Below are 55493 nucleotides of genomic sequence, written 5' to 3' on the forward strand. Positions count from 1 at the left end.
CGGCGGCATCCAGACCTTCTCTCACGGCGAGCACACCGGGGCACTGCCCGGCCGGCTGATCAGGGGCGGAGCATGAGCGAACCGTTCAGGGCCACGGACGTGGTGATCGCGGGCGGGAAGGCCATGGCCGACGGTCACCGGACCGGCATCGACCTGCTCGACGGCGACATGTACGCGGACGATCCGTGGTCGCTGTACGCCTGGCTGCGCGAGCACTCCCCCGTCCACTACGACGAGGCGAACGACCTGTGGGGCATCTCCCGCCACGCCGACATCTGCGCCATCGAGCGCGATCCCAAGCTCTGGACCAGCACCGGCGGCTACCGCCCGCAGCTGCCGTCCGACCCCTCCATGATCGGCACAGACGATCCGCGGCATGCCGAACGCCGCCGCCTCGTCTACCGCCGCTTCACCCCGCGCTACGTGCACGACCGCTACGCCGAGCGGATCAGGGCGGTGGTGGTCGAGCAGATCGGCCAGGCGCTGGAGGAGGGCACGGTGGACGCGGTGACCGCGCTGGCCGCGCCACTGCCCGCCCGGATGATCGGCTGGCTGCTCGGCTTCCCCGACTCCGATTGGCCCAAGCTCAAGCACTGGTCGGAGACGACGATCGCGGCGGGGGGCGGTCTGCGCTACGTCACTCACGAGGCCGCTGTCGCCGCAGGGGAGTTCGGCCTGGCCGTGCTCGACCTGGCCGCCGAACGCCGCAAGTGCCCGCACGACGACCTGATGTCGCTGTGGTCGGCACGGCCCGACTACGACGACGAGCACCTGGCCAACGAGGCGCTGCTGCTGCTCGACGGCGGCGCGGAGACCACTCGCACGGTGATCGCCACCGCGATCGACGCGCTGATCAGGCACCCGGACCAGTGGCGGCTGCTGCGTGAGGAGCCGTCGCTGGTGGAGAACGCGGTCGAGGAGTTCATCCGGTGGACCACGCCCATCCTGAACATGTGCCGCGCCGCCACCCGCGACACCGAGCTGCACGGCCACACCATCAGGAAAGGTCAGCAGGTTCTGCTCATGTACGGCTCGGCCAACCGTGACCCGGCGGTCTTCGCCGACCCCGACGTGTTCGACGTGACCAGCAAGCCGGGCGGCCACATCGCCTTCGGCCTGGGCACGCACTTCTGCCTCGGCGCGGCGCTGGCCAGGCTGGAACTGAAGATCTTCTTCGAGGAGTGGGTGGCCAGGGTCGGCTCGGCCGCGTGGGCCGACGCGGAGGGGCCGCGGCTGATGCGCAACTCCTTCGTGCGCGGCGTCACCTCCTTCCCGATCGTCCTGGAGGCTCGATGATCAACCTCGCGGACGTCTTCGAGCGCGCCGCCGACACGGTGCCCGACCGGCTCGCGCTGGTCGCGGGCGAGGACCGGCTGACCTACCGCGAGCTGGACGAGCGCGCCAACCGGGTGGCGCACTGGCTCCAGATCCAAGGGGTACGGCCGGGCGAGCACGTGGGCATCCTGTCCTGGAACCGCGCGGAATGGCTGGAGAGCATGATCGGCTGTTTCAAGGCCAGGGCGGCGCCGGTCAACGTCAACTATCGCTACGTGGAGCGGGAGCTGGGCCACCTGCTCGGCGACGCCGACTGCGTGGCGTTGCTGGGCGAGGCCGATCTGCTGGCCAGGGCGCCCTTCGACGGTCCCGTGCTGGCCTTCGGCGAGCCGTACGAGAGGGCGCTGGCGGGCGTGCCGGGCGGCAGGGACTTCGGGCCGCGGTCGGGGGACGACCCGTACATCCTCTACACCGGTGGCACGACCGGGCGGCCCAAGGGCGTGTTGTGGCGTTCGGAGGACATCTATCTCGCGGCGATGAGCGTGTACTCGGGGCCGATCAAGGATGTCTCCGAGCTGCGCTTCGGGCCCGAGGGGCTGCGCTTCCAGGTGCACGCGCCGCTGATGCACGGCAATGGGCAGTGGAGCACCTGGATCTGCCTGTCGGCGGGCGGCACGGTGATCCTTTGGACGGGGCGGCACTTCGACCCTGTGGCGGTGCTGGAGCTGGCCGAGCGTGAGCGGTCGCAGGTGCTGACGTTCGTCGGGGACGGCATGGTCAGGCCGGTCGCCGACGAACTGGGGCGCAGGACGTACCAGCTGGAGGTCTTCTCGGTGGGGTCGGGCGGGGCCCCGCTGTCGGCGACGACGCGCGAGAGGATCCGCGCGGCGCTGCCCGACGCGACGATCGTCGACAACTACGGCGGGTCGGAGACGGGCGCGGTAGGGGCCGCCGCCGAGGAGGAGCGCCCCAGGTTCGCGCTGAGTCCCGGCTTCGCCGTGCTCGGCCCCGATCACCTCCCGGTACGGCCAGGCCAGCAGGGCGTACTGGCCAGATCAGGACACATCCCGCTCTGCTATTACAAGGATCCGGTGAAGTCGGCGAGCACCTTCGTCACCGGACCGGACGGGACCCGCTGGGCGCTGCAGGGCGATCAGGCGATCCTGCACGAGGACGGCACCGCGCTCATGCTCGGCCGGGGCACGACGGTGATCAACACCGGTGGGGAAAAGGTGTTCCCCGAGGAGGTGGAGATCGCCGTGCGCAGCCACCCGAAGGTGTACGACGCGCTGGTGATCGGTACGCCCGATCCGCGGTTCGGCCAGCGGGTGACAGCAGTGGTCGCAGGTGAGGTGACGCTGGAGGAGCTGGCCGAGCACTGCCGCGGGCAGCTCGCGGGTTACAAGATCCCGCGAGCCCTGCGGATCGTGCCCGAGATCAAGCGGACGCCCGTGGGCAAGCTCGACTACGCCTGGGCGCGGACGCTGGTCGCATAGAAGCGTGTTCGAGTCGTCGAGACGGAGGCCCGAGGCGTTCGGCCAGGCGGCGGGTCAGCGGGATGGGAAGGCCGTTGATCAGCCGGGCACCCTGGGCCAGGGCCCACATGGCACAGTTGGGCGGTTAGGACTGGCCGCCCTCCTGTGACAGCCCCGTGCGCCCAGCGACCCGGCGCCTGTCCTGCTGTCACGCCATCCAGCCGGCGGTCTGCAGTCGGTTCACCAGCCGACGGCGAGTCCGGCTCGCAGTCTGTTCAGCACCGCGCGCAGGATGCGGGAGACGTGCATCTGGGAGATGCCGACCTCGTCGGCGATCTCGGCTTGGGTGAGGTTGCCGTAGTAGCGCAACAGCAAGATGTTCTTCTCACGCGGCGGCAACGCGTCGATGAGGGGCTTGACCGCCAGGGAGTCGATGAAGGTCTCCAGACGATCGTCCGGATCGGCGATGAGATCGGCGAGGCGGTCGTCCCCCTCGCCGACCAGGTAGGCGTCCAAGGAGTACGTGCTGTAGGCGGTGGCCATATCGAGGGTGAGCAGCACCTCTTCTTCTGTCAACCGCATGTGCGCGGCCAACTCGGCGATGGTCGGCGAGCGTTGTAGCGACTGAGCCAGGTCGGCCACGAGCCGGTTCAGCTCCGGACGGCGTTCCTGATAGGCGTGGGGCACCCTGAGAGCCCAGGTTCGGTCGCGGAAGTGCCGCTTGACCTCCCCGGTCATCGTGATGGCCGCATAGCCTCGAAAATCGTGGCCCAGGCTGGCGTCGTAGCCGGTGATAGCCTTGATCAACCCGAGGTAGGCCACCTGGAGAAGGTCCTCGACGGGCTCGCCGCGATGGCGGTAGCGCCGGGCTATCGCTGTGGCCAGCCAGCTGTACATCTGGACAAGACGCTCACGTATACGCTCCCGATCGGGTCCCGACGTTCCCGTCCGCACCATGACCGCCAGGAGGTCTTCGGCGGCCATGCTGTCGAGCGTGATGTCCTGGACAGTCATCCTGCTCCTTTGCGGTGCGCCGCCGCCGCGGATGGGTCGCCGTTGGACACGACCATACGATCAAGGCGAGTTGCGGCGATTTATGCCGCCTTCACTCCATAAGTGACATGTCGCCACCTCTTGAATCGACCCCCGTTTCGTATCGGCCCAGGAAACCTTCCTCGCGTGAAATGAGCACCCGCTGCAGCGGAGAATCGCGACGAGGTCCGACGATGCGCCGGCAGCGCTGCCGGGCAAGATGCACCGGAACCAGGACTAGGCGTTCGCCGACCACCGCAGTCGACCGGCGTAGATCATCGGCCTCTACCCTGCCCACTCGCTCCCGCATGAGAACGCCCACCTGGCCGATTTCGCACCGGCGCCCCGGGATCGTCTCGTCCGGGTCACACGTAGCACGGCGACTGCAGCCAGTGCCACCGTGATCAAGAAGGGACCGCCCGTCACCCCGGTGCTGACTGCTTCCCAACCGCGCCAGTGTTGGGACCCCGGCCGGATGGCCGGGCCCCGCCGTCAAACTGGCCGATGAGATCTGGAATGGACAGCGATGCCTACGCGGCGGGCGGCTGCTTACCGGAGCCCTGGGCATCGGCTTGGCCGACGCGACGACCGCCGTCGCGTAGCGGTCGACTACGCTGGGCGACCTCCGTCGTGTCCCGCGCAGTGGGCATGGCGTGTTTCTCTCACATGTCGCAGCGCCTCGTCGCAGGTGGCGCGCCGTTCTAAAATCCTGTGCAGGCCCGTTCGGTACAGCAGGTCGTCCAGGCTCGCTGGAACGCCGCTGAGCACGAGCCGTTTTCCTCTGTTCTGACTGTGCTGCAAGGCCACAACGAGCTCGCTCAAACCGACCGAGTCGCAGAAGGTCACCCCCGACAGATCCAGGATCAGCACGGAGGACGCCGACGGTGCTGTCGCGGCGCGCAGATGCGCGCGCAATGTAGGGGCGGTGGCAAGATCGAGTTCGCCCGCCACACGGACCAAGGCGACCTTGCGGGACCGGCGAGTCGAGACGGTGAAGGGTGTACGGCCTTGTAGTTGAGATGTCATATTGCGGCACTCTCTACGAGACTGCTGCGTTCGGCGGAGCCGGCTCGCACCGATGCGTAGCTTGAGGATGGCGGACTGCTTTCTGCTGCGGAACGTTTGTCTATGAGGACTGGGCATCGCCGCGGGGTTCGGCTGACCGGCGAGGTCCGCGCATGCCTGGCCAGAGCGCCGACGCTTTCCCAACGCCGCAGCGCCTGCCGGAACGGGGTGATGGACGGATTGCTCCGTGTCCCGAACCGCGTCCAGCGGCGGTTTTCGTCTCCTCGGCTGCATCCTCCTCAGGAGCGTTCGTCCCGTCGTGCTACCCCGGATGGGCCGCCGAACACCACATCCGACTGTCGTGACCACCGAGGACGTGCGGTATCGACCACCGGGTCAATATGACGCCTGGGACGTCGCGTGCGGGCCGGCGGTCGGGCAGCGCGCCGAGGTCGCCGCCGATATCGGCCACCGCCAGGGGCCGTGCTCGGCGGCGGCTCGGACCCCGGCGAACGCGGCCCGCGCCCGCGCCGGATCGATGTGGTGGAGCGCCGGACGCGGGCGGAGGGGCGCGTGCCCGAGCCCGAGCAGCATGGTGATCCACGAGTACAGCTCGAAGCCGTGGTAGTACGGGTAGACGGCGCTCTCGTCCGGCAGCCGTCCGGCAGCCGGCTCCAGCAGGTCCGACAGACTCTCGGGGATCTTGCGGCGCTTGGTCTCCTGCCAGTACGGCGTGTCGGCGCGGGCGCCGGCCCGATAGTGCAGGACCAGGAACTCAATGGTCCAGATCCAGCCGGCGTCCATCGCGGTCGCCGTGATGTAGGGGTTGATCAGTTCCTGCTCCTCGCGAGGCACCCGCAGGGCGACCGCTCGGTTGTTCGGCAGCACGTCCAGGAAGGGGCGGAACGGCTCGCCCAGCGTCGGTTCGCCGGAGTCGAAACCGGTCGGCGCCTCCCACGACGCGACAGGAGTGGAGGGCTGACCCGTGACGCGGGCGACCACGCGGGTGTCGAGCGCACCGAGGCCGGCCAGGGAGACCGGAGGTCCGCTACGAAGGGGCACCCGGGGTCTGGATCGGGCCCGCGATGTCGGTGAGAAGTAGCAGCACCCGGAGGCTCGGCTATTCACCTAACGCGCTACGTTATTGCTGACCGTGACGTTGTGGCGCCAGCGTGCCGGGGCACGGGCTCTGGGTGCGAGCACCTGCCGACTCCCGGACGCCCATGCCCTGCTTGCCCACAGGAGTGTCGTTTCCGCCAGCGGGGTTGCCGAGTGCGGCTGGCCTGCCTCAGGCGAGCGATGATTTCGCCGCCTGACGGAAGTCTTCACTTCGACCGTCCTTACCGACCTGATGCGAGGACTCGTGTGACTGACGAGAAAAGGCTGGCTGACATGACCAATCCGGCGCCGAAAGCACGGGGCAGTCGCGTGGCCGACATCTGGCCGCTGGTGCACGCCGAGCGAGCGGCCCTGGCGAGCGACCTGGTGGATCTGACCGACGAGCAATGGGCGACACCGTCGCTGTGTGCCGGGCTGAGCGTGCGGGAGGTGCTGGCGCACCTCACGGCAGGGGCGAGCCTTAACGGTGTGCGGTGGCTGGCGGGGGTGATCCGCTGCCGGTTCGACTTCGACAAGCAGGTCGCCATGCGGCTGGCCGAGCAGTTGGGCGCGACCGCGGCCGAGACGCATGACAGGTTCCGCCACGTCATCACGAGCACCACCAAACCGCCTCTCCCGGTCATCGCGATGCTGGGTGAGACGATCGTGCATGCCGAGGACATCCGGCGACCGCTGGGTATTCGCCATGGCTACCCGATCGAGACCCTCACTCGGGTAGCCGAGTACTACCGGAGCTCGGACGTGGTCGTCGCCGCCAAGAGACGGATCGTCGGCCTGCGACTCGCCGCCACCGACGGCCCTTTCACCACGGGTTCCGGCCCGCTGGTGTCCGGCACCACCCTGGCACTGGTGATGGCCACGACCGGACGCTCGGTGTACTGCGATGAACTTGACGGTGACGGCGTCGAAATCCTGCGCAATCGGCGCGAGATGAGATGACCCTGGGCTCGAAGCATTCGTTGTCCCACGACCGGTGACCGCTGCGGACACAACGGGCGCACCGCAGGTCATCGATCAGACCAGGAGGCCCAGGATCTCGAGCGTTTCCCAGGCCGTCAGCTTGCCGTTCGGGGTCGGTTTCCTCCTGCGCGAACTGGTTGATCAGCTCGGCGAGGGTTCGCCGCTCCTGCTCGGACAGGTCCTGCAGGAGGGCGATCACCGGCTCCAGCACCTCCATCGAGGCCTCGGGCGCGATGGCGTCGTCCTCGCCGAGATCAAGCCTGATGACGGAACAGACAGCCTCCACTCCGCGCACCACTGACGCGGGAACCCATCCAGGACGGGCGCCCGTGAATGGTAGATCCGCTGTTATGTGCCTAGTCGTGCTGGATTCCGTCGAGACCAAGCTCTCGGCTGAGATCCGCCATGTTCTCGAAAACACGGTCGGGGGGCAGCGATTGAATGGCAGAGAGCACCGTGTCGGGCGCTGCCTCGGACCGCGCCCGCTCCAGCAGTTCTTCCCTGCCAGCGGGAAACACATGCGTACCGCTGATCCACTTAGCCAGCTCGCTGCGGCTGTCGACCTGCTGTGAGCTCATCCCCTCCGGCGATCGAGGCTCATGTGGGGTGGAATGGTGTCTGCTACCGCCACCGGGTTGTTCCATGTCAGGTGTCCCCTCTCTAGTGAATAACAGGCCATACCCGCATTACCGTGGGCGAACATTGTGAGCTGCTCGGCGGAGGCGGTTGGCTACCTTCCTGCTCTCCACGCGAGCAAACCACGGCTCACGCATCGGGAGCGGAACGGACCCGATGCCATCCCGTCGTTCCCAGCGCCACCCCGCTTGGCAGAAAGGCCCAGGCACACCAAGCAATCTCGCCGAGATCGCCGCCGGAACCGTCGCACAGGACGCGGCAGAGGCCGACGTCGTCCGGTCGATCGGAGCTGATCTCGTCACCGACCACACCAGACTGGACGCCCGCTCAAGCAGACCGCACGCGACTTGCAGGTGTCGTTGCCATCGCAGCCGTCGGCGCACCAGGGGACCACTCAAAAGCCTCGTCCAGTGCGCCGGTCGTCCAAGGACATCTCGACCGGTTGCTGGAGGCGCAGAAGGCACTGGGCGCACCGCGGGCGGTTCCAGCCGGCGATGGCGGCCAGGCCGGCGCCGAGATGACGTTCCTTGGATTCCGGCGAGCCGCGTTGGACCAGCCACACCGTGGCCAGGATGAACAGCAGGAACTGCAGGTATTCCGACTGGCCCTGGCCAAGGCGCCTCGGGTCTCGCGACGGGTGCGGCCAGGAATGGCGCTGGCGAGTCACAACAGTAGACCACTGAACGTGACCAGATCTCCTGGACTCATTCCTCTGGGCGGCGATACTCGTCGGGGTCGTAGCCGCGGTCGGCGAGCACCCATCAGGTCGTCGACGGCGGCGGCCCTTACCCGCGTCAGGTGCGCCGAGATCGCTGCCAACGGCCACGAAGGCTTCGCAGCGACTTGACCCATTGTGTGACATCAAGGAGATCTTGCCAGCAAACGCTAAGGTGAGATCTTGTGCAGTCGCTCACGCCGGAAGATTTACGTCAGATCGGCCCCTATCGGCTCGCTGGTGTACTGGGGCGGGGCGGCCAGGGAACGGTTTACCTGGGCCAGGGGCCGTCCAACGAACAGGTCGCGGTCAAGGTGTTACACGCTGGAGCCGCGGCGGATGAGAACGCGCGCCGCCGGTTCCTGCGCGAAGCCGAGGCGGCTCGCCAGGTTGCTCCGTTCTGTACGGCGCGCGTGCTGGACACGGGCCTGGTGGGCGGCCAGCCATACATCGTCAGTGAACACATCCCAGGCCCGTCACTCGACCTGCTGGTCAGGACCGAGGGTCCGCGTTCGGGCAGCGGGCTGGAACGGCTCGCGGTGACCACGCTCACCGCGCTGGCGGCCATCCACCGGGCCGGGATAGTCCACCGTGACTTCAAGCCGCACAACGTGATCATGGGGCCTGAGGGACCCGTGGTGATCGATTTCGGGATCGCCAGGGTGACCGCCCAGACGGCCACGCACAGCGTGGTGGGCACCCCCGTCTACATGGCGCCGGAGCAGTTCGGCGGGGCGCCGATCACCCCGGCGGCCGACCTGTTCAGCTGGGCGACCTCCATGATCTACGCGGCCACCGGGCAGCAGGTCTTCAGTGGAGACACCCTTCCGGTGATCATGCACGCCATCCTGACCCGCGAACCCGACCTGTCGGCCGTGCCGCAGGAGCTACGCCCGACGCTGGCGGCCTGTCTGGCCAAGGACCCCGCCGCCCGGCCGAGCGCCGCCGCCCTGCTGCGCCGCCTGACCGGCGACGAGGCTCCCGCCCCACTCGCGCAGTGGCCCACGGCGCACGCCACGATGGGCATGCCGGAGGCCGAGCAACTCGCTCTCCGGCCGCACCCGTCTGCACAGGAGAACGGGCCTGCCGGCTGGGCGCAGCAGCCTGGGCAGCCTGGATGGGGTGTCCCTCCCCAGCCTCCGCCCAGCGGCGGCGGCCGGTCGAAGAAGATCGGCCTCGCCGTCGGCGCTGGAGCAGTTGCCCTGGTGCTGGCCGTGGTGGGCGTGCGGGCCGTAGTCAAGAACGCGGTCCGGGGAGCGCTGTCGGGCGGTCAGTCCTCCACCTCCCAGCCCGTCTCCGCCTACTCCCCCGGAACGAGTCCTTCCGACACACCTTCGCAGACGCCTTCTCAGACGCCTTCTCAGACAGCTTCGGAGGAGCCGACCGAGGAGTCGTTCAACCCCGCGGACCTCAACAAGGAGAGCACCGACCCGACCCCGATCACGGCCGACGCCCTGCTTCCGCAGTCCTTCACGAGCGCCAAGGGGGTGCGTTTCAGCCGCAAGGCATTTGGGGTGGAGGACTGCCCGAGCCCGTGGCCCGATGCCAGAGTCAAGTCCGCCCTCCGCAAGGCACGCTGCGACGACATGGCGGTGGGTGCCTATATCAGCTCGGGCGCTCCGAACGGGCGCATCATGGTGACCGTCTGGGTCGTTCCGCTGAAGGACTCGGGCAGGGCCGGCACCGCGTACTCGAGGCTCAAGAACGTCTACGTGCAGGACTGGGGGATCCGGTGCCCCCAAACGGGGCCGGGATCGACCGGCATCTGCTACACCTCGAACTGGTGGAACGTGCAGTTGTACTCGTGGACCGGGCGGACCGGCCGATATGTGATCCGTACCCTGGCCGTCTACACGAACCTCACCAGAGACTCCAGCGCGACGAAGTGGCTCAAGGACGCCTCGCGTGCGGCGTTCAAGGAGTCAGGCCCCATGGTCTACCAGGACGGACAGTGATCGGACGGCGTGGGGCCGGAACCCGGTCAAAGGGAATTGCAGACAGGCCGTCCCCAGTCGACCGAGGACGGACCGGCAGCCCGCATCCTTCGACCTCTGCGAGCGCCCCAGCAGCACCACCCACCCCGCGAGCCTAACCACGATCAGATAAACCATCCGCAACGGCATGAACAGCGACAAACCCCAGATCAGCCCGCCGGCCGAGTTTCGGGCACCCGCACGACCCGATGCGCTCTGCGCCAGCGGCCGCCTCGACCGGCTCGCCCGGCTCGACCGGCTCGCCCGGCTGTCGTACGCAGATCGTCGCCGCCAAGCGGCGGCGGAGCGAGGGCGCCATGCTCCCGGCAGAAGAAGATGGGCCGCCCCCACGTCCTGGGCCCCGCCGAACTCGCCACTGTGCGCCGCTTGGTCGGCGACGGCGTCTCTGTCACCAGAGCCGCCCGCACCCTCAAGATCGGCCGCTCCACCGCCTACGCGGCCCTCGCTGGGCACTGGCCGGCAATTGTCTAAGCTCGCGGCCCGTTTCTGCCGTATCCCGGTGGCTACTCCTAGCTGGGGTGCTCGCCGTCGTCGGTCATCGCCGCGCCTGCTGCGTAGCCGTACCGCCTTGATATCGGACAGGTTGGGTGTCGCAAGGGGTACCGAGCGCGGTCGCCGCGACACTGTCGTGCTGTCGGATCGCTGACGACCGGCCTCCCGGAAAATTCTTCAAAGAAGTCCGGGAGGAAGTGTCGGATCGGGGCGGTGGTGTTCGTAGCAGGGATGAGGCCGCCCGCAAGGGGGCGGCGCCAAGGCAAAGGAACCGCGATCATGAAGCTGACGACCATGACGCAGGTCACCATCGATGGAGTGATGCAGGGAAACGGCGCCGCGTCGGATGACCGCAGGAACGGATTCGAGCGCGGCGGATGGGCCCGGGGGAAGAGCGACGACGAGACCAGGACGTTCATCACGCAGACCTACCAGCGCGCCGAGGCGTTCCTGTTCGGCCGGCGCACCTACGAGCTGTTCGCCGGCTCCTGGGGATCAGTCGGCCAGATGCGCGCACATCCCATCGGCGTGGCCTTGAACGAGGCCCCCAAGTACGTCGCCTCGACCACGCTCACCGCGCCGCGTTGGGAGGACACGACCGTCCTCCGCGGCGACCTCGCGGCGACCGTCAGTGAGCTGAAGGCCAAGCCCGGGGGTGAGCTGCAGGTGCACGGCAGTGGCATCCTGACCCGGTGGCTGCTGGAGAACGACCTGGTCGACGAGATGACTCTGATCGTGATCCCAGTGATCCTCGGCCAGGGCGCGAGACTGTTCCCGGAGTCCGGTCCGGATCTTGCGCTCGACCTGGTCGAGTCCCGGGTCGACGCGAAGGGCGTGACGATCCAGCGCTACCGGCCGGCCGGGCGCCCGCGGTATGCAACGGCCTGAAATTCCTACCACCCCACAGGAGATGATCTTCAGATGCGGTACCTGGTTTCCGTGATCGACGACAAGAGCAATCCCGGCAGCACGGACAGGCGGCCTGCCATCAGCGCGTTCAACGAGCGACTGATCGCCGAGGGCTACTGGGTGTTCGCGGGCGGACTCGCGGACACCGACGCGGCCACGGTCATCGACAACCGGGGCGAGCAGGCGGTGTTCAGCGACGGGCCTTTCGTGGAGTCGAAGGAGTACCTCGCCGGCATCTGGGTGTGGGAGGCCCCCGATCTGGATGTGGCGCTCAGGCTCGCGGCTGAAGCGTCGAAGGTCTGCGATCGGAAGATCGAGGTGCGGCCGTTCCAGTGAGCGACGTCGAGGAGGCGATCACCCGGGCCCACCACGACGAGTGGGCGCGGGTGGTGGCCGCCCTGACCAGGCGCTTCGGTGACCTCGACATCGCCGAGGAAGCGGCCGCCGAGGCGTTCGCGACCGCCGTCGAACGGTGGCCGGCCGACGGCGTGCCCCCCAACCCCGGCGCGTGGCTGACCATCACCGCCAACCGCAAGGCCATCGACCGGATCCGGCGCGAGAACAAGCGCGACGACAAGCACAAGGAGGCTCAGATGGTGTACGACGACCCGCCCGAGCCTCTCGGCGCCATCGACGACGACCGGCTCCGGCTGATCTTCACCTGCTGTCACCCGGCGCTGGCGGTGGAAGCGCGCGTGGCGTTGACGCTGCGCATGGTCGGCGGTCTGACCGTGCCCGAGATCGCCCGTGCCTTCCTGGTGCAGGGGACCACCATGGAGCAGCGCATCACCCGCGCGAAGGCCAAGATCAAGGCGGCTCGCATCCCCTATCGCGTGCCGGCCGCCGAGGATCTCCCGGCGCGTGTCTCCGGCGTCCTCGCCGTCCTGTACCTCGTCTTCAACGAGGGCTACCTCGCGACCGGCCCCGACACCGACCCCGTACGACACGACCTGACCACCGAGGCGATCCGGCTCACCCGCCTGATCCGCGCGCTCCTGCCGCAGGACGGAGAAGTGGCCGGGCTGCTGGCGCTGATGCTGCTCACCGAGGCCCGCCGCACCGCCCGGATCTCGGCGAACGACGAACTGGTCGCGCTCGACGAGCAGGACCGTGGGGCCTGGGACACGGAACTGATCGCCGAAGGTCACCGGCTGGTGCGCGAGCGCCTGGCCGCTGCCGCCGCCGGGGTGGCTCCGGGTCGCTACCAGATCCTCGCCGCGATCAACGCCGTGCACACCTCCGCCCGCGACATCCGCGACACCGACTGGTCGCAGGTCCTCGCCCTCTACGACCAGCTCGTCCGCCTCGACCCCTCGCCGATCATCGCTCTCAACCGGGCCATCGCCGTGGCCGAGCTCGACGGGCCGGAGGTGGCCCTGGCCATCGTTGACCGCTTCGCCGAGGCGTTGGCCGGCTATCACGCCTACCACGCCACCCGCGCCGACCTGCTGCGCCGGCTGGGCCGAAGTCAGCAGTCACGCGCGGCCTACGACCGGGCCATCGAGCTGGCCGGCAACACCGGCGAGACCGCCTCCCTCACCCGCCGCCGCGACCAACTGCAGTAGCGGCCCGCCCTTGAAGAGCGCACTTGATGCAGCGATGAAAGGCGACGCGGAACGCTGCACTGTTGACACGTTCGGACGCCAACCCTTCTCGCCGAGCAGCGGCGCAGGATTTGGGGGCGCAGGGTTCGGGGGCGCCGGGTCGCGGCGGCCGTAGAGACGCGGCCCGTTGTCGACCGGCCGCGACTCGCGCGGTACTGCTCGGCGGGCCCTCGCGGCGGCCCGTGCCGGCTTCCTCCTCTGCTTCGAAGCCATCGTTACGGCGACCTACGGACCGCTCCATGCCGGAGATCCCAGGAAATCGCACGCCAACGCCAATGCAGACGCCGTCCCGGCCGGCCTCTTCCGGTTCGGCGTCGTCCTGTGCACCGCACTCGGACGCCAGCCCGCGGGACGCCTCGCTCGGTCTGGTGGGGACCAGGAGCAGGCCGGAGATGACAAGCCCGGACCCGACGAGGCCGACGAAACAGACGCGCGGGAAGAGAATCGATGCACTCCTTGCCCGTCTACGGCTGCCACCACTCCGGGCGACCGCGGCCCCTCTCGCGCCATGGGGGGCCGCGGTCCGCTTCGGAGGGACGTCAGGCGTGAGCGGTGCTGACCAGGCCGTAGTCCCCGTCGTCACGGCGGTAGACGAGCCGGCCGGCGCCGGTGTCCGCGTCGGCGAAGAAGACGAACGCGAACCCGGTCAGCTCCAGCCGTTCGATGGCCTCCTCTACAGTGAGCCGAGGAGCGGGCGACGGGCTGACCGAGATCGCCGCGCACATCGGCAACGGCAGGTCCGGCCGGGGCTCGACCTGGGCGAGCCCGTAGCCGTCGCCGTTGCGGTAGACGACGCTGTCCTGGCCCGTCGCGTCCTCGATGAACAGCAGGAAGTCGTAGTCGAGCTCCTCCATGTCCACCACCGCCTCGTCGGGCACGGCACGGGCCGCCGCGAGGGACCGCACGACCCGCCGCTCCCCGCCGGCATGCCCGGCCGGACGCTGCTGGTGGCGCCCCCGCCGGTTCTCCCAGTCCCTGGTGGTCTCCAGCAGCCGGGTCCGCAGGCGGTCGCCGAGCAGGTGGATGGCCGCGCGCGTGGAGGCGGCGCTGGCCTGGGCTCTGATGAGTCGCCCCTGGACGTCCAGGACGGCCTCTGCCGTCCGTTGCTTCACCGCGAGCCCGGGGGCGGTGGCCAGCTTGACCTTCGCGCCGAGCACCGGTTCGTGGGCGAGCCGCGCCAGGTGGGCCACGGTTTCCCTCGCGCGCCGGACGTCGGCAGGTCGTATCCCGCCACGGATCTTGACCTGCACGTCGGCGGGATCAAGAGCGATGGGCCTGTGCCTCATGCGTGAGCACCTTCTTCGCATCCGTTGCTGATGCCTCCACCCTCTGGCCGGTCCGGATATCGCTGCCAGGGACTTTCGTCCTCACTGCGCAAGGACGTTGGTTGTGCGACGGAAGGGGCCTGAGAGACGACGTTTTCTAGCCTGCTGTACAACGGACTTCGGTCTCTGCCGAAGGGTGACGGCAGACGACAAGGTGGTCGCATGCGGATTCTGGTGACGGAGTCGGACCCCTCCGGCGGGCGCGCGGCGTTGCTCGCCCTCGAAGCCATCCTCGTGGATGGAGCCGGGCGTCTCGGCGCAACGTGGCTGGGGACGCCGCCTGGGAAGGAGAACTGGCGGAACAGACGCAACGGCGTCGTGGTGGCCCGTGCGGCGCTTGACCGCTGGGCACGTACCGGATCTCGTCCCGATTGCCTCGGTGACGTCCGATCCAGGACCAAGGTCCACAGGGTTGGGACCTTCGGCCCGGGTGTGGGCGCGGCGGTGTGCTCCAAGCTGGGCGGCGGGCGTCGGGGAGAGGCATCCGGCCAGGGCTGAGAGTGGTTCAGGAATGGTGGCGACGTGTCGCGTGGCGCTCGATCTTTCGTCCAGCGAGGAAAACGAGAGCATGACCACCGAGGCACGAATCAAGTCCCGCGAGCTACGCGACGCCCGGGCCGCCGCCGAGCGGCGAAGGAAAAAACGCACCCGCCTGGTCGCCGCCGGCGGCGGGCTGATCATCGTGGGGCTCCTGGTCGCCATCGTGATCAGCTTGATCAACGCGGCGGGTAACGACAGCTCCCCGGCGGCGCAGGGAGGCAAGGCCCCGGCGATCGCGACGGCCGGCGGGGCGTTGGCCCTGGGCAACACGGCCGCGCCCGTGCGGCTCGAGGTCTACCTCGACTACATGTGCCCGTACTGCGGGCGCTTCGAGCAGGCCAACAGCCGCGAGCTGGACAAGATGGTGGCCGACGGGACGGTGCGGCTGGAGCTGTACCCGCTGTCGTTCCTGGATCAGGCTTCCAGCGGCGCGAAGTACTCCACGCGGGCGGCCAACGCCGTCGCCACCGTCGCCGATCGGGCGCCGGACAAGGTTCTGGCGTTCAACGCGGCGCTGTTCGCCAACCAGCCCGAGGAGGGCAGCCGCGGCCTGTCTGACGACGAGATCGCCACGCTGGCCCGTCATGCTGGGGTTTCGGCGGACGTGGTGGACGCCTTCACCGGCCGCAGCTTCGAGCCGTGGATCACAACCTCGACGCAGGCCGTGTTCAACACGGGGATCTCGGGCACGCCGACCGTGAAGATCAACGGCAAGGTGTTCGAGGGCGACCTCTACACGGCGGGCGCGCTGACGGCAGCCGTGACCGCGGCCAAGGGCCAGTAGTGGCAACGGTCCTCCACCGCGTGCACGTGTTCCGGCACTCCAACGCTTGGATCTTCGGAACGATGCTGTTGTCGGCGTGCCTGAGCCTGACTGCGTCCTTCGTGCTGTCGATCGACGCGGTGCGCCTGGCGGCCGACCCGGGCGCGGATCTGTCCTGCAACATCAACAGCGTCGTCAGCTGCGGCGCGGTCGGCAGTTCCTGGCAGGCGCACCTGTTAGGCTTCCCGAACGCCTTCCTGGGGCTGGTGGCCGAGCCGGTCGTGATCACGATCGCGGTGGCGAGCCTGGGCCGGGTGCGGTTCCCGCGCTGGTTCATGTTCGCCGCGCAGGTGATCTACACGCTCGGCCTGATCTTCGCGTACTGGCTGTTCTCCCAGTCCATGTACGTGATCGGCGCGCTGTGCCCGTGGTGCCTGCTGGTGACCGTGTCCACGACGTTGGTGTGGTCGACGCTGACACACGTGAACGTCCGCGACGGCAACCTGTTCCTGCCCCGCCGCGCGCAGAAGGCGCTGACCAGAGCCATCGACGCCGACCTGGACGCCATCGCCGTCACGATCTGGACCTTGATCATGATCTTGGTCGTCGTGCTCAAGTACGGCTGGACGCTGTTCGGCTAGGTTGCCGGTATCCCGCGCGAGCGGGCACGGAACGCATGGCCGCTCGGAGGTTCCCAAGGATAGGTGCTGACCGCGGTCGGCCGCCGCTTCGGGATCTTCACCGCGGTGTCCCTGCCCGTTCCGCTCGCCACCGGCGTGGCGCTCACCTGGCACGGGGGCGTCACCAAGCAGCCTGAACCTGTCTCCTGCGGGGCAACGGCTCATCAGGCGCCCCAAGGGACCCTGCGGGGTTCCGGTCGGGAAACGGTCCATCGGAGGTGATCCAAGGGACCTTGGTCCCTGCCGTGACCACGGCGAGGCGCGAGATGTTGATCCCATGTCCGCTGTTACCCCTGTGCCGGGGATGTCCCGATGACCGATATCGGCGCGATCCCGGTATCCCCTGACACCGGATCGCTCGCCGCCCGGGAGCTTCCGTTCGCGACGCCCGGCGGCGTGAGCAGAACGGTGAAGGCCGCCGCCGCGGCGCCGTCGGTGCACAACACCCAGCCGTGGCGCTTCCACCGTGTCGACGACGCCACCATGGAGCTGTACGCCGACCTCGACCGGCTGCTGGCCGTCACCGACCCGATGGGGCGCGGACTCGGCATCAGCTGTGGGGCCGCACTGTTCAACCTGCGGCTGGCGATCCGGATGACCGGGCACGACGCCCACGTCACGGCGCTGCCCGACCCGGCCGCCCGTCCCGACCTGCTGGCCACCGTGCACGCCGTCCTGGGCGACCCACCCGACCGGAACGAGCGGCTGATGTACGACATGATCCCGCACCGGCGTACCAACCGCTTCCCGTTCGACGGCCGCCGACTGCCCAGGGAGGTCTTCGTCGACCTGGTCCACGCCGCGCACGCCGAGAGCGCCACACTGGTCCTGGTCAAGGGGCGGACGGCGCGGCGTGTGCTCGACATGATCGGCACGGCCGACGACACGCTGGCCGCCGAGGAGTCCTACCGCGCCGAGCTGGCCTGCTGGACGGATCCGTGCCGGCGCTTCGATGGCGTGCCCGAGCATGCCTTCGGCCCTCGCCCGCGAAACAGGGAGTTGCCCATGCGGGACTTCGGACTGGAGTGCGCGCGGCCGAGCGCTGACTTCGAGGCGGATCCGCAGATCGCGGCCCTTTTCACCAGGGGTGACGGGCCGCTCGACTGGCTGCGTGCCGGGCAGGCGCTGCAGCGAGTGCTCCTCGCCGCGACCGCGCACGGCGTGTCGGCGTCGATGTTCAGCCAGCCGCTCGACCTGCGCCCGGCGCAGCACCGCGCCGACCAGGCCGGGCCGATGGGTCACGTGCAGATGCTGGCCAGGTTCGGGTATGGCGCACCAGTCCCGCGCGTGCCGCGCCGTTCCGTGTTCGAGGTGCTCGACCCGGTGGAGGTCCCGCGTGTATGAGCCGCCGAGGCCCGTGTTGATCCAGGGCGGGATGGGGGTGGGAGTGTCCGGCTGGCGGCTGGCCCGGGCGGTCGCCGAGACCGGGCAGCTCGGTGTGGTGTCGGGCACGGCGCTGGACGTCACCCTGGCCCGACGGCTGCAGCGCGGCGACCCTGGCGGTCACCTGCGTCGCGCGCTGGCCTGCTTCCCGGTGCACGAGGTGGCCGAGCGCGTCCTCGGCCGCTACTTCGTACCCGGCGGCACCGGGCCGGACGTGCCGTACCGGCCTGTGCCCCGGCTCGGGCTGCGGCACAGCCGCGCCCGCGACGAGTTGGCCGTGGTCGCCAACTTCGCCGAGGTCTTCCTGGCCAAGGAGGGCCACGACGGTCCTGTCGGGGTCAACTACCTGGAGAAGATCCAGCTCGCCACCCCGGCCGCCGCCTACGGCGCGGTCCTGGCCGGGGCCGACTACGTGCTGATGGGCGCCGGCATCCCTGCGGAGATCCCGCGCCTGCTCGATGACCTGTCCGAGCACCGCCCCGCCCAGGTCTCGGTCGCCGTGGCGGGCGGTGACGGACACACGATCGGGATCGACCCGGCGCAGTTGCTCGGCCACCGTCTCACGCCGCTCGTCCGGCCCCGGTTGCTGGCGATCGTGTCGTCACACGTGCTGTCCGCGTACCTGGCCCGCTCACCGCTCACCCGGCCGGACGGGCTCGTGATCGAGACACCGGTGGCGGGCGGGCACAGCGCACCACCCCGCGGCCGGATGACGCTCGATGCAGCCGGAGAGCCGATGTATGGGCCACGCGACGAGGCCGACCTGGGCAAGGTGGCCGCGCTCGGCCTGCCGTTCTGGCTGGCCGGCGGGTACGGCACGCCCGGCGGGCTCGAGCGGGCCTGGGCGGCGGGCGCGCAGGGCATCCAGGTGGGGTCGGCGTTCGCGCTGTGCCGGGAGTCCGGGCTCGACGAGGGCCTGCGCAGCCGCCTACGCGAGCAGGCCGCGAGCGGCACACTCCAGGTGCGCAACGACCCGCGCGCCTCGCCCACCGGGTTCCCGTTCAAGGTGGCCGACGTCGCAGAGACGCTGTCAGAGCAGGAGGTGTATCAGGCGCGGCCGCGGCTGTGCGACCTGGGCTACCTGCGCACACCGTACGCGAAGCCGAACGGCGCGATCGGCTACCGCTGCCCGGCCGAGCCGGTGGACACCTACGTGCGCAAGGGCCGCCCGGCCGAGGAGGCCGAAGGGCGGCGCTGCCTGTGTAACGGCCTGCTGGCCGCCATCGGCCTCGGCCAGCACCGCGCCGACGGCTACGACGAGCCGCCTCTGCTCACACTCGGCCAGAACGCCGCCTTCCTCAACGGCCTGCCCGACGACCACTCGGCCGCCGACGTCGTGGCCCACATCCTGCTGGGAGCCCGCATATGAGTCTGCGCCCGCCGCTGCGGCAGGTCCGGCGGGATGCCGCGGACCGCCCGTTCATCGTGATCTGGGAGGCCACGCGTGCATGCCTGCTGGCGTGCCTGCACTGCCGCGCCGAGGCCGTGCCCGACCGGCATCCGGAGGAGCTGACCACCGACGAGGCCACCGAGCTGATGCGGCAGGTGGCCGCCTTCGGCCGGCCCGCGCCGCTGTTCGTGATCACCGGTGGTGACCCGTTCGAGCGACCCGACCTGTTCCAGCTGGTACGGCGGGCCCGCGAGCTCGGCCTCTCGCCCGCCGTGTCGCCCTCGGCCACCCCGGCCCTCACCCCCGGCAACCTCGCCCGGCTGCGCGAGGCGGGCACCGCGGCGATCTCGCTGAGCCTCGACGGCTCCACGGCCGCCGGACACGACGCCTTCCGCGGCTACGACGGCGTGTTCGCCCGCACCATGGCCGCCTGGCAGGCCGCCCGCGAGGCCGGGCTCAAGGTGCAGATCAACACGACGGTCACGCGCCGCAACCTCGTGCGGCTGCCCGACATCGCCCGCCTGGTACGCGACCAGGGCGCGCTGCTGTGGAGTGTGTTCTTCCTGGTGCCCACCGGCCGGGGCCGCGCCCTGTCCGCGCTGAGCCCTCAAGAGGCAGAGGACGTGCTGCACTTCCTGTACGACCTCGGCACCACCATCCCGGTCAAGACCACCGAGGCCCACCACTTCCGGCGCGTGGCCGTGCAACGGCTGATCCTGGCCGAGCACGGCGCCGACCACGCCCAGACGTTGGGACCGCTCTACCAGGACCTGCACCGGCGGGCGCAGCACGCCGGGCTGATCGGCCAGAGCCGGGTGCGCCGCCCGCCCATCGACGTGAACGCCGGGCGCGGTTTCGTGTTCGTCTCCCACACCGGCACCGTGCACCCGTCGGGATTCCTGCCGCTGGGCGCGGGCAACGTACGCGATCGGCCGCTGACCGACATCTACCGGTCCGCGCCCCTGTTCGCCGCCCTACGCGACGCCGACCGGCTCGGCGGGCGATGCGGGGCATGCGAGTTCCGGACCATCTGCGGCGGCTCCCGGTCCCGCGCGTACGCCTGCACCGGCGACGTGCTCGCCGAGGAGCCCTGGTGCGGCTACCAGCCAGGCAGCTTCCCCTACCAGAGCGACCTCGCCCGGCACCTCCACGCGTCCTAGGTCCCCCGAGGTGGTGACCTTGGTCCATACCTCGCCACAGGACCTCTGAGCTGTGATGAGACCGGGACATCTACGGCACGCAGCAGCGGCCACCCATGAATCCACGATCACGTGAGGAAGACATGACAAACGCACCGGCCGCCACCCGTGGCCGCAGGCCCGCGTTGATGCTCGCCCTGGCGACTCTGGGCTTCGCGGTGAACTTCTGGGCCTGGGCCCTGCTCAGCCCGCTAGGCCCCCGTTTCAAAGAGCTGCTCGGCCTGTCGTCCGGGCAGCAGGCGCTGCTGGTCGCCGTACCGGTGATCGTCGGCTCGCTGGGCCGCATCCCCGTTGGCGCGCTCACCGACCGCTTCGGCGGGCGGGTGATGTTCCCGCTGATCTCCGCCGCCACTATCGTCCCCGTGCTGTTCATCGGGCTGTTCGGGCAGACCTCACTGGCCGCGCTGCTGATCGGTGGATTCTTCCTCGGCATCGGGGGCACCGTGTTCGCTGTCGGAGTGCCGTTCGTCAACGCCTGGTTCCCGCCGCACCGGCGCGGGCTGGCGGTCGGGGTCTTCGGCGCCGGGATGGGCGGCACCGCGATCAGCGCGCTGACCACCGTCACCCTGGTGCGGACCGGCGGCGCCGCCACCCCGTTCCTGATCACCGCCGTCGTCCTGGCCGCCTACGCCATCGTCGCGTGGCTGGTCCTGCGGGACGCCCCCGGCCGCACGGTCGCCACCCAGCCGCTCGCGACGCGCATGGCCGCGACCCTGAAGCTGGCGATCACGTGGCAGGCGGGAGTGCTGTACGCGGTCGCGTTCGGCGGCTACGTCGCCTTCTCCGTCTACCTGCCCGCCTACCTGCAAACCGGCTACGGCCTCGAGCTCGCCGACGCCGCCAACCGCATGGCCGGGTTCGTCGTCCTGGCCGTCCTCGCCCGTCCCCTCGGCGGCTGGCTGTCCGACCGCGTCGGCCCCATCCCTGTGCTGACCGGCGTGTTCGTCCTCATCGCCGTCATGGCGGGGGTGCAGGCGCTCACGCCCAGCCTCATGCCGATCGGCACGATCGCGTTCCTGACCATGGCTGCGGCGCTCGGCGCGGGCAGCGGCGCCACCTTCGCCCTCGTCGCCCAAGTCGCACCCCCCGACAAGGTCGGCACGGTCACCGGCCTGGTCGGCGCCGCCGGCGGCCTCGGCGGGTTCGTGCCGCCGCTGGTGATGGGCTTCATCTACGGACAGCTCGGCTCCTACGGCCTCGGCCTGGCCCTCCTGGCGATCACCGCCGCGCTCACCCTGGCCCTGACGGTGATCGTGGTCCGCTCAGCGGCTACCCGTCGCACGGCCGAGCAGGTTGGGACCCGCTGAACTGCTCGTTCGCCAGTGGCCGCGCGGCGGCTGACGGCGCGCAGTGCACGAGGACGGACGTAGCAGCCGGTCAGGGGCGGCCGATACGGACCTTCCAGACCTCTGGCCCCGCCTCGAGGTACTCCCAGGTGAACGCGCCGGGGTGTTCGGCGGCGAACTGGTAGTAGAGCGGTTTGGGATCGTGGTCGTTGACGAGCACGAACGCCGTGCCCCCTGCCGGTTCCTCGTATATGAGCGGATCAGGCCGCGGGACACCGCTCGTTGAAGACACGTCGGACGTGCAAGCCTGTCATGGGGTCGCGAAACCGGTGACCCGTGACAGCGGGGTGGACGGGCGGCGGGTCTGGAGGATGGGATTTCTCACGTGCGACTCGCCGCCCGTCAGGGTGCATGCCCGTCATGGGCTCCACCGGCCGCGTGCGAGCTGGCGGCGGATCAGGTGGCGCTCATCGGACATGACCGAAACAGTAGATCCGAAGCCAGGGCCGCCGTCACCGCCACAGGTCACCTTCGCGGCGGGACTTTGGACCCGATCTTTCAGGGCGTTCGGCACGCGCCTGCTATTCCGCGTGGGGACGGTCCACGGTCTCCGCGACCGAGGGCGATCGGCGGCTGTCACGGGACTTTCGTCCCTGACTCGCGCATAGGGACGCTGGCAGGCTGGCGGTATGGAACTCGACTCGGCCGGCCTGCAGGTGCTTTCTCACGAGGAGTGCATGCGCCTGCTGCCCTCACGCCCGATCGGGCGGATTGTCTTCACCGACCGTGCCCTGCCTGCTGTGCAGCCGGTCAACTTCTGCCTGGACGGGGAGGACATCGTCATCCGCGCGGCGGCCGGTTCCAAGCTGGCCGCCGCCACCCGCCGTGCGGTCGTGGCCTTCGAGGTCGACGACTTCGACTCCAAGGAGCGGACCGGCTGGTCGGTCACCGTTGTGGGGCCGGCGCGTGTCGCCGACGATCCGGCGCAGATCGCCCGGCTGGAAAGCCTGCCGCTGACGCCGTGGGCACGCAGCCGCGACCACTTCATCCTCGTCACCACGGTGGAGGCCACCGGCCGACGTATCCGGCAGTCCACCTGACCCCATCCTCGACGCACCGCCGCCGAATAGCGTGAACCGAACCCCCGTGACGAACCAGCGAAGAGAACGACCGTGTCCGGACAACCGACGACGGCATCCTCCCCGCACCGCCGCCCGCTCCCCCAACCGAGCGCCGCGCGGCTCCGCGCCCGTCCGGCCGCGGGTCGGCTTCCGATGCTGGCCGGTGCCGTTGTCTCTGTGCTCGCCGGCCTCTACGGTGGACTCACGCTCCTGCTGCCCGAAGTCCCCGTAGCCGAGGCGCTGGCCCGCGAGCACGGGCCGCCGCGGTGGCGCTCCGCTCTACGACCGAATGAGCAGCAGGCACGCACTCGACCAGCTTGGTGATCAGCTTTTCCGGGCTCTTCCACAGGTCGTCGCCCGCGGTGCAGCCCCAGTTGTCATTGATCGTGACGCAGGCTTCCCAGGGCACGGGGCTGCCGTCCTCGGCAGGGATGCCGTCGACCGGCATCAGCTGCTCCGGGGAGGCGAAGTCGCCGCTGTGGTCGGTCGGCGAACCGGTCACGATGGAGCCGGGGCCGCCGTCGGCCTCCAGCCGATCGTCGATCAGCACGGTCGGCTGCAGGTCACGGACCATCGCGATACCGTCCGGGCGGGCCCGCGCGGGTGCGGGGGACGCGGGTCCCCCGCACCCGGAGTCCTACATCAGCGGCACCGCCCGGTCCAGGGCGGGCGGGGCCACCGGCCCCTGCCGCAGGTAGGCCCGCATGGCCTCGTAGTCGCGGTTGCCGCGCACGGCGTCGGTGTACCCGGCGAAGGCGGTGTAGCCGTCGGCGCCGAGCAGCGTGTAGGCCAGCGCGGCGAGCCGGTAGGTCCTGCCGGTGTCGAGCGGCTGCCCGTTCACGATCACGTCGGCGGGGTCGACCCGGTCCCCGACGGGCCGGTTCGCGGAGTAGGAGAAGCGGACGTTCTTGGACACGGCCAGCGGCGCGAACTTCACGGTGCCGTTGGCCTGCGTCTGCCACTGCTGCTCCAGGGCCTGCTCGATCTGCGAGCCCTTGACCGAGACCGTGAGCACCGGGTTGGCGTAACCCCACGCCGCCCACGACTCGCCCATGAGCACCTGACCGTCGCTGTCGGCGGGGTTCGTGCCCTTGGCGAACCTCAGGTCGCCGCGCAGGGAGTTGGAGCCCTTGGTCGGGGCGACGGCCACCATGGCCAGGTCGGCCTGGCCGCCCTCGGTTCGCTGCGAGTCGAAGTAGGCCACGTCGGCCACGGTGTTGCCGAGCGTGCTCTGCCCCGTCGCGTCGCGGGTCCTGGTGAGGTCGCCGGTGATGGTCCCGTACGGCTTGGCGTAGGTCTCCTTCTGCTTGGCGTTCCAGTGGTCGACCAGCTTCACCATGGCGGGGTCGGGGGTGACGTCGCGGGTCACGGGGTGGTTGACCGCGGTGGTCTCGGACCTGATGACGTCGCGGGTACGGTGGTCGAGCTTCAAGTTGATCTCGTTGATGAGGCGGCCGTGGTTGGCGGCCTCGACGACAGGGCGGGGGTTACCCGCCGGGTCGGGTAGCGAGCAGGTGAAGTACCAGTGCCAGTGGCCCGTGACGATGACGTCGATGTCGGGCGAGGCGTTGGCGGCGAAGTCCCAGATCGGCCCGCTCTTCTGGTCGGCGCAGCCGTTGTAGTCGTCTCCGGCCTTGCCTCCCTCGTGCACGTTGGCGACGATGGCCTTGACGCCGCGCCGCTTGAGGATGGCGGCGTACTTGTTGGCCGTCTCCACCAGCGGCAGGTTGTCCAGTGACGGCTGGTAGGAGGTGGAGCCGTCCACCGTGGTGGGCGTGGTCAGGTTGATGAACCCGACGGGGATGCCCTGGAAGCGCTTGATCACGTACGGCGGGAGCACCGGACGGGTGTCGCCCTTCCGCGTGATGTTGGCCGTCGAGATGGCGAAGTCGGCGCCGTGGAACTGCCGCCCGTCGGAGTCGGTGAAGCAGCTGTCGACCCCGATCTCGCCGAAGCACTCGCCTTCGCCCATGTGGTCGCGCAGGAACTCCAGGGACCGGTCCAGCTCGTGGTTCCCGACCGTGGTGAACTCCACCTTGATCTTGTTCAGGAACTCGATCGTGGGCTCGTCGGCGTGGTAGGACACCTCGGTCGGCCAGCCGCTGAAGTTGTCACCGACCGAGAACGTGACCGTGTTCTCATGGCCTTGCCGGAGCTTGTCCAGATGCGTCGCCACGTACGGCGCGCCGCCCACCACCAGGGTGTTCCCCTGCGGATCCTTGATCGTCCCGTCGGCGGCGTTGTTCTGCGGGGTGATGTAGCCGTGGAAGTCGGTGAGGGACAGCAGTTGCACGTCCACGGGTTTCGGGTCGGCCAGTGCCGGTGAGGCGGAGGAGGCCAGAGTGACGCCTAAGGCGACGACGATCCACTTGAGACGGGAATGCACACATACTCCTCGATAGGGGATACAACGGGAGGAAAGACTGGCGGATCAGCCCTTCGAGCCGGTGAACGCGATCCCGGCGATCAGCTGCCGCTGCATGACCACGAAAAGAACGATCACGGGCAGCGAGGCGACGACGGACCCGGCGAAGAGGATCGGGTAATCGGTCAGGTACTGGCCGCGCAGCGAGGCCAGCCCGGCGGAGAGCGTCATCATCTCCGGGTCGGTGTTGACCACCAGCGGCCAGAGCAGGCTGCTCCAGGACCACATGACGGTCAGCAGCCCGAGCGCCAGCAGCCCGGGCCGTGCCAGCGGCAGCATGATCCACCAGTAGATCTGCAGCGGGTTGGCGCCGTCCAGGCGCGCCGCCTCGTCCAGTTCCCTGGGCAGCGTCTTGAAGAACTGCCGCAGCAGGAACGTGCCGAAGGCCCCGAAGACCCCGGGGGCGATGAGCGCCTGGAGGGTGTTGAGCCAGCCGAGCCCCTGCATGATCTCGTACCGGGGCAGCAGGAACAGCTCCCCCGGCACCATCAGCACGGCCAGGAACAGCATGAAGATCGGCCCGCGCCCGGGGAACTCCAGCCGCGCGAAGGCGAAGGCCGCGAGCGAGCAGAGCAGCAGTTGCCCGGCCGTCACCGCCGCCGTGACGATCACGGTGTTGAGGAACTGCCGCCCGAGCGGCACGGTCCTGAACACGTCGGCGAAGTTGTGCCACTGCCAGGAGGGGACCGGCGTGGGCGGCACCCGCATCGACTCGGTGACCGTCTGCAGCGAGACCACGAGCTGCCAGACGAACGGCGTGATCATGATCAGCCCACCGACGAGCAGGACCGCGTACACGATCCAGCGCCTACTCATAGTGGACCCACCGCCTCTGCAGCCTGAACTGGAGGGCGGTCAGCGCGAGGATCAGGGCCAGCAGCACGACCGCGATCGCGGCTGCGTAGCCGCGGCTGTTCTGCACGAAGCCCTGCTCGTAGAAGAGGTAGACGATCGTACGGCTCCCCGCCATCGCCGGGCTCTTGACGTCGATCATGAGGAAGACCAGGTCGAACACCTGCAGAGCGTTGATCAGCGTGATCACCATGACGAAGAACGTGGTGGGTGTGAGCAGCGGCAGCGTGATGCGGAAGAACTGCCGCACCCTGCCCGCGCCGTCGATCGCGGCGGCCTCGTAATAGTGCTTCGGGATCCCCTGCAGCCCGGCCAGGAACAGCACGGCGTTGTACCCGAGCGAGCTCCAGATCCCGACCACCGCGATGGCGTAGATCGCGAACTCGGGGTCGGAGACCCAGTAGGGCCCGTCGATCCCGATCTCGCCGAGCAGGTAGTTGATCAGGCCGAAGTCGCCGTTGTACAGGTAGCGCCAGGTCAGGCCGACGGCCGCGGGCATGGTGACCACCGGCAGGAAGTACAGCGTGCGGAAGAAGCCGAGCCCGCGCAGCCCCGGCACGTTGAGCAGCACCGCGATCACGATCGCCAGCGGCACCCCGATGAGCACGAGCACGGAGTAGAGCAGCGTGTTGCGCAGCGCACCGAGCATCTCCTCGTCGCCGAAGAGGGCGGCGAAGTTGTCGAGCCCCACCCACGTCTGCCCGCCGAACACGCCGGACTCGGTGAAACTCAGGTAGAGCGTCTGGACGATCGGCCACAGGTAGAACACGGCCAGCCCGAGGGCCATGGGCGCGATCAGCCCGTAACCCCAGAGCCAGTCGCGGCGTGGCCGCCGCCCAGGCCGGGCCGTCTTGACGGCGACCCGTTCCTCGGTCAGCAGCATCCGCTACTCCTTGGCCAGGATCTCGTTCATCTGCGCGGCGATCTCCCTGGCCGCGTCCGCGGTCGGCCGCTTGCCCGCCCACGCCTCGGCGAGGAGCTTGTTCTGCACGTCCTGCCACTTGGCGGTGTTCAGGGAGACGGGGTACGGCACGCCGTGCGGGATCGAGGCGTCGAACGCCTCCTTCAGGTGGTAGTTCGGGAAGGCGTTGAACCAGCCGTCCTGGGTGCCCGCCCGCGAGGAGACCGAGGCGCCGCCGGTGTCGCTGAGGATCTTCTGGGCCTCCTCGGAGGAGAGGAACGTGGCGAACTGCGCGCTCTCGACCGGGTGCTCGCTCTTGGCCGAGACGGCGTTGGCCAGGCCGAGCAGGATGACGGCCTCCTGCGCCGGCCCCTTGGGCAGGGGCGCCACGTCGACCTTGTCGCCGCGCTCGGTGTCGGCCTTGAACGCGGTGGCGAGCCAGGAGCCGCCGTAGTACATGGCGTACTTGCCGGTCATGAACAGCTGTACGGGGTCGGTGTCGGTGGTCGCCTGGGCGGGCGGGGCGACCTTGTCCTTGTTGATCATGTCGGTCCAGAACTCCAGGCCCTGGATGGAGCCGGGCTCGTCGAAGCCCGACTTCTTGCCGTCGGCGGAGATGACGTGGCCGCCGGCCTGGACGATCGTGGGGTAGAAGCCGCCCTGGTCCCACATGGGGGCCAGCAGGCCGTAGTGCTTCGTGGCCGGGTCGGTCAGCTTCTTGGCGGCGGCCCTGAGGTCGTCCCAGGTCCAGTCGGCGGTCGGGTACTTGACGCCGGCCTTGTCGAAGAGCTCCTTGTTGTACCAGAGCACGGGGAGGCCGACGTCGCGCGGCATGCCGTACAGCTTGCCGTCGTAGCGGTAGCCGTCCACGATCGCCTGCGGGAAGGCGCTGACGTCGGCGTTCTCGATGGGGGCGAGCACGCCGCCCTTGGCGTACAGGCGGACGTTGAGGCTGTTCATCCAGAAGACGTCGGGGGCCGCGCCGCCGGTGGCGGCGGTCTGGAGCTTGATCCAGTACTGGTCCCAGGGGGTGATCTCCAGCTTGACCGTGACGTCGGGGTGCTGCTTCTGGAAGGCGTCGATGATTTTCTGGGTGCTGGCTTGGTCGTTCTTCTCCCAAATCGCGTAGCTGATCGTGATTTTTCCGGAGTTGGTGGTTGTATCGGTGCCGGAGCCACAACCGGCCAGGGTCACGGCCAGGGCGGCGACCAATGCCATACGCAGACGCACGGGGGGTTCCTTCTCTCTGGAAGCGCCGGGGGTGGTGGTCAGGGTCTCGATCGCGAGGGAGCGGCGCCCGGCTCAGAATTCGGTGTTGGTGAAGCCGGTCCGCGCCACGACATCGCTGTATCCGTTGACGTCGAAGTCCTCGGCGTAGAAGAGGTGGAAGCCGGTGGCGTCGGCGGCGACGGCGGTGGCCGACTGGCTGCCGGCCGTGTTCGGGTTCATGCGCTCGCAGGGGAACCGGCCGGCCGTCGTCCCGTCGGCGTTGAAGCCGCGGGCGTACACCTCGAAGGAACGGCCGGCGTTCCAGATGTCGGACTCGGTCCAGCCGACGACGAACCGTCCGCTGTCGTCGACGGCGACGGACGGCGATCCCTGGACCGCGCACCTGTCCACCGACGACACCCTCCCGCAGAGCGGCGGGTACTCCTTGCCGCCGTCGGAGACCGTGTTCGGCGCGTACTTGCCGAACGCGACGGGGTTCTCAGCGAACCTCGATCCTAGGGAGGGCGTCAGACCTCGCGTCCGCACCCGCCAGACGGTCTTCACGTCGCCTCCGGTGACCGCCACGTTGTCGCTCCAGGCGACGACGCTGTCGCCGCCCGCCGTCGTCGCCACCGCGGGGGCCAGGTGCTCAATGGCCGCGTTGGTGTTGATCTTCGTGGCGGCGGCGACGGTCGCACCGGTCGCCGAGACGCGCTTGCCGTACACGTCGGGCGCCTGCTGCCAGACCACGGTCGCGGTGCCGGCGCCGTCGACGGCCACGTCCGGCCGGTCCCCCGCGCCCACCTGGACCGGCGCGAAGGCACGCGAGGTCAGCGAGGCGTAGCCGGCCGCGCGGACGGTCTTGGTCGGCGTGTCCTCCCAGACCACCGTGAACCCGCCGTCGCCCTGGACCGCGATCCTCGGCCGGGTCTGGTCGCCGCTCCACTGCGGGTCGTTCGCCCAGATCGTCGAGCTCAGCGTGCCCGACGGCGAGAGCCTGCGCACCGCGATGTTGTGCTCGCCCCGGCAGTCGCCGTCCTCGGCCCAGGCGACGTAGGCGTTGCCCGTGTCGTCGACGCCGGCCGACGGCTGCACGTGGTTCCAGCCGGTCGCGCACCCGACCCCGCCCATCGAGACCTTCACGGGGCCGGTCACCGGCTGCCCGTCGTGGTAGATGCGCGCGTAGACCTCGGTGCCGTCCACCGAGGCACGATCACGGTCGCCCTCCCAGGCCACGGCCGTGTAGCCGGCGCGCATGGCGGCCGCCCTCGGCGCCCGCTGGTCGTCGGGGCCATTGGCGGCCATCTGGAGCGCGGCGTCCGGATAGGCGGAGGGGACGAACTTGATCATCTCGTCCAGCATCGCGGCGAAGTCCGCGTCGTACGCCGCGTAGATCCCCGCGTCGTCGATCCGGATGAAGGAGTCGTCCGAGGCGGTCAGGGAGCCGGCATTGAGGTTGTGGGAGCCGGTGTAGACGTAGCGCCGCGTCGCGCCGCCCGCTGCCGCCGACGGCCCGTTCACCAGGATGATCTTCGAGTGGAGGTTGTCGGGCGCGCAGGTGTCCCCGGCCGGGTAGTGGCAGCCGCCGGGCCTGAAGGTGTGCACCACGATGCCGCCCTTGGCGAGCTCCTGGGCGGTCGAGACCGTCTGGTTGCCCTCGGCGACGAGCACCTGGACGCCGCACCCCTGCTGCTTCTTCGCCTTGAGCGCGTCGATGACGAGCGGCCTGTCCGTGGCGAACTGCGCCTGCGCCACGCGGATCGTGCCGGGGCAGCCCACGTCCTTGATCATGGCCGCGACCAGGTCGGCGCTGTCGTAGGTAGCCTGGTCGTAGACGGTGTCGCGGGGCTCCATCCAGACCGTGACCTTGCCACTGGCGGAGGTGAAGGGCGCCTGCCACGTCGCCCGCACCCGGGAGACCAGCGTGTCGAACACCTGCCGGTAGCCCTCGGCCAGGCCGGCGTCGCCCGAGCTGATCAGCATGTTCTGGTGGAGGCCGTTGTCGGCGCTGAGGTTCTGCGAGCTCTGCGCGACCACGTCGGTCCTGCCGTCCGTGAGGCGGCTGAACACGAAGAACTTGTGGTGGTTGATGTCGGTGTCCGGGCCGTTGCAGCCCATGGTGCAGAGCGTGACCGGCACGCCGGCGGCGGCCAGCTCGTCGAGCAGCGGGTCGTGACCGGATCCCTCGGACACCACCCGTACGTCGACGCCGCGATCGTGCGCCGCCACGAGCTCGTCCTTGACGGTCCTGATCTCCAGCACGTACGTCGCCACGCGCAGGGTGGAACCCGGCGCGGCCAGGTCGATCAGGCCCAGCAACCGCGTCAGCAGGGAGCCGTCGAGCGTGCCGTCGACGCTCGGCCTGCTGAAGTACGCCGACAGCTCGGGAGTCGCCGCACGGGCCGGGGTGATCACGCCGAGCAGGCAGGATAAGCAGACGAGGATGACAGACAGGCGTCTGGTCATGCGTGCCTCTCTCCACTGAGGTTTCGTCGGATGCCGCGGGTCCAGGCCGCCACCTCGGCCTCGGTCTCCGCCCGCTCGCGCGGCCAGCCCTTGACGTCCGGCCGCGTCTGCCACGGCTCGGGGCCGGACTCCTTGCGGTACTCCACGCCCAGCGCGGCGAGCCGGCGCTCGTGGTGGTGCAGCCGCGCCCGGAAGTCGTCGAAGTCGCCGCCCGCGGGGCTCCACACGACCTCGGCGAAGGCCGACAGGCGGGGGAAGGCCATGTAGTCGAGCGCGCGAGGCGAGTCGATGTGCTCGGTCCAGAGGTTCGCCTGTGCGCCGAGCACGCGAACGGCCTCGGCCTCCGTGAGCTCAGGCGGCACCGGTTCGAAGGCGTGGACGTCGCGCAGCGAGATCACGCTGCCGATCGGGACCGGCTCGTCGGGCCGGTCCGACTGCCGGAAGTCGAGGTAGAGCTGGGTGAACGGGCACGTGATCACGTCGTGCCCGGCCCTGGCCGCCACGACCGCGCCGTACGTGCCGCGCCAGGACGCCACGGTCGCACCCGGCGGCAGGCCGCCCTCGATGATCTCGTCCCAGCCCAGCAGGCGTCGCCCGCGCGCGGTCAGATGGTCGGAGAACTGGCGGATGAACCAGCTCTGCAGCTCGTCCTCGTCGCGCAGGCCGAGCTCGCGGATGCGCCGCTGGGCCGACGGGCTCTCCCGCCACTGCGTCTTGGGGCACTCGTCGCCGCCCACGCAGACGTACTCGCCGGGGAAGATCTCCATGACCTGGTCGAGCACGTCCCGGTAGAAGGCGAGCGTGGCGTCCTCGACGTTGAGCACGTTCGGGGAGACGCCCCACTGGGTGGCGACCTCCAGCGGGTCGTCGAGGTTGCCCAGCTCCGGATAGGCGGCGATGGCGGCCTGGGAGTGCCCGGGCAGCTCGATCTCGGGCACCACGGTGACGAACCGGTCCGCCGCGTACGACACGATCTCGCGCAGGTCGTCCTGGGTGTAGAAGCCGCCGTGCGGGCGGCCGTCGAAGACGCCGTGCCGGCGTGACCCCAGCGGGCTCTCCCTCCGCCAGGCGCCGACCTCGGTCAGCTTCGGGTACCCCTTCACCTCGAACCGCCAGCCCTGATCGTCGGTCAGGTGCAGGTGCAGCACGTTGAGCTTGTGCGCGGCCAGCAGGTCGATGTACCGCAGCAGGTCGGGCTTGGGCAGGAAGTGCCTGGCCACGTCGATGAGGCAGCCGCGCCACCGGAATCTCGGCCGGTCCTCGACGGTGACCGGGGCGACGAGCCAGTCCCGCTCGCCGACCGCGCCGCTGCGGAAGGCCGCGGGCGGCAGCAGCTGGCGCAGGGTCTGCGCGCCGTAGAACGCCCCCGCCGCGTCCCCCGCTTCGATGCGCACCCCGCCGGGGCGCACGGTCAGGCGGTACGCTTCATGGCCGAGCCCGGCCGCCAGGGTGATCTCGATCGCCCCGGGCCGCGCCTCTCCGGGCGGCAGCGGCAGGCCGGTCACGGGGAACAGCACGCCACGCAGCCAGCCTTCCACCCGCGCGAGCTCGGGGGGTGCGGCGATCACTGTGGCCGTGGTGAGGGTGAAGGGCTCCGTGCCGTCTCGGGTGAGGTGAACGGGTCGTGGCAGCAGCAAGTCAGGTCCCTGAGGGGTCGGGGGGCGGGATTCGACGGTCGTGTCGCCGTACGGGCGGGCGGGCTTGCGTCGTGGTGGATGACCGTCCCGATGGGAATTTATGATGAAGTCCACCATTAAGATTCGTCAAGAAGGGTTATCCGTGACGCACCCCGTGACTGGCGGCGACCTTCAACGGCTCCGGCGTCTCAACGCGCTCTCCGCGCTCGCCGCCCTGCGCGTCGGCGGCCCGATGACGCTGACCAGGCTCGCCGAGCGCGCCGACCTGGCCAGAGCCACCATCAAGGTGGTGGTCAGCGACCTGATGGAGCTGGGCTGGGTGGCCCAGATGGATCCGAGCGGCGGCGAGAAGGGCAGGCCCGCGCGCCGCTACCGGTTCCGCGGGGAAGCGGGCCGAGTGCTGGGGCTCGACATAGGAGCGCACAAGGTGCTCGCGGTCGTGGCCGACCTCGACGGCAACGTCCTGCACACCACGCGCGAGCCGGTCACCCCCGAGCAGCCGCGCGCCGAGCGGCTGGCCGCCGTCGACAGGGCCGTCGACGCCTGCCTGACCGGCTCGGGCACCTCCGCCTCCGACGTCTGGATCGCGGTCGCGGGCAGCACGGGCTACGTCGACCTGCAAGGACGCGTCGTCCTGTCCCGGGCCATCCAGGACTGGTCGAGCGTGCCGCTGGCCGATCACGTCGGCGCGCGGCTGGGCTGCGCGGTCCTCGTGGAGAACGACAGCCGGCTCGCCGCACTCGCCGAGTGCCGCAGGGGCATCGCCCGCGACACCCGGAATCTGATCTTCCTGCACGTCGGCAGGCGGGCCGGGGCCGCCGTCGTGCTCGACGGGGTCCCCCTGCGCGGCGGCGGGGGCGCGGCGGGCGAGATCGGCGTGCACCCGCTGTTCAACCTCGGTCACGTGGGCGAGCTCCTGCAGGCCGTCCCCGCCGTGGAACCCGGCACGCCGCCCGACGCGGTCGCGGGGGCGGTGTTCGAGGCCGCCAGGCGCGGCGACGCCGGTGCGCGCGGCGCCGTCCTGCGGTACGTCAAGGTGCTCGCGCTGGCCACCTCCGCGATGGCCCTCACCGTCGATCCCGACCTGGTGGTGCTCGGCGGGGGTTTCTCCCGGTCGGCCGACGTGCTCCTGGAGCCGCTGAGGGACGAACTGGAGACGATGTGCCTGCGCACTCCGGAGGTGCGGGCCTCGGTGCTCGGCGACGAGTGCGTGGCGGTCGGCGCCGTCTGTTACGGCATCGAGCGCCTGTCCAAGACGCTCTTCAACCCCGAGACCGGGCCGTTGCCCGCAGACGCCCCTCCATCATTAATGGTTTAGTTCACCAAATATCAGGAGCGTGCGTGAGGACGGCTGGTTGTGACGTCGTCCAGGACGCCCAGGTCCGGAGGCCGGGAGCGGCGGCCGCCGTGACGTTGATCTAAGACTTCCGGTGCAGTTGAATGAGCGGGTGCGTGCTGGGCGAGTGGTCTCCCCGGTTCTGGTGGGGCGGGAGAGGGAGCTCGCCCGGCTCGTCGCGCTGGTCGCCGGGGCGCCCGCCGTGGCCGTCGTCGAGGGCGAGGCCGGCATCGGCAAGTCCAGGCTGACGGCCGAGCTGCTCGGCCGTCCCGCGGTGGCGGGCCTGCGGGTGCTGAGCGGGGCCTGCGTGCAGATCAGGGAGCCGTTCCCGCTGGGGCCCGTCGTCGAGGCGTTACGCGGACGCGCGCCCGAACTGGCCGGGGCGGCCTTGTCGCCGGTCGCGGGGGCGCTGCGCGAGCTGCTGCCCGAGCTGGCCGGGGTGCTGCCGGAGACGCCGCCGCCGCTCGACGACCGGGCGGCCGAGCGGCACCGGGTCTTCCGGGGGCTCGCCGAGGTGCTGACCGCGCTCGGCCCCGCCGTCCTGGCGGTGGAGGACCTCCACTGGGCCGACGGGCAGACGGTCGAGTTCCTGACGTACCTGATGTCCGTGCTGCCGGGCACGTTGCGGGTGGTGCTGACGTACCGGAGCGAGGAGGCGTCAGGGGCGGTACGCGCGATCACGGCGCGCGCCCCCGACACGATCACGGCCGAGCATCTGGTGCTGCCGCCGCTCGACGCCGCCCAGACGCGGGTGATGGCCTCGGCGATCCTCGGGGCCGAGGAGGTGACGGCCGAGTTCGCCGAGCACCTGTGCCTGCGGGCCTCCGGCCTGCCGCTCGCCGTGCAGGAGCTGCTGGCGCTGCTGCGCGACCGCGGCACGCTCATCCGGTGGGAGGGCGGCTGGGCGCGGCGGGCGCTGGAGGACCTGGACGTGCCGAGCGGCGTGCGCGCCTCGGTGCAGGAACGGGTGGCCCGGCTCTCCCCCGGCGCCAAGGAGGTGGCGGAACGCGCCGCCGTGCTGCAGCTTCCCGTGCCCGTCGCCCTGCTGTCGGGGCCCGACGTCGGGGCGATCGACGAGGTGCTCGGCTCCGGGTTGTTCGCCGACACCGGCGGGCTGGTGGGGTTCCGTCACGTGCTGGCGGCGCAGGCGGTCTACGAGGCAATCCCGCTCGGCCGCCGGCAGGCCCTGCACGCCGCCGCCGCCGACACCGTACGCGGGCTGCGCCCGGTGCCGCTGGGACGCCTGGCCCACCACCTGCGCCAGGCGGGCCAGGCCGGGCAGTGGGTGGAGGCCGCGATCGAGGCGGCCGAGCAGGCCTCGAGGCTGGGCGACGACGCCGAGGCCGCGCGCCTGCTGGAGGACGTGCTGCGCGACACAGACCTGCCCGCGGCCCGGCGGGCCGAGCTGACGGTGAAGCTCGGCTGGGCCGCCCTGGAGCTGCTACGCCCACCGCCGGTCGCCGACCTGGTCAACTGCGCGCTGGAGCAGGACGTGCCGCCCCCGCTCCGCGGCCACCTGCGCCTGCTGCTCGCGCTGCACCTGGAGCGCACCCGCACCGACGGCGCCCGCATCGGCGAGGCCTTCGCGCGGGCCGCCGACGACCTCGCGGGCGAGCCGGGGCTGGCCGCGTGGGCCATGGCCGGGGTCGGCCGCCCGCCGAGCGACCTGCCGCCCGAGGAGAGCAGGTCCTGGCTGGAGCGGGCGCTCGCGACCCTGCCCGCCGTCGCCGATCCGGCCATGCGGATGCTGGTGCTCGGCAAGATCGCGATGATCTTCGTGGTGATGGGCGATCCGCGCTGGGCCGCGCTCGCCGGCGACCTGCTGCGGGAGACCGGCGGGCGGCGGCTGCTGCGCCGCGAGGTCAACGCCTACCGCTCCATCGGGGGCGCGGCCCTGTTCAGCGGGCACCACCGCCAGGGCCGCCGCCTGCTGACCGCGGCCGTCGAGGACGGCGCCGAACCCGACCTGCGCGAGCGGCTCGAACTGCGCTGCCTTGTCAACCTGGCCGCGGCCGACTACTTCGAGGGCTCCTGGCAGGGGCTGCCGGCCAGGCTCCAGGAGCTGCGCGACCACTTCGGCGACGAGCCGCACGAGCGCATCCTCGTCGACATCGTGACCGCCTGCCTGGCCGCGGTGCAGGGCCGCCAGGAGGCCGCGCTGCCGCCGCTGCTCGACGCCGCCGCCGAGGCCCGTACCCGGAGGCAGTTCGACGACCTCGTGCTGCCGCTGGCCATGCTGCTCAGGGTGGCCGCCGCGCGGGGCGAGCCGGAGCCGGCGATCGAGGCGGCCGTCGAGGCGGGCCTCCACTGGGAGGCGAGCGAGCTGTGGCCGGTGGCGGTCCGCGCACTGCCCGCGCTGACCGAGGCGCTGCTGGCGGCGGGCCGTCCGGACGAGGCCGCCGACGTCGTCGCGCGGCACGCCGCCCGGCTGGCCGGGCTCGACGCGCCGCTGGCCACGCCCGCGCTCGCGCAGGCCCGCGGTTCGCTGGCCGCCGCCGACGGGCAGTGGGCGCGGGCCGCGGCGGAGTTCGCCGCCGCCGCCGACGCCTTCGAGCTGATCCCGGCGCGGTACGAGGCCGCGCAGGCCGGCGAGCAGGCCGCCGCCTGCCTGTTCGCCCTCGACGACCCCGAGGCCGCCGGGCGGCTCAGCCGGGCCGTCGCGGTGTACGCCGACCTCGGGGCGCGCTGGGACCTCGACCGCGCGACCGGGCTGGGCCGCAGGTGGGGAGTCCGCCCGGCGGCGCAGAGCGCGCCCGCGCAGGCGGGGAACGACCACGCGCTGTCGGCCCGGCAGGAGCAGGTGGCCCGGCTGGCGGCCGAGGGGCTGACCAACCAGGAGATCGCCAGGGAGCTGTTCCTGTCGCCGAAGACGGTGGACAAGCACGTGAGCGCGGCCATGCGCAAGGTCGGGGCGCGGTCGCGGACAGAGCTGGCCCGCCACCTCCTCCCCGGCCGCTGAATCCCCAAATTGGGGATTTTTCCCCATAGGGCACCCCATACCCCACCCCATACGGCTGCCGCGACACTTTCGGCATGTCCGAAACCACCGAAGACCCCGGCCCGCCAGACCCGGAAGACCCCGTTCCCGGTGGCCCCTCCCTTCACAGTGAGACCCCGGAGCCCCCTCGCCCCCCGGACGGCTTCGAACCCGTCTGACCCCCTTCCCCCGCCAGAAAGGCCACCATGGCACTGCCCCGCCCCCCGCTGGCACGCCGGACAGGCGTCCTGCTGACCGCGGTCACCGCGCTCGCCGGCGTGCTGACCACCGGACCGGCGACCGCCGCGACGCCCGGCACCCCCGCCCCCTCCCCCGCCGCTCCCGCCGCCCCCGCGCAGGCCGCCAAGGACGTCACCCTGTCCGGGGTGCGCGCCCAGAAGGTCGTCGTCACGCTGATCACGGGCGACAAGGTCCAGCTCACCCGGTCCGCCGCCGGCCAGTACCGCGTCGAGCCGGCCCCCGGCACGCGCCAGGACGGCCGCCGGATCAACCTGTTCACCCAGTTCACCCCGGACGGCGTTTTCGTGCTGCCGGACGACGCGGTCGCCGCCGTCCAGGAGGGGCTGGTGGACAGGCGGCTGTTCGACGTCAAGTACCTGGCCGAGAACGGCTACTCCGACGACGTCGCCAAGCGGCTGCCGGTCATCGTGCAATACCCGAGCGACCAGACCGAGGCCGCGGTCAAGCGCTCGGCCGCCGCCGTCCCCGCCAGCGACCCCACCCGGACGTTGGAGAGCATCCACGCCTCCGCCCTCGACGTCACCAAGGCCCAGGCGGGCACGTTCTGGGAGGCCGTACGCGGCGCGCGGACCGCCGGGCAGGGCCTGGCCAAGGCACCCGGCACGCTGCGCGGCGGCATCGCCAGGCTCTGGCTGGACGCCAAGGTCAAGGCCGACCTGGACGTCAGCGTCCCCATGATCGGCGCCCACCAGGCGTGGGAGCGCGGCCAGGACGGGACCGGCGTCAAGATCGCCGTCCTGGACACCGGCGCCGATACCGGCCACCCCGACCTGGCCGGGAAGATCGCCGACAGCAAGTCGTTCGTCCCCGACCTGCCCGTCCAGGATGGGCACGGGCACGGCACGCACGTCGCCTCGACCATCGCCGGCACCGGCGCGGCCTCGGGCGGCAGGTACAAGGGCGTTGCCCCCGGCGCGCAGCTCGTCGTCGGCAAGGTGCTCGACAACACCGGCTCCGGCCAGGAGTCGTGGATCATCGAGGGCATGGAGTGGGCTGCGCGCAGCGGCGCCAAGGCCGTCAGCATGAGCCTCGGCGGCCCGCCCAGCGACGGTACCGACCCGCTCAGCCAGGCCGTGAACGACCTGACCGCCGAGACCGGCACGCTGTTCGTGGTCGCCGCGGGCAACCTGTACGAGACGGAGACGATCAGCATGCCCGGCGCGGCCGACGCCGCGCTGACCGTGGCCGCGGTGGACAAGAAGGACCAGCTCGCCGCGTTCTCCAGCCGCGGGCCGCGCCCAGGCGGCGGGCTCAAGCCTGACATCGCCGCGCCCGGCGTGGACATCGTGGCCGCGCGGGCGGCCGGCACCGCCATGGGCTCCCCGGTGGACGAGCACTACACCGGCGCCTCGGGCACCTCCATGGCCACGCCGCACGTGGCCGGCGCCGCCGCGATCCTGGCCCAGCAGCACCCGGACTGGACGGGCCGGCAGCTCAAGACCGCCCTGATGTCCACCTCCAAGGACGACGGCTTCACGGTCTACGAGCAGGGCGCCGGCCGGGTGGACCTGGACCGCGCGACCCGGCATCAGGTGTTCGCCGACAGCGGCGGCGTGGACTTCGGCCTGCTGGAGGGCGGCAGCGCGCCGAAGACCGGCCAGATCTCCTACCGCAACCTGGGCGACCAGCCCGTCACGCTCACGCTGAAGGTCGCGATGAGCGGGGGTGCGAAGCCGGTCCTCGCCGACGCGACGCTGACCGTCCCCGCCGGCGGCACGGCCGGCACCACTGTCACCCTCGACCCGGCCGAGCTCGCCGTCGGGACCTACAGCGGGGCCGTGACGGCCGAGGCCGACGGCGTGCGGCTCACCACGCCGCTCGGCGCGGTACGTGACGTCCCCACGTACGACCTGACCATCCGCACCCTGGACCGGGACGGCAGGCCGCGCACCCCGACGGCCATGAGCGTGCTCGACGTCGAGGGCACCAAGGGCGAACTCGGCCCCAGCCGCATCGACGACGAGGGCCTGGTCGTCACCCGGGTCCCGGCGGGCACCGTCAGCCTGCTGCAGGTGCTCGACTGGGTGGACGGCGACGACCGCGCCAACCGGGCCTGGCTGTTCGAGCCCGAGCTGACCGTCACCGGCGACACCGAAATCACCCTCGACGCCCGCAAGGCCACCGAGATCAGCTTCAGCGCCCCGAAGACCGCGCAGCCGCTGAACAACACCTACGACGTCTTCTTCCAGCGCACCCTGCCGAACGGCAAGGTCTTCGGCGGCACGCTCCTGGCGGGCCGCCCGCTCGGCGGATGGGAGAAGGTGTGGGCGCTGCCGACCAAGAAGGTCACCAAGGGCGGCTTCCGCTTCACCGGCCAGTGGGAGCTGGGCGTGCCCGAGGTCACCATGACCATGCGCACGCCCAGGCGCACGACCCTGCACCCGGTCTCCCGGGTCCACACGATCGACGCGGGCGAGATACACCCCGGGTACGTCCCGTTCGAGGGCACCAAGGACCTGCGGGTGGTCGACGCCGGCAAGGGCCGTCCCGAGGACCTCGCGGGCAAGGACCTGCGCGGCGCGCTCGTGCTGATCGACGCCGAGCCCGCCGAGGGGATCTTCGGGACGGCGTGCGGCCTGCAGATCGAGCGCGTGGACCCGATCAGGGACGCGGGCGCCGCCGGCGTCCTGGCCTTCAACGAGCGGGCCTCCGCCTGCCCGATCCCGTTGCAGATCACGCAGAAGCCGTTCAGCGGGCCGTTCAAGCCGGTCAACATCCCCGTGGCCTACGTCTCCAACGCCGAAGGCACGAAGATCCGCCAGGAGGCCGGTCGCGGCCCGGTGACCATCCGGGTCGAGGGCACGCCGAACACGCCGTACTCCTACGTGTTCAAGCCGTACGTCGACGGGCGCGTCCCGGACTCGATGCGGTACGAGGTGACCGAGCGCCAGTTGCACCGGGTCGATTTCGATATGCACGCCGGGCCGTACACGAAGTACATGAACTGGCGCAGCACGTGGAAGACCGACGACATCTCCTACGCGGTGACCAACACCAACATCCTGCAATGGGCCTACCCCATGCCGGAGCGCAGGTCGCAGTGGGTCTGGCCGCTCGACCCCAAGATCGTGAGCGAGGCGGGCATGTCCGCTCTCGTCACGTCCGAACCCGGCGCGGAGGTCCAGGAGACCCGATACCGCGCCGACGTCTTCGACCGGCCGGGCAGCACCCGCCAGCAGTGGTTCGCCACCCCGAGCACGCCGGGCGCCTCGACGGCCTCCGACAAGCTGTACGCGCTCGGCGGCGACCCGGACGCGGCCCCGCTCCAGCAGCTCGTCATCGGGGTGCCGTGCGCGATCTGCATGCACGACGGCAACCTGTGGGTGACGCCGTCCATGGTCAGCGGGGTCGGGGAACGGCGCGACGACGGCGTCGCGTTCGGCGACCTGGCGCCCCAGTACGACCTGCACCTGTACCGCGACGGCAAGGAGATCCCGAACGCCCCTCTGCCGGGGTTCGACACGCTGCCGCGCTACCCTCTGCCCAAGGAGCAGGGCGTCTACCGGCTGACGGCCAAGAACGACCTGCAGGACATCGAGTGGACGTTCACCGCGCCGCCGGCCAAGGAGCAGCTGAGGCCGGGCTCCAACTGTTACGCCTGGTTCGTGGACGGGCTGGTCGAGCAGTGCCGCACCACCCCGGCGGTCTACGTCAGCTACGACCTCGGTGACAGCCTGTCCGCCGCGAACACCGTCGCGGCCGGGCGCAGGCACACGTTCGAGCTGGAGGCCTACCACGGGCCGTCGGCGGCGAAGATGCCGGCGATCTCGGGCGTGCGGCTGTGGACCAGCACCGACGACGGCGCCACCTGGCAGCCCGCCGACCTCAAGCGGAGCCGGGATGGCGTCTACACCGCCGGCGCGAGGTACCCGGCCTACCGCGCCACCAAGGGCGCGGTGAGCCTGAAGGTGGAGGCGTGGGACGCGGCGGGCAACCGCGTCAGGCAGACCACCCTCCGCGCGTTCAACCTCCGCTGACCGAGGGGACCGCGGCCACCCGCCCGGCGGCCGCGGTCACCAGCCCAGCGTGACGGGCGATCCGCAAGAATCTGGGTTGTCAAGAACAACGAGACCGGGAAAGTGATCTCGGTCGGCCGAAATAGCAGTAGCAAGAAGAAGCGGTAGACGCTGAAGGCCTGGCCGCCCCGCGGGCACCGCCGCCCCGCGCCCTCGCAGAGCCGGTCGTCACCGGCCGCCGAGGGCGCGCCAGACCAGGGCCGCGGTACGTTCCGGCCAGCGCGGCGGCGGGGTGGACTCGGCCAGCGCGCGGCCGTACCAGCTTCCCGTGCACATGGTGACGGCGACCTCCAGGTCGGCGTCCGCGTCGATGAGGCCGCCGTCCTTGGCGGCCTGGAGGATGGCCAGGAGGCGGCGTCGTCGCGGGGCCACCACGCGCGCCCTGTAGCGGGCCAGGACCTCGGGCTGCGTCGTGTCCTGGAGCATGCTGCCGACGAGCGAGAGCCTGCCTGGCCTGGAGACCCCGCGCTCGAAGTCGGCGAGTTCGGCCACCAGGGCGGTGTAGGGATCCCGCGGCGGGCTCGTTTCCTCCTCCTCGGCCATGCTCGCGACCGCCGCGGCGGCGAGCTCGGCCTTGCCCGGCCAGCGGCGGTACAGGGCTGGACGGGTGGTGCCGGCCTCCTGAGCGACGGCGGCCAGCGACATGCGCTCGTATCCGTACACCGACAGATGCCGTCGGGCGACGGCCAGGATCCGGTCGTCGATGGAGGAGTCCCGCGCTCGTCCGATCCTTCGTGTCATGATCCAGCCCCTAGTTTCATTACAATGCTGTAATGTAATGAAAGTTCGTCTCGCACCACAGTACTGAAGAGGTTCTATCGTGGTCATCGAGTACATCCGATACACCGTTCCATCCGACCGGGCCGGGGAGTTCGAGCAGGCGTACAAGACGGCGTCGAGCGTCCTCGACGCCGACCCGCACTGCCTGGCCTACGAGATCGCCCGCGGCGTCGAGGAGCCCGAGCACTACACCGTCCGCATCGAATGGGACTCGGTCGAGGGGCACGAGCAGGGCTTTCGCCGCAGCGCCCGGTTCGGGGAGTTCTTCACCGCGGTCAAGCCCTTCTTCTCGCAGATCGAGGAGATGAAGCACTACACCGCGCTGTTCGGGGCACGATGAGCACGGCCGCCCTGCTGGCGCGGGCGCGCCTGCTCAACCGCGACCTGGCGCCCGGCGAGCCGCTGGCCGAAACGGTGATCCGGCCCCTCGCCGCCGCCGTCGAGGAAGCCGCGACGGGACCGGACCGGGAGTCCATGGCGGGGCTCGAGGTCGGGACGGAGCCGGAGGTCACCGAGACCGGCTCGCCCGCCGAGCGGCTGTGGGAACTGGCCAAGGACGCCACGCGGCTGCGCGCCCGGCCAGGAGCTCCTGAGGGCCTGATCGAGGCCACGGCCGCGTTACAGCACCTGGCCTGCCTGTTCGCGGAGGACGCCGCGGCCATGGCGGCCAGGATCGAGGAACTGGCCAACCTCCAAGGCGATCTGGAGACACGGATCGACGTCGCGGTCGACGGGCCGTACCTGGTCACCAATCCCACGAAGATCACCAACTGGCTGGGCGAGCCCATCCAGACGTTCCCGCAGATGGCCCTGTGCCGATGCGGCGCCTCCGCCGTCAAGCCGCTGTGCGACGGCAGCCACGCCCACATCGGGTTCAAGGGCGACAAGGATCCCGCCCGGGTGCCCGACCGGCAGGAGTCCTACGAGGGCGTGCAGGTCACCGTGCTCGACAACCGCGGCATCTGCGCCCACTCGGGCTTCTGCACCGACCGGCTGCCCACCGTGTTCCGGGTTGGTGAGGAGCCGTTCGTGGCGCCCAGCGGCGGCAGGGCCGACGAGATCGTCCGCGCCGTACGGGCCTGCCCGTCGGGCGCGCTGGGGCAGGCGATCGACGGTGGGACGGCCCCCGTCCCGCCACGCGAGCCCGCGATCGAGGTGTCCAAGGACGGCCCGTACCGGATCACCGGCGGCATCCCGCTCGACGGCGACGACTCCAGGGAGCACTACAGCCTCTGCCGGTGCGGCCACTCGCGGAACAAGCCGATCTGCAGCGGCATGCACTACCACGTCGGTTTCGCCGACCCGCCGCTCTCCGAGGAGCCCACGCTGTTCGAGTGGGCCGGCGGGCTGCCCGCCCTGACGCGGATGACCCGCATCTTCTACGAGAAGTACGTGCCGCATGACGACCTGCTCGGGCCGCTGTTCGCCCGGATGTCGCCGGACCATCCCCAGCGTGTCGCCGCCTGGCTCGCCGAGACCTTCGGCGGCCCCAAGCTCTACACGGAGCAGTACGGCGGCTACGACCACATGGTCGCCGAGCACGCGGGCAAGGCGCTGACCGAACAGTGGCGGTCCCGCTGGGCGCAGCTCATCAGCCGGGCCGCCGACGACGCGGGCCTGCCCACCGATCCCGAGTTCCGTGCCGCGTTCGCCGCCTACATCGAATGGGGCTCCAGGATCGCGCTGGAGAACTCGCAGCCCGGCGCGACACCGCCCCCGCACATGCCGGTACCGCAATGGTGGTGGGTGTGCGAGGCCAGACCGGGTTCGCGCGTCTCCGCGCTGGCCCCGCCCGTCGAGAGGACGGAGGTGCACCTTCCCGCATCGGACGAGCCGGTCGGCTTCGCCGACCACATCAAGCCGCTGTTCCGCGAGATGGACCGCAGGTCGATGAGCGTCGTCTTCGACCTGTGGTCCCACGAAGACGTCGTACGGCACGCCGACGCCATCCTGGCCCGGCTCCGCAAGGCCAGCATGCCCTGCGACGGCGCCTGGCCCGCCGAGCACGTCGACCTGTTCGCCCGCTGGATCGCCGAGGGCCATGCGCCCTGATCGGCGCCGCGTTCCGGCGGGGCCCGCGGAGAGGCGCCACCGGAATCCGGCAGGCACTGGCCGCGCCCGCACCGGGTGGAGTACGCGATCGACGGCCGGCCCACGTTCTCCGTGCCGCTGGAGGAGATCCTCATCCCGCTGCGAGAACACGCGGCGGGGCCTGCGGATGCCCACCGACTGGGACGTCCCCGGAAACATGGGATCGCCCACGGAGGAGATGATCGCGACGGCTCTCGCCGCCATCGCCCGGCTCGTCGGCAGGGAGCTCGATGACGAGTGGCTGGAGACGCCCCACGTCCGGTATCTGATCCGCCGCCGGCCGTGAACAGGACGGAGATCGCGACGCCGTACCGCGTGGCGGCCGCCGACCGCGCCCTACGGGTCATGCGGGGCGGTCGCCGTTGCGGGCCTTGATCGCGAACATGACCGGAGCCGGGCTGCCGCCTTCCGCGAAGCGGTCGAGCGTCAGGCCCGCGTCGAGGAAGGCGTGCAGCAGCTCCGGCAGCGGACGGTGCGTGGCACCGACCTTGTCCCGCACCCCCTGGTCCGTCCACGACGCCTTGGTCCAGTGCCCGTCGAGGTAGCCGGGACGGATCACCACCGCCTCCGGGTCGCCGCGATCGGCGAACCCGCCGCAGAAGCACGGGTGCACGCCGACGTGCACGAACACGCCACCGGGTTGGAGGATCCTGGCGACCTCGCGCAGCACCGCCGGATACCCCGGCATGTCGGTGTGGACCATCATGGCGATGACCGCCGGCACGGCGCCGTCGCGTATCGGCAGCCGCTCGGCGTCGGCGAGCGCGACCGGCAGCCGAGCCCTCGCGTGCCGCAACATCCCCGCGGACAGGTCGAGGCCCACCGGTGTCCAGCCGAGCTCGCGCACCGCGGCGGCGTGCACACCGGTGCCGCACCCCACCTCGACGCACACCCCGCCGCCCGGCCCGAGCAGATCGCGCAGCGCGCGACCGAGTCCCAGCGGATCATCCTGCTGCCTGGCCAGGAACTCCGCTTCGTACCAGTCGGCGATCTCGTCGTACGCTGCTCTGGGCGCCATGATCCGAGTTTGTGCCGGCGATCGGGCGGAGTCGAGGCGACTTCGTCCAGCGCTGAATCGCCTTTGTGGGCCGACATCGAGCGGCCGCTGCCGAGGCGGGGTGTGCGGTGGGGCCCGGTCGGGTGACCGGCTGGTCGATCACCAGTGCACCCGTCCGGATCTTGACGCGGCAGAACACAGCGGCAGGGCTGCGCCGTCGGCCGACATGGCACCTGCCGCGGTCAGTCCCGATCGTGGTGGCACACGGCTTCCAGCATGATCCCGAAGGGGTCGAGCCAGAAGGTCGCGTAGTAGGGCGGCGGGTACTCGGGGAAGTGCCGTGGCTCGTGCAGCACCGTGGCGCCGAGCCCGACCGCGCGGGCGTGCACCGCGTCCACGGCCGACCGGGTCTTCACCATGAAGGCGATGTGCTGAAGTCCGGTCCTGTGCCGCGAGTAGTCGCCGTCCCCGAGAGCCCGATAGACGAACAGGTACGTGCCGCGCTTGCCGTCGGCCGGGCGGTAGGAGAACTCGTCGGCGGCGCTGAAGAACTCCTCGAAGCCCACCAGCGGCATGATCTCGTCGTAGTACGCCTTCGCTGTCGGAAGGTCCGGCACGTTGATCCCGATGTGACCGATCACTTCGAGATCGTCCCACGCCCTCCCCCAGGATTCCTCCACCAGCCGGCCGTACGTCGGCGACCACGCCGACCATGCGCCCGGCCGACGTGGCCGCGTCAGTGATGCCGCAAGATCAGGCCGGCCTCGTCGCCGTCGACGGTGAGCCGGGCCGTACCCCCGATCGGGAACGTGGCCAAGGGGTAGGTGTGGCCCACGTCGAGGTTGGCGAGCACGGGGACGCCCGCCAGCGACGGCTGGCCGGCGACGATCTGTTCCAGCAGCGGGCGGGTCATGTTGCTGGCCTTCTGGAAGCGCCCTATCGCCAGCCCCCGGATGCCGGCGGCGTCGGGAAGCTGAAGGAGTGAGGTCAGGTCCCTGGCGAAGGTCGCCGGATGCGATTCGAAGTCGTCCTCGACGATCAGGATCGCGCCGTCGAGCGAGGGCATGCAGGGGGTGCCCTGCAGCAGGTTGAGGGTGCAGAGGTTGCCGCCGACGATTCTTCCCTCGGCGGTGCCCGACCGGATCGGCCACCACCCCTCGTTGGGGATCAGGTCACGCTTGTCCTGGTCGAGGAACCACAGATCGTCGCTCCACTCGGCTGCCGGGGTCAGGGTGACCGGAGCGCCGCCGAACACCACGTCGGTGAACCACTGCAAGGTCTGCTCGAAGTGATCGCGCATCCCGAACGTCGACCAGTGCGGCCCCGAGTAGGTGACCAGACCCGTCCGGGCCAGGATGGCGTTCTGCAGGGCTGTGATGTCGGAGTATCCGCACAGGATCTTCGGGTTGGCGCGGATCAGTTCCCAGTCCAGGAAGGGCAGGAGCTCGTTGCAGTTGTAGCCGCCGATCACCGTCATGATCGCTGCGACCGAGGGGTCCGCGAACGCCTCGTGCAGATCGGCGACCCGAGAGGCGATGCCGGAGGAGTCGAAGGCGTCCCGTTCGTCGACATGGCGACCGTAGGACAGCGTCACGCCGAGATCGGCGAAGCGGGCTTCGATGATGTCGGTGTGGTCGTGCTCCGTCACCAATGCGCGGGACCTGGCCGGTGCCACCACTCGTATGACGTCGCCTCTGTTCAGCTTGGGCGGGAAGATTGCGTCCATTGCCGGAAGCGTAACCGCCTTGCTCGATCAAGTCCGGTCGGCCGGGGCCGGCTCGGTGAGGTGAGGCGAGGAGATGCGAGGCGAGGCCGACCGTGACGCCGCAGGCCAGACCCGCCCCCCAGGCCGGGCACCGGCTGCGCGAGCATGGCTCGTCCCGGCGCCGCGCGTACACGCCGGCGGTCCTACGGGGCTTCACGCAGCCTGCCGTCTTCCAGGTGGAGGCAGTGGTCGGCGCGGAACGCGGCCGCGAGGTCGTGGGTGGCCTGGACGACCGTGATACCGGAGGCGGCCACCTCGGCGATGACGCCGGCGATGCGCCGCTGGGCCGCGGCGTCGAGTCCCGACTCGGGCTCGTCGAGGAGGAGCAGGTCGGGCTCCTGCGCCAAGCCCTGGGCGACGAGCACCCGCTGCCGCTGACCGCCCGACAGCTCGCCGAGCGGACGCCTGGCCAGGTCGAGCACGTCCAGCCTGGCCATGCAGTCGTCGACGACCGCCCAGTCGTGACGTGACAGGCGCCGCCAGGGACCACGGTGGCTCCAGCGTCCCATCGCCACGGTCTCGCGCACGGTGATCGGCAGGGTGTCGGAGACGGCGCTGCGCTGCACGACGAAGCCGATCCGGCGGCTGGCGTGCTCGATCGAGCCCGCTGAAGGCTTGACGACTCCGGCCAGTACGGCAAGCAGCGTCGACTTGCCTGAGCCGTTCTGCCCGACGACGGCTGTCACGGCGGCGCCGGGCAGACTCGCCGTGATCTCGTGCAGCACCGTCCGGCGCCGGTAGCCGGCACTGAGTGCGCGCAGGACGACTGCCACATCAACCTCCTTGAAATCGATAACGGTTTTCATTGTAGGGTGTGTCGCCATGGAATACCTCCTTGATCCGTTTGAGGTGGCTTTCGTGCGTCATGCCCTGTGGGCCGGAGTCCTGGTCTCGTCGATCTGCGCGCTGGCCGGCACCTGGGTGGTGTTACGCGGCATGGCCTTCCTGGGCGACGCGATGTCGCACGGCATGCTGCCCGGCGTGGCGCTCGCCTCGCTGACCGGCGGCAACCTGCTGGCGGGCGCCGCGCTCAGCGCGGTCGCGATGGCCCTGGGAGTGACGGTGTTGAGCAGGTCGCCGCGCCTGTCCCAGGACACGAGCATCGGACTGCTGTTCGCCGGCATGCTCGCCCTGGGAGTGATCATCGTCTCGCACGCCGAGTCCTTCGCCGTCGACCTCACCGCGTTCCTGTTCGGCGACGTCCTGGCGGTCAGGGCACAGGACCTGCGGCTGCTCGCGGCCGCGCTGGTGATCGCCGTCGCGCTCGCCGTGCTGGGGCACCGCTGTTTCGTCGCGCTGGCCTTCGACCCGCGCAAGGCGTCCACGCTGGGTCTGCGCCCACGCCTGTCGCAGGCGTTGCTGGTCGGGCTGGTGACGCTGGCCATCGTGGCCTCCTTCCACGTGGTCGGGACCCTGCTGGTGTTCGGCCTGCTCGTCGCGCCGCCCGCGGCCATGGCGCTGTGGGCGCGACGCATCCCGGTGATCATGCTGGGCGCGGCGCTGATCGGTGCCCTGGCCACGGTGTGCGGGCTCGTGCTCTCGTGGCACCTGGGCACCGCGGCGGGCGCCACGATCGCCGCCGTGGCCGTGGCCCTGTTCTTCGCATCGGCGCTGGCCTCGAGCCTGCGTCCAGGGCTTCCCGCGCTCCCGCGTCCGGGGCGGTCGGCATGAGGCGGCAGGCGGCGACGCCGTCCGCCGGCCGCACACCCGGGTCCACGACATCCGGCGCGCCCGCACTCCAGGCAGGCCGCGGCCGCGCGTCCGGGCGCGGAGAAGGCGGTGGAGAAGGCGGTGGGGCAGGCCGTGCAGGAGGCCGTGCAGGAGGCCGTGCAGGAGGCCGCGGAGGAGGCCGTGGAGGAGGCAGGGAGGTGTTCGTCGCGCTGGCCGTGATCGCGGTGGCCGGTTGCGCCGGGCACACCGTGCGCGAGGAGACGCACGAGGCGGTGCCGCACGGGTACGTCGCAGGCGCCGAGGAGAGCGCCGAGGCGCAGTCGCGGCTGGTGCTGGCCGACAGCGGAACAGGCGGCGTGCGCGTCCTCGACCTGATCACCGGCGAGGTCGAGAGTCTCGGCACCGTCAAGGACGTCGAGGCGATCACCGGGGACGGCCGCTTCGCCTACCTGTCCACGTCGGCGGCCACGCACATCGTGGACAGCGGCGCCTGGACCGTGGACCACGGCGACCACGTCCACTACTACCGGGCGCGGCCACGGCTGGTCGGAACCGTCTCCGGAGGCGGACAGCCGGCCGCCGCCGGTGACACCGCCGTCACCGCGCTGTCCTTCGCCGATGGCGCCGCGCTCGTTCTCGACCGCGCCCGCCTGGAGAAGGGCGAGGTGACGCACACGAGCCAGGCCGGTGCTGTGCTGGCGGTGCCGTACGCGGAGCGGCTGCTGGTCGCGCGGGGCGACGCGGTCGAGGTGCGCCGCCGGGACGGCGCGCCCGTCGCCAGGCTGGCCGAGCCGTGCCGCGAGCCACGAGGGCACGCGGTGACGCGACGCGGGGCGGTGTTCGGCTGCGCGGACGGCGCCCTGCTGATCAGCGGGAACGTCACAGGGAAGGGTGGCTTCACCGCTGAGAAGATCGGGTACCCGGCGAAGGCGCCGCGCGCCACCGCGTTCAGTCACCGGCCGGGCAGTACGACGCTCACCGCGCGGGCCGGCACCAAGGGGACCTGGCTGCTCGACGTCTCCGCGAAGGCGTGGAAGCTCCTCGAGACCGGCCCGATGGTGGCGGTCAACACGGCAGGGGCGGGCTCGCCGGTGCTGACGCTCGACGCCGGTGGCGTGCTGCACGCCTTCGATCCGGGATCCGGCAAGCGGATCGCGAGCACCAAGCCGCTGAGCGGCGGCGGAGGCGGGTCCATCCAGGTGGACACCACCCGCGCCTACGTCAACGACCCGGCCGGGCGGGCCGTGCACGAGATCGACTACAACGACCGCCTGCGCCGCGCCCGCACCTTCACCCTCGACTTCCGTCCGACGTACATGGTGGAGACCGGCCGATGACCAGGATTCCCCTGTTCGCCACGCTCGTGGCGCTGGTCGCCGTGCTCCTGACGGGCTGCGACGGCGGCGCGCGCTCGGGCGTCGTCGTCACCACGAACATCCTCGGCGACGTCACCCGCCAGATCGTCGGCGCCGAGGCCACGGTGAGCGTGCTGATGAGGCCGGACGCCGACCCGCACTCCTTCGGTGTTTCGGCGCGGCAGGCCGCGCGGATCGAGCGGGCGGCTTTGCTCGTCTACAACGGTCTCGGCCTGGAGGAAGGCGTGCTGCGCCACGTCCAGGCGGCGTGTGAAGCCGGGGTGCCGTCGCTGGCCGTGGGCGAGCGCGTCGACCCGCTCCGTTACCGGGCCGACGGCCAGTCCGGGCAGCTCGACCCGCACTTCTGGACCGACCCCCGCCGGATGGCCAGGGCCGTCGACCTGATCGCCGATCGAGTCATCGCGGAGGTCGAGGGCGTCGACGCCGTCGCTGTACGCGCGAACGCGGCCGCTTACCGCAGGCAACTGGAGGAGCTCGACGCCTGGATGGCGGCCCGGTTCGCGGCCATCCCGCCCGAGCGGCGAAAGCTGGTCACCAACCATCACGTCTTCGGCTATTTCGCCGAGCGCTACGGCTTCACCGTCGTCGGCGCCGTGATCCCCAGCGGCACCACGCTCGCCTCCCCCAGCGCCTCCGACCTGAAGTCGCTGTCCGACGCGGTCCGCGCGGCCGGTGTGCCCGCGGTCTTCGCCGACTCCTCGCAACCCGACCGCCTGGCCCGGGTCATGGCCGAGCAGGCCGGGCTGCGGGTGCGGATCGTCGAGCTGGTCTCCGAGTCCCTCACCGACGCCCAAGGAGGCGCTCCCACGTACACGCAGATGATGCGCGCCAACGCCACAGCCATCGCCGACGCTCTCACTCACTGAAGGAAGACATGCGAATCACGATCCCCGCCCTGCTCACCGCCGGACTCCTCCTGTCGGCCTGCGCGGCGCGGCCGGCCGCCGCGCCGGTGGCCGCGCCCGCATCGGCCACCCCCACGCCGCCCGGCCCGGCGCTGACCGTGGCCGACCCGCTGGTCGTCACCTTCGACGGCGGCCTGCACGTGCTCGACGGGCAGACGCTCGAGCTCGCCAGGACCATCCCGTTGCCGGGCTTCAACCGTGTGAACCCGGCGGGTGACGGTCGCCACGTGCTCGTCTCGACGGCCACCGGGTTCCGCGTGCTCGACGCGGTCTCCGCGGAGCTGACGCCGGACGAGTTCGCGGGCGCCAAGCCAGGCCACGTCGTCCGGCACGCGGGCCGTACCGTGCTGTTCTCCGACGGGACCGGGCAGGTCATCAGCTTCGACCCGCGGCGGCTCGGCGACGGCCTGCCGCCGAGCAGCGTGTACAAGGCGGCGGCCCCGCACCACGGCGTCGCCATCGAGCTGGAGAACGGCGAGCTCGTGGTCACGCTCGGCACGGAGGAGAAGCGGCTCGGCATTCTCGTCCTCGACCGCGAGCGCAAGGAGATCGCCCGCAGCGAGGACTGCCCTGGTGTGCACGGCGAGGCCACGGCCGAGAACGAGGCCGTGGTGATCGGCTGCGAGGACGGCGTGCTGCTGTACAAGGACGGCAAGATCACCAAGATCGCCGGCCCGGACGAGTACGGCAGGATCGGCAACCAGGCGGGCTCCGACACCTCGCCGATCGTGCTGGGCGACTACAAGAAGGACCGCGACGCCGAGCTGGAACGGCCGGAGCAGGTCTCGCTGATCGACACCGAGAAGGGCGCGCTGAAGCTGGTGCCGCTCGGCACCAGCTACACGTTCAGGTCGCTGGCCCGCGGCCCGGAGGGCGAGGCGCTGGTGCTCGGCACCGACGGAGCCGTGCACGTGATCGCCCCGGTCAAGGGCACGGTCGTGGAGAAGATCAAGGTCATGGGCGCGTGGACGGAGCCGCTGGAGTGGCAGCAGCCCCGTCCGGCCATCCACGTGCGGGGCGGCACCGCCTACGTGAGCGAGCCCGCGGCCAGGCGGCTGCACGCCATCGACCTTCCCACGCGCAAGGTCGTCAGGTCGGTGACGCTCCCTGACGCCCCGAACGAGCTGGCCGCCGGCTGCGTCGACCCGCGGGGTTGCTGACTGCTCCTACTCCGTCGGGCTGAGGTGGTCGAGCGCTGATGCCGCCTTCTGATGTCGTAGGGGGTGCCGGCGCAGATGCGGTGGACCGGAGAAGGCCACCGCCGGTCCCGCACTGGTCGTCGCGTCGCCGTACGACCAGTGCAGGAAATGCCTGTGGGAGACCTGTCGGCCAAGGTATACGGGGTCGGCGAGCAGCCCATTCCGCGGCTTCCGGCTCACGTTGCTCGCGGAAGAATTCGTCGTGGTCCACGGTCATGCCCGCCGGTGGGACTTCATCGCCCCCGGTGACGGCAGCTACCGCCGGTTCCTCGCCGTCAGGCTTGGCGGGCGTAGGACGCGAGGCGATCGGCGAGCGCGATGACGAGGTCGCGCAGTTCATCGGGGCGCTCGATGACGAACGGACAGTCGAGTGAGGCGAGTGCCGGAGGCAACCAGTCGAGCCGCTCCGCCCGTAGTTCGACGCGCAGCCAGCGCTCGGTCGCCCGGTCATTGTCTGCCGTGGGCGCGTGCTCCTCCAGGCTCGCGACGCTGGCGGGAAGGTGGGCGCGGATCTGCTCAACTGTCCCGTGGATCCGCAAGGTCACCTCATGCCGGTACTCAGCCGTGGCGAACCCTGACAACACGCGCTGCGCCGGATCGGGACCCACGGGCGCCTCGAATGAGCCGGGCAGGGTCCTCGCGTCTGCGATGCGATCGAGCCGGAAGGTTCGGTCCTCGCCGATGTCGGGGTCCTTGCCCGTGACGTACCACCGGCCCGCATGAGCGACGACCCCGTACGCGTGCAGCGTGCGTTCGCTGCGCCGTCCGTCGCGGTCGGTGTAGCGGATCGAGACCGGTCGGCGGTGGCGCACCGCATCGGCGATGGTGAGCAGGACTCCAGCGTCCGGGGTGGCGAACTCGCCGGGCTGATCCGTGAAGGCGAGAGCTTCCAGGAGCGTGTCCAGCCGACGGGCGAGGTGCTTGGGCAGCACCCGCCGGATCTTCGCCGATGCCGTCTCGCTCGCCGTGCGCTCCGCCGTCGTCAACCCTGCTCGGCGGCCGGCGACCAGGCCGAGCAGCACGGCCAGCGCCTCGTCGTCGCTGAGCATGAGCGGAGGCAAGCGGTACCCGGGGGCGAGCCGGTACCCACCGTAGCGGCCGCGCACCGACTCCACGGGCACGTCCAGGTCGATCAGCTGGTCCACATACCGCCGCACGGTGCGCCCTTCGACGCCGAGCCGGTCGGCGAGTTCGGCCACCGTCCGGGTGCCGCCCGACTGCAGCAGCTCCAGGAGTGTCAGCACGCGGCCGGTGGGTCGAGGCATGTTCGCAGCCTAACGCGAATACAGGACTGATTCTGTCCAGTATTTCTCCTAGCCTGCGACGTGCACGCCTCCATCACAGCCAAGGAGATCCCCATGGACTTCGTCTCGATCCGCATCATCACCAGCGACGTAGCGCGCCTCGTCGAGTTCTACGAGCGAGCCACGGAGGTGCGGGCGATGTGGGCCACCGAGGACTTCGCCGAACTCAAGACCGCGGGCGCCACCCTCGCGATCGCCGGCACCCGCACCGTCCCGCTGTTCGCCCCGGGCTCCGCCCGCCCGGCGGACAACCACAGCGTGATCACCGAGTTCCTCGTCGACGACGTGGACCGCGTTCACCAGAACCTGACCGGCTTCGTCACCGACTTCGTCAGCGAGCCCACCACGATGCCCTGGGGCAACCGGTCGCTGCTGTTCCGCGACCCCGACGGCAACCTCGTCAACTTCTTCACCCCCGTCACCCCGGCGGCCATCGAGAAGTTCGCACGCTGACGCCACGCACAGCCGCTCACGCGGGAGCCTTGAGATCCCAGGGCTCCCGGTGAACGCGGCCGCCGAGTCCAGGAGCGCCACCAGCAGCCCTGCCCGCACCCCCGAGGACATCGCTGACCTGGTGGAGGCATTGCGGCGGCAGACCAAGCACGGACCAGCCCGGCTTGCCGCCGACCTACAGCGGCTGCACGGCGTCGGAACCGACTCCGCCCGCGCCTCCAAACGCACCGGTCCGGGCACCGGCAAGGTCGGATACACGTACCTGCATTCGGCGCTCGACGACCACTCCCGGCTCCCCTACACCGAGGCCCTGGACGATGAGAAGGCCGTCACCGCGGTCGCCTTCTGGCACCGGGCCGCCTTCTTCGCCGCCCACGACATCACGCCGATCCGCCGCGTGCTCACTGACAACGGCTCCTGCCACCGCTCCCGGACCTGGGCCGACGCCCTCTCGAAGGCCGGCACGAAGCACAAGCGCGCCAGGCCCTACACGCCACGGACGAACGGGAAGGTGGAACGCCATAACGGCACCCCTGGCCCGGGAGTGGGCCCATGTCCGCGGCTACAGCTCCGAGCACGAACGCCGCGTTGCCCTCGCAAATTTTCTGAACTACTACAACCACGAGCGGCCGCACGCCGCCCTGGACGGGAAGCCACCGATCAGTCGAACCATCGGCAGCGACTACCGCGTCGTCTTCGATCAGCCGCCGGAGCCGCTCGACACTGTCCCGCAGCAACTGACGTTCGAGGACATCGTGGAACCAACCTCCTGAGACGCCACACTTAGTCCTCAAAAGGGACAAACTTGGCGAGCGAAGTCCAGTCCAGGGGACGCACGATCGTGGCCAGGTGGGCGAAGGGATCCTGCGCAGCCGTTTGGAACCACATCACCGAGAGCACCGTATGTCCAGGCTCTGCAATGTCCTCTGGCTTCCACCATGACGTCAGTCGAGCGTGAACCGTCTCTCGCGGCAGCCACTCCTCGACCCGCCCCTCCGTATCGGCTCGGAGCTTGTCGAGATCGTGCACATACAGATGCGGCGTCGCTGCCATCGCCTTCTCGATGCCCATCAGACGAAAGCGACGGTGCAGGTGCGGCGTCCCTTCGAGCACACCTTCACGGTCGTCACTTACCGTGAGCGTGCGAAGCTCGGCATGTACTGGTCCCACTTGATAGCCACGCAACTCGTCATTCCTCATCTGGATCATGGCCAGAGGGTAGGCATGTCCGACAAGCGGACCAAACGACTTTCGTAACACGCCCTAGACCAGGCGTATCTCCGCACGATCTTCCTGATCTCGGACAGGTCGGCGCGCGTCGCACCGACGTGGGCGACGACGCTCAGCAGTTCGCGCAGGTGGAGCAGGCGCATGCGCTCCTGCCAGCCGGCGGCCAGCGGGCTCAGCTCCTGGTAGGCGTCGAAGAAGCGCGGCGGTACCCCGCCGGTGCTGTAGGCCATGCTCAGGTCGGCCTCGGCCCACATCCAGCAGACGGCGGGGTCGATGAAGGCCGCCCGCCCGCCCCTGTGGCGACCATGTTGCCGTGCCACAGGTCGCCGTGGGTGAGGACGCTGCTCGCCACGGGTACCAGCTCGCGCAGCCGGTGCAGATCCGCTCCAGCCCGGCCCGGTCGGCGGGCTCGAGCGCCTCGGCGACCTTCGGCTCGGCCAGGTAGCGCAGCACGCGTTGCTCGGCGAAGAAGCGGCCGTCGGCCATGGCCACGCGCCACACGTCGTGGGCGAAGCCACCGCTGAGCCGCTCGGCGTGCGCGATGCCCGGCAGGAAGGCGCCCGCGTCCTCGGTCATCTGCCCGTGGCTCCTCAGCGCCTGCCACGACGAGGCGGCCACGGCCGTCCGGATCGGATGACGAGCGGGGAGTCGCCGGGCTCGTGGAATCGGGAGCCACGGGATGTCACCTCTCCACGGTCGCGAGCGAGCAGCGCCGCCCGGCCGGCGCCTTCGCCGGCCG

The 55493-nt window shown here is 70.6% G+C and carries 52 protein-coding genes and 2 pseudogenes (1 of these 54 only partly in view); 31 read left to right on the forward strand and 23 right to left on the reverse strand.

From position 1 onward, the window contains the following. The 3 genes in view from ACWEVS_RS32235 to ACWEVS_RS32245 are tightly spaced (each overlapping or abutting the next) and all read left to right on the forward strand, a layout consistent with a single transcriptional unit that may run on beyond the window. Positions 1-76 carry the 3' end of an N-acyl-D-amino-acid deacylase family protein gene (locus tag ACWEVS_RS32235; RefSeq protein WP_452554459.1) on the forward strand. 1649 nt of this gene lie to the left of the window's left edge, so 76 of the gene's 1725 nt are visible here — the last part of the coding sequence; its start codon lies off the left edge, out of view; the stop codon is at positions 74-76. Beyond that, positions 73-1296 (forward strand): cytochrome P450, encoded by a 1224-nt coding sequence (locus tag ACWEVS_RS32240; protein WP_452417721.1) that lies wholly within the window; start codon positions 73-75, stop codon positions 1294-1296. Before ACWEVS_RS32235 ends, ACWEVS_RS32240 begins: the two co-directional genes overlap by 4 nt. Beyond that, on the forward strand, positions 1293-2771 hold the full coding sequence (locus ACWEVS_RS32245) for an AMP-binding protein (RefSeq protein ID WP_452554460.1): 1479 nt from the start codon (positions 1293-1295) through the stop codon (positions 2769-2771). The genes ACWEVS_RS32240 and ACWEVS_RS32245 overlap by 4 nt, the downstream gene beginning before the upstream one ends. 219 nt (positions 2772-2990) lie before the next feature. Here ACWEVS_RS32245 and ACWEVS_RS32250 read toward each other — a convergent pair whose 3' ends face one another. The 3 genes from ACWEVS_RS32250 to ACWEVS_RS32260 form a co-directional block, all read right to left on the reverse strand. Beyond that, positions 2991-3764 carry a SigB/SigF/SigG family RNA polymerase sigma factor gene (locus ACWEVS_RS32250; RefSeq protein WP_452554461.1) on the reverse strand — a complete coding sequence of 258 codons (774 nt, stop codon included), beginning with the start codon at positions 3762-3764 and terminating at the stop codon, positions 2991-2993. Positions 3765-4391: 627 nt separating this feature from the next. Then, the gene (locus ACWEVS_RS32255; protein ID WP_452554462.1) at positions 4392-5081 is read right to left on the reverse strand and encodes an STAS domain-containing protein; all 690 of its coding nucleotides are present in this window, start codon (positions 5079-5081) and stop codon (positions 4392-4394) included. Between the two features lie 102 nt (positions 5082-5183). Beyond that, positions 5184-5849 carry a tryptophan 7-halogenase gene (locus tag ACWEVS_RS32260; RefSeq protein WP_452554463.1) on the reverse strand — a complete coding sequence of 222 codons (666 nt, stop codon included), beginning with the start codon at positions 5847-5849 and terminating at the stop codon, positions 5184-5186. Between the two features lie 330 nt (positions 5850-6179). Here ACWEVS_RS32260 and ACWEVS_RS32265 point away from each other — a divergent pair, with 330 nt between their 5' ends. After that, positions 6180-6845: a maleylpyruvate isomerase family mycothiol-dependent enzyme gene (locus ACWEVS_RS32265; RefSeq protein ID WP_449928028.1), complete on the forward strand. Its 666-nt coding sequence runs from the start codon at positions 6180-6182 to the stop codon at positions 6843-6845. 34 nt (positions 6846-6879) lie between these two features. After that, the gene (locus tag ACWEVS_RS32270) at positions 6880-7167 is read left to right on the forward strand and encodes a hypothetical protein (protein ID WP_452554464.1); all 288 of its coding nucleotides are present in this window, start codon (positions 6880-6882) and stop codon (positions 7165-7167) included. Positions 7168-7222: 55 nt separating this feature from the next. Here the strand turns inward: ACWEVS_RS32270 and ACWEVS_RS32275 are convergent, their stop codons facing one another. Both ACWEVS_RS32275 and ACWEVS_RS32280 read right to left on the reverse strand, forming a co-directional pair. Continuing rightward, the gene (locus tag ACWEVS_RS32275) at positions 7223-7444 is read right to left on the reverse strand and encodes a DUF2795 domain-containing protein (RefSeq protein WP_354912621.1); all 222 of its coding nucleotides are present in this window, start codon (positions 7442-7444) and stop codon (positions 7223-7225) included. A 452-nt stretch (positions 7445-7896) separates the two neighbouring features. Further along, positions 7897-8169 carry a DUF6766 family protein gene (locus ACWEVS_RS32280; RefSeq protein ID WP_452554465.1) on the reverse strand — a complete coding sequence of 91 codons (273 nt, stop codon included), beginning with the start codon at positions 8167-8169 and terminating at the stop codon, positions 7897-7899. A 233-nt stretch (positions 8170-8402) separates the two neighbouring features. Here ACWEVS_RS32280 and ACWEVS_RS32285 point away from each other — a divergent pair, with 233 nt between their 5' ends. The 4 genes from ACWEVS_RS32285 (at position 8403) to ACWEVS_RS32300 (ending at position 13177) form a co-directional block, all read left to right on the forward strand. Then, on the forward strand, positions 8403-10172 hold the full coding sequence (locus ACWEVS_RS32285; RefSeq protein WP_452554466.1) for a protein kinase domain-containing protein: 1770 nt from the start codon (positions 8403-8405) through the stop codon (positions 10170-10172). 810 nt (positions 10173-10982) lie between these two features. Next, positions 10983-11591 carry a dihydrofolate reductase family protein gene (locus ACWEVS_RS32290; protein ID WP_452554467.1) on the forward strand — a complete coding sequence of 203 codons (609 nt, stop codon included), beginning with the start codon at positions 10983-10985 and terminating at the stop codon, positions 11589-11591. A gap of 33 nt (positions 11592-11624) precedes the next feature. Next, entirely contained in the window at positions 11625-11948 is a 324-nt protein-coding gene (locus ACWEVS_RS32295; protein ID WP_354912633.1) for a YciI family protein, read from the forward strand. Continuing rightward, positions 11945-13177: an RNA polymerase sigma factor gene (locus tag ACWEVS_RS32300; protein WP_452554468.1), complete on the forward strand. Its 1233-nt coding sequence runs from the start codon at positions 11945-11947 to the stop codon at positions 13175-13177. The genes ACWEVS_RS32295 and ACWEVS_RS32300 overlap by 4 nt, the downstream gene beginning before the upstream one ends. A gap of 578 nt (positions 13178-13755) precedes the next feature. Here ACWEVS_RS32300 and ACWEVS_RS32305 read toward each other — a convergent pair. Then, positions 13756-14502 carry a sigma 54 modulation/S30EA ribosomal C-terminal domain-containing protein gene (locus ACWEVS_RS32305; protein WP_449928047.1) on the reverse strand — a complete coding sequence of 249 codons (747 nt, stop codon included), beginning with the start codon at positions 14500-14502 and terminating at the stop codon, positions 13756-13758. Between the two features lie 264 nt (positions 14503-14766). Continuing rightward, a pseudogene (locus ACWEVS_RS32310) lies at positions 14767-14849 on the reverse strand (phosphoketolase family protein); the annotation flags it as partial. Positions 14850-15070: 221 nt separating this feature from the next. On the opposite strand from ACWEVS_RS32310, the gene ACWEVS_RS32315 reads away from it, so the two are divergent. From ACWEVS_RS32315 to ACWEVS_RS32340, 6 genes are all read left to right on the forward strand, one after another. Beyond that, positions 15071-15865: a DsbA family protein gene (locus tag ACWEVS_RS32315; protein WP_452554469.1), complete on the forward strand. Its 795-nt coding sequence runs from the start codon at positions 15071-15073 to the stop codon at positions 15863-15865. Then, positions 15865-16485 carry a vitamin K epoxide reductase family protein gene (locus tag ACWEVS_RS32320; protein WP_452554470.1) on the forward strand — a complete coding sequence of 207 codons (621 nt, stop codon included), beginning with the start codon at positions 15865-15867 and terminating at the stop codon, positions 16483-16485. The genes ACWEVS_RS32315 and ACWEVS_RS32320 overlap by 1 nt, the downstream gene beginning before the upstream one ends. A gap of 351 nt (positions 16486-16836) precedes the next feature. Continuing rightward, the gene (locus ACWEVS_RS32325; protein WP_452554471.1) at positions 16837-17868 is read left to right on the forward strand and encodes an Acg family FMN-binding oxidoreductase; all 1032 of its coding nucleotides are present in this window, start codon (positions 16837-16839) and stop codon (positions 17866-17868) included. Beyond that, a complete protein-coding gene (locus ACWEVS_RS32330; RefSeq protein ID WP_452554472.1) occupies positions 17861-19276 on the forward strand; it encodes a nitronate monooxygenase in 1416 nt (471 codons plus the stop codon). Before ACWEVS_RS32325 ends, ACWEVS_RS32330 begins: the two co-directional genes overlap by 8 nt. Next, positions 19273-20457, forward strand: coding sequence for a TIGR04053 family radical SAM/SPASM domain-containing protein (locus ACWEVS_RS32335; protein ID WP_452554473.1), 1185 nt, complete (start codon positions 19273-19275; stop codon positions 20455-20457). The genes ACWEVS_RS32330 and ACWEVS_RS32335 overlap by 4 nt, the downstream gene beginning before the upstream one ends. A 122-nt stretch (positions 20458-20579) precedes the next feature. Further along, positions 20580-21803, forward strand: a complete 1224-nt coding sequence (locus ACWEVS_RS32340) for an MFS transporter (RefSeq protein WP_449928057.1) — start codon at positions 20580-20582, stop codon at positions 21801-21803. A 70-nt stretch (positions 21804-21873) separates the two neighbouring features. Here ACWEVS_RS32340 and ACWEVS_RS32345 read toward each other — a convergent pair whose 3' ends face one another. Continuing rightward, entirely contained in the window at positions 21874-22074 is a 201-nt protein-coding gene (locus ACWEVS_RS32345; protein ID WP_452554474.1) for a DUF2249 domain-containing protein, read from the reverse strand. 397 nt (positions 22075-22471) lie between these two features. On the opposite strand from ACWEVS_RS32345, the gene ACWEVS_RS32350 reads away from it, so the two are divergent. Next, complete coding sequence (locus ACWEVS_RS32350) at positions 22472-22882, forward strand: pyridoxamine 5'-phosphate oxidase family protein (RefSeq protein ID WP_354912653.1); 411 nt, start codon at positions 22472-22474, stop codon at positions 22880-22882. Positions 22883-23105: 223 nt separating this feature from the next. Here ACWEVS_RS32350 and ACWEVS_RS32355 read toward each other — a convergent pair whose 3' ends face one another. The 7 genes from ACWEVS_RS32355 to ACWEVS_RS32385 form a co-directional block, all read right to left on the reverse strand. Further along, positions 23106-23477, reverse strand: a complete 372-nt coding sequence (locus ACWEVS_RS32355) for an alpha-L-fucosidase (protein ID WP_452554475.1) — start codon at positions 23475-23477, stop codon at positions 23106-23108. Between the two features lie 63 nt (positions 23478-23540). Further along, positions 23541-25289 (reverse strand): bifunctional metallophosphatase/5'-nucleotidase, encoded by a 1749-nt coding sequence (locus tag ACWEVS_RS32360; protein ID WP_452554476.1) that lies wholly within the window; start codon positions 25287-25289, stop codon positions 23541-23543. A 45-nt stretch (positions 25290-25334) separates the two neighbouring features. Next, a complete protein-coding gene (locus ACWEVS_RS32365) occupies positions 25335-26144 on the reverse strand; it encodes a carbohydrate ABC transporter permease (RefSeq protein WP_452554477.1) in 810 nt (269 codons plus the stop codon). Next, positions 26137-27063: a carbohydrate ABC transporter permease gene (locus ACWEVS_RS32370; protein ID WP_452554478.1), complete on the reverse strand. Its 927-nt coding sequence runs from the start codon at positions 27061-27063 to the stop codon at positions 26137-26139. The genes ACWEVS_RS32365 and ACWEVS_RS32370 overlap by 8 nt, the downstream gene beginning before the upstream one ends. Before the next feature lie 3 nt (positions 27064-27066). Further along, complete coding sequence (locus ACWEVS_RS32375) at positions 27067-28311, reverse strand: ABC transporter substrate-binding protein (protein WP_452417696.1); 1245 nt, start codon at positions 28309-28311, stop codon at positions 27067-27069. A gap of 72 nt (positions 28312-28383) precedes the next feature. Next, positions 28384-30756: a phospholipase D-like domain-containing protein gene (locus tag ACWEVS_RS32380; RefSeq protein WP_449928075.1), complete on the reverse strand. Its 2373-nt coding sequence runs from the start codon at positions 30754-30756 to the stop codon at positions 28384-28386. Further along, the gene (locus tag ACWEVS_RS32385) at positions 30753-32393 is read right to left on the reverse strand and encodes a beta-N-acetylhexosaminidase (RefSeq protein ID WP_449928077.1); all 1641 of its coding nucleotides are present in this window, start codon (positions 32391-32393) and stop codon (positions 30753-30755) included. The genes ACWEVS_RS32380 and ACWEVS_RS32385 overlap by 4 nt, the downstream gene beginning before the upstream one ends. A 142-nt stretch (positions 32394-32535) precedes the next feature. Here ACWEVS_RS32385 and ACWEVS_RS32390 point away from each other — a divergent pair, with 142 nt between their 5' ends. The 3 genes from ACWEVS_RS32390 to ACWEVS_RS32400 all read left to right on the forward strand — a co-directional run bounded on the left by ACWEVS_RS32390 (position 32536) and on the right by ACWEVS_RS32400 (position 40944). Next, positions 32536-33711 carry an ROK family protein gene (locus tag ACWEVS_RS32390; RefSeq protein WP_449928079.1) on the forward strand — a complete coding sequence of 392 codons (1176 nt, stop codon included), beginning with the start codon at positions 32536-32538 and terminating at the stop codon, positions 33709-33711. Between the two features lie 130 nt (positions 33712-33841). After that, positions 33842-36688, forward strand: coding sequence for a helix-turn-helix transcriptional regulator (locus ACWEVS_RS32395; RefSeq protein WP_452554479.1), 2847 nt, complete (start codon positions 33842-33844; stop codon positions 36686-36688). A gap of 224 nt (positions 36689-36912) precedes the next feature. Continuing rightward, complete coding sequence (locus ACWEVS_RS32400) at positions 36913-40944, forward strand: S8 family serine peptidase (RefSeq protein ID WP_452554480.1); 4032 nt, start codon at positions 36913-36915, stop codon at positions 40942-40944. A gap of 207 nt (positions 40945-41151) precedes the next feature. Here the strand turns inward: ACWEVS_RS32400 and ACWEVS_RS32405 are convergent, their stop codons facing one another. Continuing rightward, positions 41152-41724 (reverse strand): TetR/AcrR family transcriptional regulator, encoded by a 573-nt coding sequence (locus ACWEVS_RS32405; RefSeq protein WP_449928085.1) that lies wholly within the window; start codon positions 41722-41724, stop codon positions 41152-41154. A 79-nt stretch (positions 41725-41803) separates the two neighbouring features. Here ACWEVS_RS32405 and ACWEVS_RS32410 point away from each other — a divergent pair, with 79 nt between their 5' ends. The 3 genes from ACWEVS_RS32410 to ACWEVS_RS32420 all read left to right on the forward strand — a co-directional run bounded on the left by ACWEVS_RS32410 (position 41804) and on the right by ACWEVS_RS32420 (position 44140). Then, positions 41804-42103, forward strand: coding sequence for an antibiotic biosynthesis monooxygenase family protein (locus ACWEVS_RS32410; RefSeq protein ID WP_354912669.1), 300 nt, complete (start codon positions 41804-41806; stop codon positions 42101-42103). Then, positions 42100-43815, forward strand: coding sequence for a CDGSH iron-sulfur domain-containing protein (locus ACWEVS_RS32415; RefSeq protein ID WP_452554481.1), 1716 nt, complete (start codon positions 42100-42102; stop codon positions 43813-43815). Before ACWEVS_RS32410 ends, ACWEVS_RS32415 begins: the two co-directional genes overlap by 4 nt. 166 nt (positions 43816-43981) lie before the next feature. Continuing rightward, positions 43982-44140, forward strand: a complete 159-nt coding sequence (locus ACWEVS_RS32420; RefSeq protein ID WP_452554482.1) for a hypothetical protein — start codon at positions 43982-43984, stop codon at positions 44138-44140. A 57-nt stretch (positions 44141-44197) separates the two neighbouring features. On the opposite strand, the gene ACWEVS_RS32425 is transcribed toward ACWEVS_RS32420, so the two are convergent. From ACWEVS_RS32425 to aztA, 4 genes are all read right to left on the reverse strand, one after another. Continuing rightward, positions 44198-44872, reverse strand: coding sequence for a class I SAM-dependent methyltransferase (locus ACWEVS_RS32425; RefSeq protein WP_452417691.1), 675 nt, complete (start codon positions 44870-44872; stop codon positions 44198-44200). A 221-nt stretch (positions 44873-45093) separates the two neighbouring features. Further along, positions 45094-45492: a VOC family protein gene (locus ACWEVS_RS32430; RefSeq protein ID WP_449928093.1), complete on the reverse strand. Its 399-nt coding sequence runs from the start codon at positions 45490-45492 to the stop codon at positions 45094-45096. Positions 45493-45587: 95 nt separating this feature from the next. Next, positions 45588-46577, reverse strand: coding sequence for a S66 family peptidase (locus ACWEVS_RS32435; protein WP_452554483.1), 990 nt, complete (start codon positions 46575-46577; stop codon positions 45588-45590). Between the two features lie 182 nt (positions 46578-46759). Further along, positions 46760-47389, reverse strand: a complete 630-nt coding sequence (aztA, locus tag ACWEVS_RS32440; protein ID WP_452554484.1) for a zinc ABC transporter ATP-binding protein AztA — start codon at positions 47387-47389, stop codon at positions 46760-46762. Positions 47390-47438: 49 nt separating this feature from the next. Between aztA and aztB the strand changes: the two genes are divergently transcribed. From aztB to aztD, 4 genes are all read left to right on the forward strand, one after another. After that, on the forward strand, positions 47439-48287 hold the full coding sequence (gene aztB / locus ACWEVS_RS32445) for a zinc ABC transporter permease AztB (RefSeq protein WP_452554485.1): 849 nt from the start codon (positions 47439-47441) through the stop codon (positions 48285-48287). Between the two features lie 197 nt (positions 48288-48484). Next, complete coding sequence (locus tag ACWEVS_RS32450; protein WP_452554486.1) at positions 48485-49624, forward strand: hypothetical protein; 1140 nt, start codon at positions 48485-48487, stop codon at positions 49622-49624. After that, on the forward strand, positions 49621-50529 hold the full coding sequence (gene aztC / locus ACWEVS_RS32455; RefSeq protein WP_452554487.1) for a zinc ABC transporter substrate-binding protein AztC: 909 nt from the start codon (positions 49621-49623) through the stop codon (positions 50527-50529). Before ACWEVS_RS32450 ends, aztC begins: the two co-directional genes overlap by 4 nt. An 8-nt stretch (positions 50530-50537) precedes the next feature. Next, positions 50538-51728: a zinc metallochaperone AztD gene (gene aztD / locus ACWEVS_RS32460; RefSeq protein ID WP_452554488.1), complete on the forward strand. Its 1191-nt coding sequence runs from the start codon at positions 50538-50540 to the stop codon at positions 51726-51728. A 314-nt stretch (positions 51729-52042) separates the two neighbouring features. Here aztD and ACWEVS_RS32465 read toward each other — a convergent pair whose 3' ends face one another. After that, the gene (locus ACWEVS_RS32465) at positions 52043-53032 is read right to left on the reverse strand and encodes a helix-turn-helix transcriptional regulator (RefSeq protein ID WP_452554489.1); all 990 of its coding nucleotides are present in this window, start codon (positions 53030-53032) and stop codon (positions 52043-52045) included. 93 nt (positions 53033-53125) lie between these two features. On the opposite strand from ACWEVS_RS32465, the gene ACWEVS_RS32470 reads away from it, so the two are divergent. From ACWEVS_RS32470 to ACWEVS_RS32480, 3 genes and pseudogenes are all read left to right on the forward strand, one after another. Further along, entirely contained in the window at positions 53126-53524 is a 399-nt protein-coding gene (locus tag ACWEVS_RS32470; protein WP_449928109.1) for a VOC family protein, read from the forward strand. Positions 53525-53645: 121 nt separating this feature from the next. Next, positions 53646-54008, forward strand: a pseudogene (locus tag ACWEVS_RS32475) (DDE-type integrase/transposase/recombinase); the annotation flags it as partial. Positions 54009-54057: 49 nt separating this feature from the next. After that, positions 54058-54297, forward strand: coding sequence for an integrase core domain-containing protein (locus tag ACWEVS_RS32480; RefSeq protein WP_452554493.1), 240 nt, complete (start codon positions 54058-54060; stop codon positions 54295-54297). Positions 54298-54307: 10 nt separating this feature from the next. Here the strand turns inward: ACWEVS_RS32480 and ACWEVS_RS32485 are convergent, their stop codons facing one another. Further along, positions 54308-54733 (reverse strand): hypothetical protein, encoded by a 426-nt coding sequence (locus tag ACWEVS_RS32485; RefSeq protein WP_452417675.1) that lies wholly within the window; start codon positions 54731-54733, stop codon positions 54308-54310. After that, positions 54730-55074: a fructosamine kinase family protein gene (locus tag ACWEVS_RS32490; protein WP_452554490.1), complete on the reverse strand. Its 345-nt coding sequence runs from the start codon at positions 55072-55074 to the stop codon at positions 54730-54732. The genes ACWEVS_RS32485 and ACWEVS_RS32490 overlap by 4 nt, the downstream gene beginning before the upstream one ends. Between ACWEVS_RS32490 and ACWEVS_RS32495 the strand changes: the two genes are divergently transcribed. Together ACWEVS_RS32495 and ACWEVS_RS32500 are read left to right on the forward strand one after the other, a co-directional pair. Next, positions 55068-55199 (forward strand): hypothetical protein, encoded by a 132-nt coding sequence (locus ACWEVS_RS32495; RefSeq protein ID WP_452554491.1) that lies wholly within the window; start codon positions 55068-55070, stop codon positions 55197-55199. The two genes, ACWEVS_RS32490 and ACWEVS_RS32495, sit on opposite strands and share 7 nt — an antisense overlap. Before the next feature lie 39 nt (positions 55200-55238). Continuing rightward, positions 55239-55391 carry a hypothetical protein gene (locus ACWEVS_RS32500; protein WP_452554492.1) on the forward strand — a complete coding sequence of 51 codons (153 nt, stop codon included), beginning with the start codon at positions 55239-55241 and terminating at the stop codon, positions 55389-55391. The last annotated feature ends 102 nt before the right edge of the window (positions 55392-55493 follow it).

Source organism: Nonomuraea sp. NPDC003754, assembly GCF_053605785.1.

Bases quoted from the DNA above. Each gene is read 5' to 3' on its own strand.
- ACWEVS_RS32240 (WP_452417721.1), top strand. From the start codon at position 73: ATGAGCGAACCGTTCAGGGCCACGGACGTGGTGATCGCGGGCGGGAAG.
- ACWEVS_RS32245 (WP_452554460.1), top strand. From the start codon at position 1,293: ATGATCAACCTCGCGGACGTCTTCGAGCGCGCCGCCGACACGGTGCCC.
- ACWEVS_RS32250 (WP_452554461.1), bottom strand. From the start codon at position 3,764: ATGACTGTCCAGGACATCACGCTCGACAGCATGGCCGCCGAAGACCTC.
- ACWEVS_RS32255 (WP_452554462.1), bottom strand. From the start codon at position 5,081: ATGCAGCCGAGGAGACGAAAACCGCCGCTGGACGCGGTTCGGGACACG.
- ACWEVS_RS32265 (WP_449928028.1), top strand. From the start codon at position 6,180: ATGACCAATCCGGCGCCGAAAGCACGGGGCAGTCGCGTGGCCGACATC.
- ACWEVS_RS32275 (WP_354912621.1), bottom strand. From the start codon at position 7,444: ATGAGCTCACAGCAGGTCGACAGCCGCAGCGAGCTGGCTAAGTGGATC.
- ACWEVS_RS32290 (WP_452554467.1), top strand. From the start codon at position 10,983: ATGAAGCTGACGACCATGACGCAGGTCACCATCGATGGAGTGATGCAG.
- ACWEVS_RS32295 (WP_354912633.1), top strand. From the start codon at position 11,625: ATGCGGTACCTGGTTTCCGTGATCGACGACAAGAGCAATCCCGGCAGC.
- ACWEVS_RS32305 (WP_449928047.1), bottom strand. From the start codon at position 14,502: ATGAGGCACAGGCCCATCGCTCTTGATCCCGCCGACGTGCAGGTCAAG.
- ACWEVS_RS32325 (WP_452554471.1), top strand. From the start codon at position 16,837: ATGACCGATATCGGCGCGATCCCGGTATCCCCTGACACCGGATCGCTC.
- ACWEVS_RS32335 (WP_452554473.1), top strand. From the start codon at position 19,273: ATGAGTCTGCGCCCGCCGCTGCGGCAGGTCCGGCGGGATGCCGCGGAC.
- ACWEVS_RS32340 (WP_449928057.1), top strand. From the start codon at position 20,580: ATGACAAACGCACCGGCCGCCACCCGTGGCCGCAGGCCCGCGTTGATG.
- ACWEVS_RS32350 (WP_354912653.1), top strand. From the start codon at position 22,472: ATGGAACTCGACTCGGCCGGCCTGCAGGTGCTTTCTCACGAGGAGTGC.
- ACWEVS_RS32355 (WP_452554475.1), bottom strand. From the start codon at position 23,477: ATGGTCCGTGACCTGCAGCCGACCGTGCTGATCGACGATCGGCTGGAG.
- ACWEVS_RS32365 (WP_452554477.1), bottom strand. From the start codon at position 26,144: ATGAGTAGGCGCTGGATCGTGTACGCGGTCCTGCTCGTCGGTGGGCTG.
- ACWEVS_RS32370 (WP_452554478.1), bottom strand. From the start codon at position 27,063: ATGCTGCTGACCGAGGAACGGGTCGCCGTCAAGACGGCCCGGCCTGGG.
- ACWEVS_RS32380 (WP_449928075.1), bottom strand. From the start codon at position 30,756: ATGACCAGACGCCTGTCTGTCATCCTCGTCTGCTTATCCTGCCTGCTC.
- ACWEVS_RS32400 (WP_452554480.1), top strand. From the start codon at position 36,913: ATGGCACTGCCCCGCCCCCCGCTGGCACGCCGGACAGGCGTCCTGCTG.
- ACWEVS_RS32405 (WP_449928085.1), bottom strand. From the start codon at position 41,724: ATGACACGAAGGATCGGACGAGCGCGGGACTCCTCCATCGACGACCGG.
- ACWEVS_RS32415 (WP_452554481.1), top strand. From the start codon at position 42,100: ATGAGCACGGCCGCCCTGCTGGCGCGGGCGCGCCTGCTCAACCGCGAC.
- ACWEVS_RS32420 (WP_452554482.1), top strand. From the start codon at position 43,982: ATGCCCACCGACTGGGACGTCCCCGGAAACATGGGATCGCCCACGGAG.
- ACWEVS_RS32425 (WP_452417691.1), bottom strand. From the start codon at position 44,872: ATGGCGCCCAGAGCAGCGTACGACGAGATCGCCGACTGGTACGAAGCG.
- ACWEVS_RS32435 (WP_452554483.1), bottom strand. From the start codon at position 46,577: ATGGACGCAATCTTCCCGCCCAAGCTGAACAGAGGCGACGTCATACGA.
- aztB (WP_452554485.1), top strand. From the start codon at position 47,439: ATGGAATACCTCCTTGATCCGTTTGAGGTGGCTTTCGTGCGTCATGCC.
- aztC (WP_452554487.1), top strand. From the start codon at position 49,621: ATGACCAGGATTCCCCTGTTCGCCACGCTCGTGGCGCTGGTCGCCGTG.
- aztD (WP_452554488.1), top strand. From the start codon at position 50,538: ATGCGAATCACGATCCCCGCCCTGCTCACCGCCGGACTCCTCCTGTCG.
- ACWEVS_RS32465 (WP_452554489.1), bottom strand. From the start codon at position 53,032: ATGCCTCGACCCACCGGCCGCGTGCTGACACTCCTGGAGCTGCTGCAG.
- ACWEVS_RS32470 (WP_449928109.1), top strand. From the start codon at position 53,126: ATGGACTTCGTCTCGATCCGCATCATCACCAGCGACGTAGCGCGCCTC.
- ACWEVS_RS32485 (WP_452417675.1), bottom strand. From the start codon at position 54,733: ATGATCCAGATGAGGAATGACGAGTTGCGTGGCTATCAAGTGGGACCA.
- ACWEVS_RS32500 (WP_452554492.1), top strand. From the start codon at position 55,239: ATGGCCACGCGCCACACGTCGTGGGCGAAGCCACCGCTGAGCCGCTCG.